Raw genomic sequence first — 57,671 nt, forward strand, 5'->3', positions numbered from 1 at the left:
GTTCAAACACACGCACCGTCGACAAATGCACGCACCGTACGTGACACCGAGGGCCGGCGAGATGAGGCGGCGCGCCGCACGCTCCTCGGGTCCGAGGGAACCAGCGGTGGACCCCTCCCCGGGGGGACGCAAACGGGACGTTGCCCAGCCGGGGAGCCGGCCACTGAGTTCAGTCAGCTCAGCCGAGCCCAACCGGCCCAGCAGCGAACCGCCAGCCCCGCCGCGCCCTACCCGACAGGAACCAGGTCAGCGTCGCCCGCGTCGACAACCAGCAGCTCGTCATCCGAGGGCTGCCCCTTCCGGCGCCCCTCGATCAGCCGGTACAGGACCGGCACGAGCACGAGCGTCAGCGCGGTCGAGGACAGCAGTCCACCGATCACGACGATCGCGAGGTCCTGGGAGATGAACCCGGAGGACCCGGTCACCCCGAGGGCCATCGGCACGAGGGCGAAGATCGTCGCCAGTGCGGTCATGACGATCGGGCGCAGGCGCTGGCGGGCACCGTTGAAGACGGCATCCTCCACGCTCTGGCCCTGACGCCGATACTGGTTGACCAGGTCGATCAGCACGATCGCGTTGGTCACCACGATGCCGATGAGCATGAGCATGCCGATCAGCGCCGAGATCCCCAGCGGCTTGCCGGTCAGGAGCAGCAGCACGATCGCCCCGGTCGCGGCGAAGGGGATCGAGACGAGCAGGATCAGCGGCTGCACGAGCGACCGGAAGGCCGCGACCATGAGCAGGTAGACGATCGCGATGGCGATGAGCATCGCGAGCCCGAGCTGGCTGAAGGAGTCGCCCTGCAGCTCGGCGAGCCCACCGATCGAGGCGGTCGCGCCGTCGGGCAGGTCTAGCGTGTCCAGACGGGACGTGACCTGCGAGGTGACCTGGCCCAGCTCGCCCTCGTCCGGGGTGATGGACAGGGTCGCGACGAGCTCGGCGTCCTGACGGGTGATGGTCGTCGGAACGGTCACCCGGTCGATGCTCGCGACGTCGGAGAGCGGCACGAGGCCGGCCGGCGTCGGGAGCAGGATCCCGGAGATCTCCGCGGTCGTCTGCGGGGTGGCTCCGGAGTCGACGAAGATCTTGTAGTCGTGGTTGTCGATCCGCAGCCCACCGATGCTCTGCGGGGACACGGTCCCGGCGACGATCCCGACGACCTGCATCTCGGTCAGCCCGTGCTCGAGCGCAGCCACCCGGTCGACGACGATCTGCAGCGTGGGCTGCGCAGCCGCGCGGTCGGAGGAGAAGTCCGAGGTGTGCTCGAGGCCCGACAGGGTCGTCGTGACCGTCTCGGCCGCCGCGTCCAGCACGGTCTCGTCGGGCGCGGTGACGACCACGTCGACCGTGGAGGAGAAGCCCATCCCACCGGACTCGGGCACCGTGATGGTCCCGGCGTCGGTGATCTGCGCGAGGCGGTTCTCGACCGTCGTCTTGAGCGCGGCCTGGTCGGCTCCGGCGTCCGTCGTGATGATGTACGACGCCGTGCCCCCGCCGCCGCCCATCATCGCTGCCAGGCCCTCGCCGCCAGAACCCGCGGTCATCATGACGTTGCCGACGCCGTCGATCTCGGCGAGCGCGTCCTCGACCTGAGTCGCGCCCTCGCCGATCGCGTCGAGGTCGGTCCCGGGCGTGAACTCCTGGGTGACCATGAGCATGTTCTGCCCGGTCGAGCCGAGGAAGTCGACCTTGAGCAGCGGGACGAGGGAGACGGTGAGGACGAGCAGCAGGACCGAGGCCACCACGGTGATGACGGGGTGACGCTGGGTCGAGCGCAGGATCGGCTTGTAGGCGCGCTGCAGCGCGCCGCGGTGCTCCTTCTCCTCCGCCGCGGCGCGCGCCGCGGCCACGTCCACGACGCCCTCGGGGCGCTTGAGGAACCAGTAGGAGAGCACCGGGACGATCGTCAGGGCCACCAGGAGCGAGGACACCATGGCGATCGCGACGGTCAGCGCGAAGGGCCGGAAGAGCTCCCCGACCATGCCGCCCACCATCGCGATGGGCAGGAAGACGGCGACGGTGGTCAGGGTCGAGGCTGTGATCGCCGAGGACACCTCGCGCACGCCGGTGAGGATGGACTGCTTCTTCGGTTCGCCGTAGCTGAGGTGCCGTTTGATGTTCTCGATGACGACGATCGAGTCGTCGACCACTCGTCCGATCGCGATGGTCAGCGCACCGAGGGTGAGCATGTTGAGCGAGTAGCCGCCCAGGTACAGCCCGGTGAACGTGACCAGGACCGAGAGCGGGATGGAGATCGCGGTGACCAGCGTGGAGCGGACTGAGAGCAGGAACACGAGGATCACGAGGATCGCGAAGACCAGCCCGAGCACACCTTCGGTGGCCAGGTGCGAGATGGAGTCTTCGATGAACGGTGCCTGGCTGAACAGCGTGGTCAGCTCGACGTCGGAGCCCAGCTCGGTGCGCAGCGTGTCGAGGGTGTCCTCGACGGCGTGGGAGGTGGCGACGACGTCGGCGTCGGCGGTTGCGGTGATCGACAGCGACAGGCTCGGCACGCCGTTGGTGCGGGTGATCGAGGTCAGCGCCTCGGGGACCAGCGCGACGTCGGCCACGGAGCCGAGGGTGACGACCGCGCCGGGCTGGGTCGCGGAGGCGAGCGGGAGGCTCTTGAGGTCATCGAGGCTGGTCAACGCGCTGCCGGCCTGGACGGAGAGCATCTCGCCGTTCTCGGCGATCGAGCCGACCGGGAGGGTGAGGCCGTTGGCGTCGAGCACGGTGGACAGGTCCATGACGGACAGGCCCGCGGCGGCGAGCGCCGCCATGTCGGGGGTGATCGTGATGCGCTCGCCCTGCGCGCCGCTGACCGTGGCGGCGCGCACGCCGTCGATGCTCTCGAGCTCAGGGACGGCGATCTGGGCCAGGGCCGCGGACAGTTCGCTGACCGGCTTGTCGGAGGACGCGGTGACGAAGATGATCGGGAAGTCGGCGATGGACCCGGCGATCACCTCGGGGGTGGCGCCGTCGGGCAGAGACGTGACGGAGTCGAGCGCCCCTTCCAGAGCGCGCTTGAACTCGGCGGCGTCCACGCCGTAGGTGTAGGAGACCGAGAGCATCGACACCGAGCTCGAGGACGTCGCGACGACCTGTTCGACGTCGGCCACGGAGGCGATGGCCTTCGACAGCGGGAGGGAGACCTGCTCGTCGATGACCTCTGGGCTGGCCCCCGGCAGCGTCGTGATGACCATCGTCTGCGGCATGGAGATCGACGGGATGAGCTCCTGCTTGAGGTTGGCCATCGAGAAGAGGCCAACCCCCGCGACGAGGATCGTGATGAGGGCTACGAGCGCTCTGTTGGCGAGGCTCAGCCGGGTCAGTCGAAACATATGGGCCACCGGGGTTTGGGGGTAGGCTGGTACTTAGCCTCATGCGAACGTTAGTGTCACACTAAGCATGTGTCAAAGCACACGGGCTACGTTGAGTCCGCATCCGAGCACGTCCGCACCCGAGCACCGTTGGAGCCCGCCGCCATGACCCCCGCGCCCCCCACCCCGAGCGAGGCCGTCGAGCGCGAGGCGATCATGCGCCAGCTCGTCGCCGCTCAGCACGTGTGGGAGACGACGATCACCCCCCGGATGATCGGGCAGCTGCTGACGTTTCCGCTGACCATCCAGCAGCTCAAGGTGCTGGCCATCCTCGTGACCGACCCCCGCGGCAACACCGCCCAGGGCCTCGCGACGGCGATCGGGGTATCCCTGGCGACGATGTCCGGCATCCTCGACCGCCTCGGCAACCAGGGCATGCTCACCCGCACCGAGGACCCCAACGACCATCGCGTCCGCCGCGTCGTGGCGACCCCGCAAGGCCGCGAGACGGTCCAACGCCTGTTCACCACGAAGCCCGAGATGGACCGCATGCCGCTCGACCGGATGGCCCTGGACGACGTCCGCGCCCTCCTCCAGGGCGTCCAGGCCATGGTGCGCGCGATGGGCGACGACCCCACCCCGCCCGGCACGCTGCCCGACGACGCACCGGCTGGTTGAGCGGGCACGTCGCCCGGATTCTCCCGCGGCCCCCGCGACGGGCCAATGTCAATGTTCCTTGACATTGACGACCGCGCACCCTAGCGTCGACGTCAAGGAACGTTGACATATCTGGAGGATAGATGCGCGCGTGGTTCGTATTTGCCGGCGGCCTCGTGGCCGCACTCGTCGGCATCGGCGCCCTCACCCGGGCGGCACCCCACAACCCCTTCATCCCCGCGCTCTACGGAGCCGTGGTCATGGCGAGCGGGCTGGGCACCCTCGCGCTGCGCAAGCACCGCGAGAAGAGGGACCGGACCGCCGCGGACGGCAGCATGGAGCGCGAGCTCGCCGACCGGTCGGCCGCCTGGTCCTTCCAGGTCGCCCTCGTCGTCATCGCCGGCTTCGGGCTGTACCTGCTGCTCATCGACCAGGTCGGCAGCGGCCTCCTCGCCTTCGGCCTGCTCGGAGTCGTGGTCGCGGTGCACTGGATCCACTATGCGATCCTCCGCGACCGCCTCACCTGAGCCGATGCAGAACACCTTGCCCGACCTCCGCCGCGCACACGGGCTGTCCCAGGACGGCCTGGCCCGCGCCGCCGGGGTCTCCCGCCAGACCATCATCTCGATCGAGAAGGGTCGCTACGCCCCGAACCTCGCCCTCGCGTTCACGCTCGCCCAGATCTTCGGCACAACCATCGAGTCCATGTTCACCCCGGACCCGCCCGACGCCGCCCCGCACCACCCCTGACCCCGGCCCGGCCCGGCCCACCTGGCCCGGCCCACCGCCCCTCGGGAAGGCTGCCGCGTCGGCCGTCGTTGTGCACAGGGAGCGGCGCAGGTCGCCGCGGCTGACACCTACCGAAGGGCTTCTCATGCGTGCACTGCAGTTCACCGAGTACGGCTCCCCCGACGTCTTGACCGTCGCTGAGGCTCCCGAGCCGCACGCCGGCCCAGGGCAGGTTCGGATCCGGGTGTCTGCCGCCTCCGTCAACCCCATGGACTGGAAGATCCGCGCCGGCTACCTCGCCAAGATGTCGCCCTCGACCTTCCCGGTCATCCCCGGCAGCGACGCTGCGGGCGTCGTCGACGAGGTCGGCGAAGGGGTCCAGGGCGTGGCCGTGGGCGACGACGTCTTCGGCTCCGGTCATGCCGTCACGGCCGAGTACGCGGTCCTCGACCACTTCGAGACCAAGCCCGAGTCGCTGAGCTTCGTCGAGGCCGCGGGCCTGCCGATGGCCGTGGAGACCGCAGCGCGTGCCCTGGCCGACGTCCCCTTCTCCTCCGGTGACACCGTGCTCATCGACGGCGCCGCGGGCGGCGTCGGCAGCGCGGCCGTCCAGCTCGCCGTGGCGCGCGGCGCCACGGTCGTGGGCACCGCCTCGGAGCGCAACCACGACTACCTGCGGTCCCTCGGCGCCATCCCGACGACGTACGGCCCCGGCCTGGCCGCTCGCGTCCGCGCACTTACCGACGCCCCGATCACCTCGGCCGTGGACATCGTCGGCGGCGGGTCTATCGCTGAGCTCGTCGAAGCCACCGGCGACCCGGCCCGGGTCGTCTCGATCGCCGACTTCAACGCGGGCGAGCACGGCGTGCGCGTCAACGGTGGCAGCGGCGAGCGCTTCTACGGGGCGCTGGCCGAGGCTGCCGCGCTTGCCGAGGAGGGTCGGTACGTCGTCGCCGTCGAGCAGACGTTCCCGCTCGAGCTCGGCTCGCAGGCACAGGCCCTCTCCCAGGGCGGACACGTGCGCGGCAAGGTCGTCATCACCGTCCCGTGATGAACTGACGGACCGGCAACCTCACCGCCTGACCAGTCCCGCGCAGTGGCGGGCGAGTGGCCCGCTACCGCGCGCGGCGTCGGGCCTTGGCTGCGCGTTCCTGCTCGCGCGCGCGCAGGATCTCGGCCTTCTGGTCGATCTTCTCCCACTGGCCCACCCACAGCAGATGGCCCGACGCCGCGAGCGCCGCCGCGACCGGTTCCAGGTCGTCGCCGAGGACGACGGCGACCTGGCTCTCGCTCCCGAGGCGCGGGTGGATCCAGACGACGCTGGTCCACGCGTCGATGCCGGGCTCGGCGTCTACGTCGACGCGTGCCCCCGACAGCGCCCAGTGCCCGACCCTCAGCCGCCGCGGGACAAGCTCGAAGAGCAGGCTGAAGTCGTCGAGGAAGAGGGAGCTCAGCTTCCCGATGGCGAGGTGCGCCGACGTCGGGCTGGTGCGCTCCTTGAGGCGGAAGCGGCGCCCGGCGACCAGGCCGGCGACCACCTGGTCGAGGGCCTGCTCAGGGGGCAGCCGCACAGCGATCCGGATGCCCTTCACCCCGCTCAGGGACCAGTTCGAGCTGGCCGCCGGGACCAGTCGCGCGGTCATGCCGCGCCCGTCGCGGAGGTCACTCCGCGGCCCCATCTCCCACGCGCAGGCGGCCGAGCGTGATGAGGGTGAGGCCTTCGACGAGGATCTGCACGCCGAGCAGGATACCCAGCAGCGACAGCGTCGCGGTGATCGGGTTGATCAGCACAAACACGCCGAGACCGATCGAGACCACGCCGCTGATCGCCAGGATGAGCTTGTGCTTCTCGGACTGGAAGGCCGTCACGACGCGCACGAGTCCACCGGTGAGGAAGAGCGCGCCGGCGAGCACCGTCAGCAGAACCGCACCGACGATGATGTTGCGCAGCATGAACAGGCCGAGCACGGTGAGCACCGCACCGCCCAGCGCGACGGACCAGGCGCCGCCGGACTTGATCCGGAAGAGCGCGCCGACGAGCATGAATACGCCCGAGATCAGGCTCGTCCACCCGATGAGCAGGACCGACACGGCCGTGGCCAGGAGCACGTCGCCGAGGACCACGAAGGCCCCGATGACGAGCAGGATCCCCAGGATGACGTCCCATCCGGTCCGACGCCGTTCAATCACCGCAGTAGCCATCGCAGGTCACGTCCATCTCGCTGGTGCCGCGGTCGCGGTCGCGTCCGTCAGCGGTGGTTTCCGCGGCAGGCGCCGCGAGCAGCACCAGCATGACGCAATCGCAGGTGGGACGCTAGATCTGGTCCGGCTGGCGAGCGCTTGGGACCATGCCCGACGCCGCGTCGCACACCTGTCCACATTGTTCGCACCTGTCCTGGCGCGTCCGAGAGAGAACGTCCTCAGCCGATACCGGTCCTTTTTACTTTTTGTATTTCCAGAATCGGTCCTTGCCTTCGGCGATCCATTCCAGGGCTTCATCTATTCGCCGCTGTCGTGTGGTGTCGGTCTTGGCGCTTTCGAGCCACACAATATAGTTCTTGCGGAATGAGGCCGATTGGTTTTCGAAAAACTCTTGGGCAACGGAGTTTGTCGAAAGTGCTTCCAGGAAATATGCCGGAGTTTCCACTGGATTGCTGTTAGGTGCGGCCTTGGCCGTCTTGTCGAGTTTTACGCCTTTGTCATTTAGATCCATCGCTTCTTTGATAAAGCCCGCGAGTTCGTCATCTGATGGCAACTCGGACATGCTCATGATTCTGCTCATGAATCGCTGGCCCGGCTTTACCTTCTTGCCGCCAGCGAACCGCGGATCGCTCATGAATTCAGACTTTATGAAAGTGAGCGAACAATGGTTTTTAGCTGAAGCCAGGACACACATGAAATCGTCTTTGTAGTTGAAGTGCGGGATAGCCCACTTAATCGATTCCACGACATCGGGGCAGTGCGCATGTATCTGCTCTCTCAGATGATTGAGGATTGGTTGGGCAAAAGCCTCAGAGTCATCGATGTATTGCGTGACTTTTGGATCAGGATTCGTGAGTGACATTACGTACATTTCCCTTCCGGAACATTGCTCGTAGTGGGTTCAGCGGCGGTGCCCCTACGGTCGGCTGACGTCGTTGACCTTTCGCTCGAGGGCTGCGCGTTCGACGGCGTGCGATACGGGCCTCCTTCGACAGCACCGGATGGCACGAGATGAACATCAACGCCAGCACGTCGTCGTCAATCGCATCGGGGTCGAACAGTGCATCCACGCCAGGCAACTCCTCGTCGAGGTCGCGGGCAAGCAGGGCATACCGTTCGTCGCGGGCGGACCGGCGTCGAAAGGCGTCGATCGCCCGGCGACGGCCTGTGGTGAGCAGCCATCCGGTCGGCTGGGCAGGAGCTCCATCGACAGACCAGGAGACGAGCGCTTCGGCGAGGGCCTCCTGCGCGAGGTCTTCGGCCAGCGAGAAGTCGCCTGTATAGCGGGCGAGGGCGCCGACGATGCGGGCGGAGTCCATACGCCACACCGCCTCGACGGCGCGCCTCGCCTCCGACATGCTCACTAGATCAGAGCTGCCCGGTCTGCTCGCGCCAGGCACGCTCCTTCTGGATCCAGACGTTGTCCTGAGGGAACTCATCGATCGACGGCACGCGACGGATCTCAGTCTTGCTTCCCGCGGTCATCGGCGCGCGCTTGGCCCATTCGACCGCCTCCTGGATCGACGCCACGTCGAGGATGTAGTAGCCGTTGAACAGTTCCTTCGTCTCCCCGTAGGGGCCGTCTGTCACGACCGGCGTGTCCTCCGTGAAGTCGACGACGACCCCCTTGCTTGCGTCGTCGAGGCCTTCGGCCGCCAGCAGGACGCCGGCACGGATCAGCTCGTCATTGAACTTGCCCATCGCCTCGAGGATCTCGGTGAAGTCGACGCTCGTAAAATTCGCGAACGACTCGTCCGTCGCGCGCATGATCAGCATGTACTTGGCCATCTCATACTCCTTGGTTCTGGAAGGTCGCCCGTCGACCCTCTCACCCATAGGTCGAACGGCGCTAGGCCAAATCGACACATGCCGAAGTTTTCTTTGGGTGCTTTCCGAGGGAGATGGTTCGCGCCACCGCAGGATCAAGGCTAGCCGGACCGACCGTGACCGCTTTGTCCCGGTCGCGACGTGTTCAGTCAGCCCGCCCACAAGCCGGACGTTGAACGGACGCGTTTTGAGTAACGTCGCCCTGGACGAGTAGGCGTTCGAAGACTCCACGGGGTGTGTAGAAACCGAGAGCCTGGCGGGGTCGGTCGTCGAGTTCCACCGGCCCCACTGGCCACTCGCTCGCACTTCGCGCGCGCCCCGGCGGTTCCGAGTCCCCATTGACCCACCTCGTCACCACGCCGAGGCCGACTCGAGATGCTGGACCTGCCAGCCCGCCGACGAAGAGGGCACCCACATGTCCAAGCTCAAGCAGCTCGTTGAACTCGCCCGCCCCCACCTGGAGCCAGGGGAAACGATCCTCGGCGCCGCTCAAGGGGCCTATCGGACCACGGTCCTGCGGATGAGCACCGTCCGCAAGGGAGTCTTGATCGCCACCGACAGGCGTGTCGTCTTCTATGCGAAGAAGCTCGCGAACTTCGAGCTGGAGTCGGTCGCGTACCAGGCGATCTCGTCCTTCGAGCAGGGCAAGGACGCGGGCGGACACAGCATCACCCTCGTCACTCCGGGACGACAGGTGCACCTGAAGTGGATCGCCGAGGGTCCGGACCTGGACACGTTGACCCGCCAGATCAAGGCCGGGATGGACTCGGCGCGCACGCGGTAGGTCCCGGTCCGGGAGAGTCGGAGCAGGCGCTGCGGTTCTTCGGGGAGACTCACCCAACCCGCGCTGATCCGATAGAAACGCGCGTCCTTATTATTGTTTGTTGCAACATCCGTGCATAAGATTGCGTCATGACCTCGGAGAGCCCCGACCGCCCACCGGTGCCACACACCTCCAGCTGGCCTGCGTTCGCCGTCGAGGACCTCCCCTGGGAGCCGCCCGATGCGGGCTTCGGGCCGCGCCGCGGCTCGAGCGCCTTCCGCGGCCCCTACCGCGCCTCGGTTCCCGTGCCCATCGCCGGCCTCAGCCCCGTCCTCCCACCCGAGACGACCGCAGTTGTCGAGGAAGCCAGCGCCGAGATCGCCAGGTTCGACGGCGAGGCCGCCAGCGACCGGGTCTCCTTCGCCGCTCTGATCCTACGAACCGAGTCCGCGAGCTCGTCCCAGATCGAGAACCTCACCTCCTCCGCGAAGGCGATCGCCCTGTCCGAGCTCGGACGCACCGGCCGGGCCAACGCCGACGAGATCGTCAGCAACGTCACCGCGATGACCAGCGCGCTCGACGCCGCCGCCCACCTGGACACGCAAGCCATCCTCGCCATGCACCGAGCGCTGCTCGGCTCGCACGACCCATCCCATGCCGGCGAGCTCCGCACCGAACAGGTCTGGATCGGCGGTTCACAACGCGGCCCACACGGCGCGGACTACGTCGCCCCGCACCACCGACACCTCCCGTCCGCGATGGCGGACCTCACCGCGTTCATCGCGCGTGACGACCTCTCCGTGCTGGCGCAGGCAGCCGTCGCCCACGCACAGTTCGAGAACCTCCACCCTTTCACCGACGGCAACGGACGCACCGGCCGCGCGCTCCTGCATGCGATGCTCCGCGCCGGCGGCCTCACCACCCGCACCCTGGTGCCGGTGTCCGCGGGCCTGCTTGGGGACACCCAGCGCTATTTCGCCGCGCTCGAGTCCTACCGGGGCGGCGACGTGGTCCCGATCGTCCTGGCCATCGCCGAGGCTGCCTTCCCCGCGATCGCAAACTCCCGCCAGCTCGTCCAAGACATCACCACCGCGCGGACCGAGTGGAACGAGGTCATCACGGCCCGTCGCGGGGCCGCCGCCTGGCGGCTCGCGGACCTGGTCATGACGCGGCCGGTCATCGACTCCCACCTGGCCACGAGCGTCTTGGGCGTCAGCACAGCCAATGCTCAGGCCGCCATCGATCGGCTGGTCGACGACGGGGTCCTCACCCAGATCGGCACCGGAATGCGCCACCGCGTGTGGGAGGCCAGTGCCGTGCTCGACGCCGTCGAGGCCTTCTCCGCGCGAGCCGCCCGCCGCTGACAGTCGCACTTCACCCCAACACCCCCGCCGGACCCGAACTTCGATCACGGTGCCAAGCGCCCCGTCTGGGAAGCGCTGCGCGATCACCTGAAGTTCCACGGCCCCCAGACTTCAGGCCACCCACACAGTGGCCGATATCTACGATATGAGCATTCCGCCGCCCGGCTGGTACAGCAACTACATCGACGAGGAGGCCGCCCGGCGGGAGGCGCGCCTGGAGTCTTCGCGCGTCCGGAGATTCGTGGCCAAGGCGTTCCGGGTCCTGCTGATCCTCGTGATCGTCGCGATCGTGATCGCACTCGCCTTCACAGCGTTCATGGTCTACGTGGCCAGCCAGATCAACGGCTTCGAGTAGCCGGAACGACGCCGTTCCACTGCTGGCAGGTGCTCTCGGCCAGGAACATGTCCGATCACGACACATCACATCTCAGGCGAGATGCGACTCCCCCGCCGGCACCACCACCACCGGATGCCCCGCATGCCGCAGCACCGCCTGGGACACCGACCCGAGCACCGGCCCCGCGACCGTCCCGTGCCCACGCGATCCCACCACCGTCAGCTGCGCCCCGCGCCCGGTGAGCGTGATCGCCCCCGCCGGATCCTCACCGACCACCAGGGTGTCGATCTCCAGGGACGCGTGCCGCTCCTCGCGCACATGGGCCAGCAGCGCCGCGACCGAGGCCGCGGTCACCGCGTGGTTGATCGGGTCGTAGGGCCCGTACACCGACGGGTCGCGCCGGAGCGCCTGGGCGAAGGGGATCGAGTAGGCGGCGACCACCGTGAGCCGGCACGACCGCCGCACCGCCTCGTCGAGCGCGAAGCTCAGCACTTGCCGTGCCCCCGGCGCCTCGACCGCGATCCCGGCGACCACGTGCGCGGAGTGCGCGTCGGAGGTCACCGGGACGACGACGACCGGGCAGCTCGCGTGCACGGCCACGCGCAGGCTGACCGAGCCGAGGAAGATCGTCCCCAGCGTCCCGTGCCCGCTACGCCCGACGACGACGAGCGCGGCTTCCTCGGCCGCCTCGAGCAGCGTCGTGGCCACCTGCCCGGTGACGCCCTGCACGTCGATGTCGATGTCCGGCGCCTCGGACCTGGCGATCCGCGCGGCCTCCTCGAGCAGCTGAGCGCCGTAGTGCGCGGCGTCGTCGGGCTCCATGAGCGGTCCGTCGCCGAACGGGATCCGGGACCGGCCGGGGGCGCGCACGTGGACGATCCACAGCGAGTCTTCCCGCACCCCTGCCTCGCGCGCCGCCCACCGCAACGCGGCCGCGCTCACCATCGAACCGTCCACTCCGACCACGATCGCCATCACGCTCACCCCGCAGAGATCAGGCCCGGCCACGCCGGGCCTGTGTTCCCAGCATGCCCCCGTCCGCGTCAAGGCGCCGCTGCGCCCAACCTGCCCGACGTCGGCCGGTCGGCCTGGGCGCCCGGCCGGCGGCTATCGCACCACGACCACGACGTGCCTGGAGGCCGGACTGTGGACGAGCCCCCGAGACTCATCCGCCATCGAGCGGCGGTCGCCCTTCTAGCTCGGCGTCGATGATCGCGTTGAGCTCTTCCGTCGACGGCAGGCCAGCACGGGCGTCGGCCGGCAGCCCCGAGTAGTCGGCAACCGCGATCGGGGCGGACGTGAAGGCGAGGGAGTAGCGCACGGTGGATCCGTTCTTGCCCGTGCACAGCAGGATGCCGACGGTCGGGGCATGGATGCCTGTGCGGCGGTACTGATCGTCGACGATCGCCACGTAGGTGCCCAGCTGGCCCAAGTGAGCTGGTTCGAAGCGGCCGACTTTGAGCTCGACGACCACGTAACGCAGCTGCTCGACGTGGAAGAAGAGCATGTCGACGTAGAACTCGTCGACGTCTGTGCCGGTGCCGTCAGGGACCACCAGACGCACCTGGCGGCCGATGAACGCCATGCTGCGGCCAAGCTCAAGAAGAGTGGCCTGCAGACGGTCCATCAGGGCCTGCTCGATGTCCCGTTCGCTCTGCTGCTCCACGAGCCCCAGGTGCTCAAACACGTAGGGGTCCTTGACCAGCTGCTGGGCCAGCTCAGAGTCGGGCGAGTCCAGGGCGGTGGCGAAGTTCGTCCGGGCTGCGCCCAGGCTGGCCCGCAGCCCAGCCTTGATGTGATGCTCAAGGACGTTGCGGGTCCAGCCGCCCTCGGCGGCACGTTCGGCATACCAGTCGCGTTCGGCACGGGTGTCGAGGCGGTTGAGCAGGACAGTCACGTGACCCCACGGCAATCGTCCAACAGCTTGTTGGACGATTGCTGACTCCGTCGGCCAGACCTCTGCGGCCTTGCGCATGTAGAGCAGGTTGGTGCGTGACCAACCGCGCTGATCAGGGAACTCACGGCCCAGGTCCGCGGCCAGCCGGGTGACGACCACTGATGCTCCTATCCGTGCAGCAGACCCATCATCAACCGCGGTCCAGAACCAAGCTCTCCCCGATCGTCCCCGACTCTTCCCCCACCCCACCAGACGCCAGCTTCGGCGCCGGCGGCACCCACCCCCGCACCGGCTGCAACACGGCAGAGTAAAACGCCTCAGTCGCACCAATAACAGAAGGAATGAACGCCCCCTTCAACCCGGACCGCTTCGTCCCCAGCGGCGCGACCGTCGTGATTTCGAAGCTCGTCACGTCGCCGGCCCGCTCGGACACGAGCGTCCCGACCGACTCCCGCACGTCCCCCAGCCGCTCGCAGGTGTCCTGCGCGACGCCGGCGTAGTGCACGTCGACCAGCGTGTCGTCCGGCGCGCCGGCCAGCTGGCGCAGCAGCCAGGAGATCCGGCGTTGCGCCCCGCCCTCCTGCGGGGCGCGCACCGACGCGCTCACCCGCACCTTGGAGATCCGCAGGTCGGCCACGACGGTGAGCGGCCCGGCCGCACCGGGCACCTTGAGCGTGGCGCTCATCGTCCCCTCCGAGGCCAGCTGCTCGACGGCGGCCCTCGCCCGCGCGGCCGGGTCGCCGGCGAGCTGCCGCGGCATGACGTGCGTGACTGGCACCCCGAGCTCGGCGGTCAGCCGCAGGCACAGCTGGCGGACCAGCCGGATCCACGAGTTCGCCACGGTCGGCACCTTGGAGTCCCCCGCGCGCAGCGTCCCGGCCGCGACCGCCTCGCGCACAAGCACCCAGCTCGACCCCATGTCGTCGAAGCCGGTCGCGCCCGAGCGTGGGTGCTCGAGGTAGCGGATGAGCTCGGCGAGCACCCAGGCCTGCATCGGGTCGGCGACGCCGCGGTGGGTGAGCACCATCCGCGCCTCGTGCAGCACCTCCGCCCAGGACAGGTGGTAGAGCGTGACGGACTTGGTCTTGCGCGCGTCGACGCTCACCGGGTGCTCACCGGTCCCGGGGGCGATCTCGTTGGAGAGCGTGACGACGGCGTCGTACCCCTTGACCCGTGCGACGTCGAGGTACTGCTCGACCTGCTCGGTGCGCAGTTGCCCGGACCCGGTCTTCACCTCGAGCAGCGCGGTCCACACCTTCCCGCCGCGGGCGATGCGGATGACCCCGTCCGGGAACACCTTGCGGTCCCCGTGTGTGAACGGCACCTCGAGGTAGGTCTCCACCGCGCCGGCCGGCGCCCCGAAGTGCGCGCTGACCGCCCGCGCGAACGGCCGCACGCCCATCATCGTGGCGAGCAGCGCCGACGTCGCACGCTTCTCCTGCTCGTCGGCGGTCCCCACCCCCGACACCGAGAACAGCCGCGCCGGCACCCACGCCTCGTCCCCAGCCAGCTTGAGCACAGGCGGCACCACGACGGCCCGCTGCTTCTTGGTCCGCACCCCCGCGCGCCGCACCGGCGCTGCGCTCACCGGCTGCACGGGCACGTCCCTGCCCGACGCCGGAGCCTGGCCGGGCAGGTCGGCCGCCGGGGCGTCCTCGGGTGGGTTGGGAGCCGCGTCGGGAGCTGGGGACTCGGATGCAGCGGGGTTGTCGGCGGGCTCGGAGAGTGTCACCTCAGGCATCGTGACTTCAGGCGTTGTGACCTCGACGACCTCGACGAGGTAGTCACTGCTGTCGTCGCCAATGCCCTCCACCGGCACGAAGTCCGCATCGCCGGCGGCAGCGTCCACGACGAGCGTCGGCGGCTCGGCCTCCGGCACCTCGGGCTCGTCGTCGACGCTCACCCCGAAGTCCGTGGCCAACCCGACCAGCCCGCTGTCCCAGCCCTGCCCGACCGCGCGCACCTTCCACGCCCCAGCGCGCCGGTACACCTCACCGAAGACGAAGGCCGTCTCGGTGGTCGCCTCGGCGATGTCGAAGCTGATCAGCGGCGCACCCGTCTCATCGAGCACCATGAGCCGCAGCCCGTCGAGCCGCCCGAAGGTCCCCTCGCCCAGGCTCGCCGCGATAGCGATCGTCTCGACGTCCTCGTGCAGGTCTTCCAGGTCGAGGGAGAGCCGCTCCTCCGCGCCGATGTCCCCGGCCGCGCGGCCCAGGTGCTGCACGGCCCCGCAGGTCGAGACGGGCTGGTTGTAGAAGACGAAGTCCTCGTCCCCGCGCACCTTCCCGTCCGCGGTGAGCAGCAGCGCCGAGGCATCCACGTCGACGGAGTCGTCGGACCAGCCGATGACCACCCGGACCCGGTTGATGGTGGCAGCAAGGGGCGCGTTCGCGCCGCGCGTGAGGACCTGAGGCGTCATGCGCCAATGATGCCGGGAGGTGCTGACAAAGTGGGCGAGACGCGCGCAGGTGACTTGGGCGACGTTTGGTGCGCCTTCACATCGTGTGGAGGTCTAAGGCGCACCCGCTGTTGGCCGGAGGTGCGACGTGAGAGCCTGGCTGAATGAGCCAGGGATTCGCCGATGGCGCTCAGAGCGCCGGACCGCTGCGAGCATCGCCACAGTCAGTCCCCGCTCACCCCGGCTCTTCGTCCGCTGCCGTCTCGCTACGGATGAGTCGCGCTCGACGACGTGACACGGCGCCCGAGATTGCCCTACGGAAACTCCTTCATGCCCAAGGCCTCCGCTACCGAGTCGCGTACCCCGTGCCAGGACAACGTCGCCGTACGATCGATATCGCCTTCACCCGGCAGAAGGTGGCCGTCTTCGTGGACGGATGCTTCTGGCACGGCTGCCCCGAGCACGGCACCATACCGCGGGCGAACGCTGAGTGGTGGCGTCAGAAACTCGCATCGAACCGCGCCCGCGACGTCGATACCAACGACATGCTCAGGGATCACGGTTGGACGGTCGTCCGCGTCTGGGAACACGAACTCCCATCGAATGCAGCTGCGGGAATTCGGGGGCGACTCTCGCCAACCATCGAACCAAGACTGTCCGGCCAGCACAGTCCACGAACCAACCACCCGGCTAGCGACTGATCGCGGCGACCAAGGCATCAAGCCCTCGACCACCTGGCCAGAAACGATCTAGGCGAACCAGCCCGGATTCACCAGTCGAACGCTGTGCGCCTGACCGTCGGGTAGCAGGTCGACCCCAGGCCTCGGTACTCCATTTTTCACCCTCATCCACGCTCATCCGAGAGCCTCATCTGGGCGATCCGCCCCAAGATGGTCGCAGCAGTGGCTAAGCTTCGGACCACAGTTGCTGCAGACCGACACAGCAGAGCCGGAGGAAGTGCAGGTTCACGTTCCTCAGAGGTGTCAGCACGCGCAGCTCACGCAGAAGTGACGTCGAAGCAAGGCTGAAATAGAGCCCGCACGGGCACCAAGGGAGCGAAGTGGCCACTGTCGATCATGACTTGGTTCGGAACATCTCCGACCACGTCCGAAACTATCTGGCACTTGGAAAATCCGTTGATGCGGCACTTGCCGAGGTCCTCGACGCGCCGTGGGCGGCAATTGATGACGATGTCAAGTCCGCGGTGCGCGAGCACGTCCAAGTAGAACTCAACAAGAACGTCTCAGTTCAGGATCCGGCCAGCCTGACCCAGAACGTGATCGAAACAGGTCAGTGGTATCTCGGCCCGAGCAGCAAAGATCACGCTTGGCCGCGCTACGAAGAGTTCTTAAGGGCAACCATTCAGGATGACGCAACAGAAGCAGTTGACGCAGCCTCCACGCGAATCGTTTCACTTCTCCGCCCTCCACGCGGAGACGATTTTCTGGTTCGTGGGCTAGTCTTGGGGTACGTCCAAAGCGGTAAGACAACAAGCTTCATATCAGTAATGGCCAAAGCCTTTGATGCAGGCTACCGAGTCTTCGTCGTAATGTCTGGCATTACCGAAAACCTACGCGCTCAGACGCAAGGTCGGGTCGACCACTTCACCTCACTGCTTGACGAGGGCAAGTTCATCGCGCCTACCGACATATACAAGGACTTCTCCTATCCGGGCTTTGAGCTGAACTCCCAAACAGGAAACCACGGCACCGGTGTCGTTATCGTGGTTAAGAAGAATACGGCCGTCCTCAGGAAGCTCGCCAACTGGCTCGAGCAAGCTGGGGCCACGCTTCGGCAATTCCCGATGATCGTCATCGACGACGAGGCCGACCAAGCAAGCATCGACGTCGGGAGCAAGGGCCGAACGTCAGCCATCAACAAACAGATCCGCCGCATTCTGAAAGCGCCGAAGTCCGCGTATGTCGCCTATACCGCCACCCCCTTCGCCAACCTTCTCATTGATCCCGCACTGGAGGATGACCTATACCCGCGCGACTTCCTCGTCTCGCTTCCTAGGCCGGCCAATTACTTTGGGTCAGAGAAAATATTCGGCGGTCCGGAGGGACTGGACTACGAGTATAACGACAAGACCGGTCTAGATATTATCCGAGACATCTCTGAGGACGAAGCAGTAATAGTACGTCCCAAGTCCGCAGCCACGATTGACAACTGGGACCCGAAGGTCCCAGCGGCGCTCAATGACGCACTCTCATGGTTCCTTCTTGCCACTGGAACTCGGCGACGGCGTGGCACGGGAAACCGCCACTCAACCATGCTCATCCACACGTCGATGCTCGCACGGGCGCACTTGCGACTGGGCACATCAGTCCAAGCATGGCTGACTAATCTCATCGCCGCGCTAGAGCGAGACGATGGGAACGCCTGGGACCGGCTGGCGAACCTCTGGGAAGCCGAATGCCTCCGCGCACATCAGCCCGTACCCGAGTCGTTCGAGGACATCCGAGCCGATGTCCTCGAGGCCGCTAGGGCGACACGGGTCGTGTGCGACAACTACCTGTCGACAGATCGGCTCTCGTACGCAGCCGACGAGCCAACTACTGCAATCGTAATCGGTGGGAACACACTTTCCAGAGGACTCACACTGGAAGGGCTCACATCAAGCTACTTCGTGCGCTCTGCTTCCGCCTATGACACCCTGCTCCAGATGGGACGCTGGTTCGGGTATCGGGAAGGGTACGAAGATCTTGTCAGAATTTGGATGCTCGAGGAACTCCAGCGGTGGTTTGCAGACTTGTCACTCGTCGAGTCCGAGATTCGCGATCAGATTGAATCGTACGCGCATGAGTCCCGTTCACCTGCCGATACCGCGGTCCGGATCCGGACACATCCATCCATGGCCATCACTGCCGCTGCGAAGATGCGAAGCGCAATCGACTCACAGATGTCCTACGACGGAAAACGAGTTCAAACCATCCTCTTCAACCATTTGGATGCGGACTGGCTGCGAGCAAACGTCGATGCTACGCGCGACTTGTTCGCCGCAGCGGGAGGAGAACCTAGGCTCGTGCACTTCCCGAGCGGCAGAAAAGGTTTCCGCAACGTTCCTGTGAAGACAGTCGATACTTTCTTGAAGTCGTACAAGTTCCACGAGGGCGCGGTTTCAATGACCTCGCGGCTTCTCACCAGTTACATCCGGAACGAGAATCCGAGCGGGGCGCTGACAAGTTGGAACATTGTGATAGTCGAAGGCGATGCCGAGATGCCTACGATCGACTTGGGACTCACAGACCTAATTCACACAATCACTCGATCCCGAATGGGGTACTCACGGCCCGGACAGGCGAACCTGAAGTCGATCGCCTCCACCAGAGACCGCATTGCTGACGTTTCCTACACCAGTGAAGAGATCAGCGCACGGTTCAAGGATCTCGCCATCACGCCAGAGGGTGTCGGCTTCGCGCGACACGACACCGCATATCGGCAGCTACGCGCAGAAGACAACCACGGGACCGGACTACTGTGCATCTATCCCATAGACTCCACGTCGACCCCCCGCAACTGGGACGAAAACTCAGCTACGCAAACCCTTGCCAAGAATGCTCGATTCCCGCTCAATGCAGTTGATCACATGGTGGGAATCACAATCTTCTTCCCGGACGCGACGGTGCAGAATTCAAGCGTGGCCTACAAAAGCGCAGATCTTAGCGGCTTGATCATTGAGGATCCGGCCGACGAAGCGGCTGAGATCAACGCAATCGATGCAGCGGGGGAGGTCGAAGCATGAGCAACATGGAGAGCCATCTCGCCTGGCTTCGTGCCACCTCACAGCCGACTCAGTTCACTCTCCGTGACACAGACGTAAAGACGGCTGCCGGGATCGTTGCGGTTGCAGTGGATGCCGAAGACCTCCCAGTACTTATCATCCCGATAGACGATGATGAACCGGTCTGGACCGACGAACGCAGTTGGGGCGTGAAGGTTACGACTCACCCAGGGTCCTTCACCGGAACGACCAGCCGCGTCGTTGTGGTCCGATGCACGGCCACGGAGGTCGCTCAACCATTCACACATCTGGGCACCAGTCTCCTTGAGGCACTCGCCATCGATTCGACCCAACCCGTGAAGACCTGCGCGACAGTGCTCTCGTCTTGGCAGCACCTGTTCGCTACAACGTCAAGGGGACTTCTCACAGACGAAGGAGTCGTCGGACTTCTGGCCGAGCTTCACGTTCTCGAATCGCTCTGTGCGCAGTGGGGCCCCCAACGCGCACTTGATGCCTGGCGGGGACCACTCGGCGAGCCTCACGACTTCACTGGACCCGCAGGGGCCCTCGAGGTCAAAGCGACGACACATGCCTCGTTCCTCAAAGTGCACGTCAACGGTCTGACTCAGCTCGAGCCGCCACTGGGCGGACCACTTCACCTTCACCTCGAGGTCATGAGCGCTAGTCCATCTGGCGACACCCTGCCGGGGGCGATTGGCCGGCTCATCTCAGCCGGAACGTCAGCCGCCCGGCTGTGGGAGCTGCTTGCCGAAGTGGGCGTCCGCTGGGCAGATGAAGACCTGTACCGGGAGCGGCGATTCGCGACCGTAGATTCCAAGACATACGCCGTAGATGACGACTTCCCCAAGATCGTCCCGACAATGTTCTCATCTCAGGAAGCGTTAAGCGCAATCATGCAGCTTGAATACGTGATTGCTCTAGATGGCGCCACACCCTTATCCAACTCATCCACCTCGACCGCTGTAAAGGTCCTTGGTCAATGACCAAAATCGGCGTATACAGCGAGAGATTCGCGGCTACGGGCGCGGCAGACGCCCGCGTCACAAAACGCGCAATGGGCAAGTCCCATGTCCCGTTCTGGCAGCTCTTCCTACGTGAGACTCTCCAGAACAGTTGGGATGCGCGGACAGGTGACGCTATCGAGTTCACCGTCAATGCGGCGCGACTAGACCCTAGACGCTCCGAGCTACTGCGGGACACCATCTTCCGGGAGCATCCAGCAGACCCAGCCGTTGCAGGAACACTTCGTGCGTCCTTGGACTCGCGCGCAACGCGGATCTTGACTGTCACTGACCACAAGACACGAGGACTCGGCGGTCCCACCCGCGCAGATATTGCAGATCCCTCCAGCGGAAATACGCATTTTGTTGACTTCGTACGCAATATCGGGCGTGCTCGCAAGAAAGGCTATGCAGGCGGCACTTATGGGCTCGGAAAGGGAGTGCTTTTCACGGCTAGCAGCGCCGCGACATGCGTCGTCTACACACAGACCATGCATGAGGGCTTCGTCACTCCACGACTCATCGCGATGTGTGTGTCAGACGACTCCTACAGACACAGCGGCATCCTCCACACCGGAAGACACTGGTGGGGGAACACGGACTCTGAAATCGTAGAGCCGATCGTGGGTGCGCCTGCGCGCGCACTAGCCATAGATCTCGGGATTACGCCTCTAAGAGCAGAGGAGCTGGGAACGTCGATCACGGTAATCGACCCCGCCCTTCGCTTTGCAGATTCCACCGACAAACCCGCCGATACTGATGAAAAGATCGTCGCCCAGATAAGCGAAGCGGCGCGGCGTTGGGCTTGGCCACACATGGTGGACGCAGGTTCAGGTCCATCTATCAAGTTCTCATTCGTTGTCAACGGCAACGAATTGCAGATCGTACCACCTCAGAACGATTCGTATCTTGGACCATTCGTCGCTGCCTACTTGCTGGCGAATAGCTCGCGAGACGGGGAGCCACCACGCAATACCCACCCCTTCACGGTAGAGCCCATAGTGGGAACCCGGCTAAAGGAGAACAAGCGGCTGGGCACCTTAAGCTATACGCAAGAGGATCGCACCATCATCGGGACCGAGAAGGACTCATCAGAGATCGCTCTAATGCGCGAACCGCGCTTCGTCGTGAAGTATCTCCCGATCAGCGACACGTCGCGATACAGGGTTCGTGGCGTATTCTTGGCACATCCATCAAATGATGAGGCTTTCGCACAATCAGAACCCGTCGCACATGACGACTGGAATCCCCAAAACCTAGAGCTTGAGGCCCGCGCTCGCAACCCGGTTCGAATCGCTCTCAAGCATATCGGTGAACGCTTTAGGGAAATATCCAGGGGAACTCCCCCTCCGTCCGCCTCCGAGGACCAGGGGGGGGTCACTGCCGTCTCTCGCGCTCTCGGTTCCGCACTGAGTTCGGCTCTCGGAACCGGCGCAGAGTATAAGCGCTCAAGGACCTCAACTTCTCGACCCAGACCGTCCGCGCCCAAGACATACCGCGTTACGATGTCGGCTCCGCCGGTACTGCAACATGACGGACGCGGTTTAACTATCTCATTCCCCTTCACGGTGCAGACTGGGCCCGACTTCACTGCGTCGGGGGAGCTACTCCGTGCAATCGCTCAGGTCCTGCTCGATGACGGGCGACCAGAGGTCGACCCTCCGATCGGCGCAAGTGGCCCCGAGATACTCGGCTGGTTCCGAGGAGAAACCCTCATCTCAGCCGCCGATGAAGTAGCACTCAGCGACGTGTTGGGCGGCGAGCACCGTGTTCTTGTTGCACCCCCACCTAATACTTCCGTCGCGCTCGGCATCGAGCAGGTGAAGCGCTGATGGCAGCTGTCGCTTCGACCTTTCCTTATCTCACGATTCCCAATGAAGCAGTGATATTTGAACGCTGGGTCGTTAGCTGCGGCTCGGCACTGCCATCTGTCGATCCCGAAGCCCTCCCAGACTGGAGCTATCACCAAGTCCTGAACATCGGAGCGACCGTCACGATTCCGTACGACCAAGTACGGCTCCATCTCCGTCTAGCAAACGATGCACAGTTAGGCGCAACAATCGCTTGGCAGTGCCTGGCGACTCAGAGCAGGGGCGCCTCGATACCAGTACCAATTATGGCGGATACGACTGCTACCCGACTCACACTCGACGGCGCGCCACTTGGTGGGATCCTGACGCTCTCACTTCACCTAGTGCTTTTAAATCCCGGTTCCGGACCCATCGATCCACTTTCGCCGACACTGCCGGGCGCTATTCTATGGACTACTAAGCACTCCATTTTGCTTGAAGGTGATGCTGCTCGATTCCCGACAGCAAAGGCGGACTTCTCAGCACTCGACAATGGCTTTCCGAACGCGCACTGGTGGCTTGAGCTCCACATTGACGAAGACGCGCTGGATGCACCGTCGGATAGCGCAATGCGACTTTGGCTAAACGAGAACAGCGTGATAGCCAAATCAATACTCGATGATGATTCCGCTGGCGGCGCCCTGGTCAAGATCATGACAAGCGATGTATACCGGCAGCTAATTCGTGCCGCCTTCGACATCGACACATTTTCAATGGAGATCGATTATGGGATCGGAAGCATCGGCCACACGCTGCAAATGCTATTACACATGCTTGACTACTCGGATATCAATCTTGCCCGGTCCGCTCACAGAGAAGATCCCACTCGCCTAGACGCTCGACTCCAATCGGTGGTGAACAAGTGACACACCTTTCCTATCCACGCCTTGATCGCAGTCGGGCGCAAAAGCTTGTCAGCGAATACCAGTTGCTGACTGTCCGTGAGCTCGCATCCTATGTTGATTTCGATATCGTTCACGCAGCTTTCTACCCGCTGAGCATCGAACATGTAAGCCGCAGTCGGCTAGAAATGATCAGGGTGGCAATCCTCGACGTTGCGATCCGCCACGGCTTTCCGGAACTCCAAGGCAAAGGGGGCTACGTCGGGTTCGATCAAGACGTCGCAAGGCTTCTGGTAGACCTTATGGAAATTGTGCCGTCCGAGGCTATGACTGAAGATGTCTGGTCATTCCTTTCCTTAAAGGTGATGCCTGACGTTACTGCTTGGAGATTCCCTGCCCGCCTTAGCGATGACGGGACGCAGTCCGCCACTTGGAAACGCTGGATCGGCGATCCTCGGAACGCGTTTCGCCGCCTTTGGATCCGTGGATATTCGCTCGGCACCGATCTGGCCGGCGTTCTGGGCGAAGACAACTACGTCGCCATTTTTGAGCGTCCGACCATTGGGGGCGATCCGCGCGTTGCGCGCAGGATCGCTTCATGGATGCGAGACCTAAATCGTGCCGATGAGCGCAACGGTGGAAGCGCCCAGGACATCATGCGGGACGCGATGAAACGCTTGCGTCGTCGATACGGCACCACAGCACTTGGCGCCCTCTCAGACCAGCAACTTGACGATATAGTCAATGCCGTATTTCTGGCAGCCGTCGAGGCTACGATGCCTCTCAGCGTCGCTTGAGTCAGCCCACAATGCTCCGGGCTCGCACGGTACGGAGGGATCCATGCTGCGCAGCCGCCCGGTAGACTTGCCTGACAATGGATCCTGACACCAGCCACTCGGCCACCAAGCAAGTCCGAAGCATCGCGCTCCGCCTGTCCCATCATCCGGAGCACGTTAGCGATGCGGAGGGATTCGCACTGTTGTGTGCGCGTCTGCGACGAGACCAACCGGACAGACTGCTTGTAGCCGACCTCTTCTCAGGCGCTGGGGGCCTCAGCTACGGCCTAGAAGCGGCGGGTATGCGCGTGGTCTTCGGCGCAGACCACTACTCCGAGGCAAACGCCACCCACGCCCATCACTTCGCTGGTCTCAGCGTCGATTGGGATCTCAGCGAAGTCGGCGTCGTCGAAGAGGTCGCAGCGCTCCTGCGAGAGTCGAGGATCGATGTCTTGGCTGGAGGCCCCCCGTGCCAACCCTTCTCGAAGGCAGGTAGATCAGGGATCCGTCATCGCGTACGCGAGGGCCTAAGAGATCCCATCGATGCGCGTAGGGATCTATGGCGGTCCTACTTAGAGGTAGTCCGCCTCTCGATGCCGAGGGCGGTCATCATGGAGAACGTCCCCGATATGGCACTAGACCGCGAAATGTTCATCCTCCGGAGCATGGCGCTCGACTTGGAGCACCTCGGATATTCCGTGTCCACCAGGATAGTCCAGACATCCGACTATGGTGTACCACAACATCGACAGCGACTCATTCTGGTGGCACTGCGCCATAATCTGGAGTTTGTTTGGCCAGAACCTGTCGAGCGCCCTGTGACTCTTCGTCAAGCTATCTCGGACCTCCCCTCGGTCCAGGGTGGCTGGCACATTGCGGAGAATCGCGCGGGATTTCAGACCTATTCTGGAGCTATCGATCCGTTCCAGCGAGAGATGCGTGCGAGAGTTCCTAGGACTCATGCAGGGCGCATATACGATCACGTCACCCGACCAGTACGAGAGGACGACTTGGTCGCGTTCGACTTGATGGACAATACGACGCGATACTCGGACCTACCTGCGGAACTGCGGCGATACAGGTCTGACATTTTCGATGACAAGTATAAGCGATTGGATTATGACTCTGTTTCGCGGACGATCACAGCGCACATAGCCAAGGATGGCTATTGGTACATTCATCCGGAGCAGAATCGGACAATCACCGTTCGAGAAGCCGCGCGGATCCAGACGTTCCCTGACCATTTCCGATTCGCCGGCACGCCCACGGCCGCATTCAAGCAAATCGGAAACGCAGTACCACCACGTCTTGGGGAGGCGATTGGTGGCGCAGTTGCAGCTGCGATACGCAGCAGTCACCCTGCAGGCCTCAGTCGTGAGGATACGGCGGCTCTACTCGACGCTTGGTGGCGCACTACCGTCCGGGTTTCAATGCCGTGGCTCAAGGGCGCCACGCGGTGGCAGGTCGTGGTCGGCGAGCTTCTGCTCGAACGCTCCAGTCAGCTCGTTCGGGAGGCGCTTTGGCCGGTAGTACGGGACTGGCGCGAGCCGGCGGACACCCTCAGCGCCAAAGATGCACTCATTCTGGTGGCCAACTGGATTAACCGGCAGAGCGCTGCTGAACAGCTGATTCGTATTGCTGAGAGTCTAATCCTCGCGGACGCTGAGTCGGTCAGTCTGGTCGCCTTGGATCAAGCAGTCTTGGATGGCGCCCTGCCGTCGGGAGTGGGAGATCTGGCAACTCTGGCTGGCGATTCCGCGATCACAGACGATGATGAGCTGCCGGTCATCGTCAACCAAGCGATCTTGCGAGTTGCTTCTCGATATGCGAATGACCTTAGCCGTGCGAAGAACAAGAATAGCGACGGCCGACTCGCGGTGGCGCGCTTGATCGGATTTGGCAGACCCAGTCGAAATGCACACGTCGCACTGTTGGAGATCGGGAGGTCAATTTGCTCGACCAAGGATCCGGAGTGTTCAGTGTGCCCGCTAGTCAGGACCTGTGCCTACGCAGCGCTGCACTCCCTCGCTACCGACTAGGGCATGTCTCCTATAGGCGAGTCCAGGTGATGCAGGCGGAGAGGACGACGGCGGCTCGGTAGGTGATGGCGAGCTTGTCGTAGCGGGTCGCCAGTCCTCGCCATTGTTTGGTCAGGGCGAAGGAGCGTTCGACGACGTTGCGCCGCTTGTAGGTCTCGGCGTCGAAGGCGGGTGGGCGACCGCCCGCGGATCCTTTGCTTTTGCGGGCCGCGACCGAGTCCTTCTTCTCCGGGATGACCGCCGTGATTCTGCGCGTGCGCAGGTGCCGGCGCACGGGTCCGGTGGCGTATGCCCGGTCGGCCAGAACCGCGTCTGGACGGGTGCGGGGGCGCCCGGCGCCCGCGCGTGGGACGCGGATGTCGGCCAGGACCTCTTCGAGCATCGCCCCGTCATTGCGTTGCCCACCGGTGATGACCGCGGCCAGCGGCCGCCCGCGTCCGTCGACGACGTGGTGGATCTTGGTGCTCAGCCCGCCACGGGAACGGCCGATGCCGTGACCTGCGGGTTCACGCGTCCCGCCCAGCGGGCTGGGGACGAACCCCTCGGGCAGATTCGTGTGATTCGACCTCGCCCCCTGTGTCCTGCTCGGGGCGCGTGGTGTTCGTCGCGTGCTGATGAGCCCGGTTGATCGTGGCGTCCACACTCACCGTCCAGTCGATCTTCCCGTCGGCGTCCGCGCGGGCCAGCAACGCGGCCAGCACCTTGTCCCAGGTGCCGTCCTCGGCATACCTGCGGTGCCGCTTCCACACCGTCTGCCACGGCCCGAACTGTTCACGAGGCAGATCCCGCCACGGAATCCCCGTGCGATACCGGTAGACGATGGCCTCGACCTTGCCCCGGTCATCCCAGAACGGATGCCCACGCCGCCCCGCGTTCGACGGCAGCAACGGCGCGATCAGCTCCCACTGGGCATCGGACAGCGATTGGAACCGGGATGACGTCACCCCACGATCATCGCGCACGCACCCGACACATATAGGAGACACGCCCTAGCCTAGGCCACCCAGGCGCTACCAAGAATTAGCTGTTGGCCACTACATTAGCCCCAAGTTTCGGTAAATACTGGGGGACGTCTCCTTGAGAAGCTTCAGCGTCTTTTCAAGGCTCTCTAATCCACCAGATCGGAGTGCTGCGGCTCGGAGTGCAACTCCGACGGCCAGCAAGTCCGTTTCGCCGGCCGACTTCTTGGTGGAATGCACCCGATCCTCTCCTCCTGCCCGTCGGTACCGCTCACCCGCATGTATGCAGAGCTCTTGAATGGGTTTTTCGAGCATGGGGCGTATCTCGGGCGGTAGGTTGATCTTCATCTTCGCAACATTGAGCTGGAACGCGACGTCAAGCTCCGTGGGAAAGTCAATCGAAGCACGCGCAAGTTTGGTGTGCTCATCCAAGCCGCGCAATCCGCTCCAGCCACCGAACTGGACGAGGCGATCCACGCGGTAGAAGTATAGGCCTTGCTGTCGATTCCATTTCAGCGGGCCAGAAAGTGCGTCAAATTCTTCGACTGTATCGAATTCATTCTTTGCAGGCAGCACATACCGCTGGACACGAACGTCGTGAGCAGTTCCATCAACCGTGATACTGAAGACCTGCCCAGGTAGGAGCTGTGTTTGCTCACAGGTGGACGCAAACGGATCCCAAGCTTTCAGTTTCTGCCCGTCCACGATTATGTTGACCTTCCCGGCGGCGGCGCTCCCAGAAAGATACCGGTGAAAGACTACTGAAAGATGCTCTGCGACTTTAGTTGAGGCGTTCTTCAAGCGTCGCTTTCCTACGCCGGAGTTCGCCGTTCGTTCATTTAGCACCCTGTCGAGATTCTCCAGTACAACAGTTGTGCCACTGCCCGTAGCACCGAGCTGCGCATCACGTTCGCGGACAACCGCGCTGGCTTGGCCTTCGTGGATCAACCACTCGTCACGCGCCGCCACGAGATCGAGATCGAGGGTTCTCCGATTGACGGACCCTCGACCTCTCCGATACTTGGAGAGTACGGTGAGCCGACGGCACTGAGAAAAGGAGGCGGTCTTCAGGCCAAGACCGAATCGACCGAGTTCGCCCGGTTTGTAGTCGCGACGGCTGCCGAAGCGGAGCGCCTCGTGGAGGCCGTTGATCGGCATCCCCTCGCCGTCATCGCTGACGACGATTGCTGAGTCACGGCCGTGAAACTCGAAATCCACGTGAACCTCACGTGCACCAGCGGCGATCGCGTTGTCGATGAGGTCGGCGATCGCAGTGGGCGTGTCGTACCCAATGTCGCGCAACGACTCGGTTAACCGTGCAGCTGACGGGGCCACTCGCTCTTCGGTCACTTCCACCATCTCCTTCGGATCCTCCACCAGGATCTCATACCGACGGCCCTGAACTCGGACACGACTCAATCTCTCGGGCTAGCGTAGGCGGCGAGGCTGACATCTTGATAACGACGGCGACACAGCACGGCTCGGCCGTCGTCGTCGCGGCGCTGATCCGACGCTGCGTTGACGAAAGATCGCGGGCTGCCGAACTTGATTCCTGTCACGCTGCGCACTCGCCCGTCGAGTATCCCCCAACACGGGGCCCTGTCCAGATTCCTCCAGATGGCGAGTCGCCCCTGTAGGGCCTTCGGCGAGCTGGCAAGCTTCGGGGTATGCACACTTGGATCCGACCCGCGCTTGCCGACCCGCCACCGCCCAACACGGTCGGCAGTCTTGTCACTCAACTTGTCCGATCCGCGCCGTATCTTCGCGGGACCGAGTCTCCGGAGGGCGGTCTCCTCCGGTCGCGACTCGTCACGGCACTACAGGACTGCCTTTCTCCTCCTGACGATCTGTCAGTGTTCTCGGGCAGCTCGTTCAGCTCGAACGAGCTGGATCTCGAGTCCCGCACAATGAGGTTGGTGGTGAGTGTGCAGGCTGGGCGTGCTCTGGCCAACAACGGTTCCTTGACCGCTACCTTGGCGGCGGCGGCATGCGACTCTGCTGACTGGCTGGTCATGTTGGTCCCCGCCCACTACAAAGGGGGCACCGTGTCTCAGAAGGTCCATCAGCAGATCTCATCGCTCTACCAGTCATCAGGCATCCACCTTGATCTAGTTGGTGTCTGCTTGGTGCCTTACTGAACTCCCTGCCCTGGGTCGGTAATTGGAGCGCCTAGCCACTCACCCCGCCCTTCCCCGCCAGCGGGGACTCGAGCTGCCCCTACCGCCCCTCCAAGTGCGATGACCGCCGCGCCGCCAAGTACGGCGCCGTTGCGCTCTCCCCCACCCGAGCAACCTCTTCCGGCGTCCCCGTAGCCACCACGCGGCTCCCTGGTCCGCGCTGACGATCGTGTCGAAGTCGGCGGGGCGCAGCCCTGCGGTGGGCTCGTCGAGCAGGTACAGCGCGTGCCCGCGGCGGGCACGCTGCAGTTCGGTTGCCGGCATGATCCGCTGGGCCTCGTCGACGGACAGGGTGAGCACGTCGGCGATGGTCTTGCCGCGGTACGTGACCTCGAGGGTTTCGGCGTTGTAGCGGGCTCCGTGGCAGGTGGGGCACGGTGCATTCGTGCCGGGCAGGAAGAGCAGCTCCGGTCGCGCCCGCGAGCTGACGGAGCGACCGGCCTACGCGTACAGCACCCCCCGGAACCCCGGATACGGCTCCACCAGCTCGTCGCTCCCTCGCCGCACTGCGACGATCTCGTCCAGCCCCTCGCCCGCCACGTAGTACCTGCCCTTCGTCTCCCCCACCGCCCGCAGCAGCCCGGCGTCGGCCAAACGTTTGAAGTCCCGAGTTGCCGAGCGCTCGTCGATCTCGGCCGTGCGCACGTACGTCGATCGCCGCACGCGGAACCCGACCACGGCGGAGAACAGCAGGTCCAGGGTCCGCTCGGGAAGCTTGTGGAGGCGAGCTACGTCGTCGAGCATCTCCCAGACGACGGCCGCACGCGCCATGCGGATCTGGACGGTCTGCGCCTGGAAGTGGTGAGCTCGCAGGCAGAACTTGAGCCAGAGATGGGCGTCCTGCTCCGGGCTCCACACCCCCGCGCTCGTGCGCGCCAGCACCTGGTAGTAGTCGTCGGTGTTGCGCCCGAGCCACTCCTCGATGCTCGACAGCTCGGGTGCGCTGAGCCCAGCACGGGTGAGCACCAGGGTGTGCAGCGCGCGGGCCATCCGGCCGTTGCCGTCGCGGAAGGGATGGATCATCACGAGGTTGAGGTGAGCCATCGCGGCCTGGACGAACGGGTCCTCTCCGGACCGGATCGCGAGCACGGAGACGAGCTCGTCGACCATTCCAGGAACTTCCGAAGCCGCCGGCCCCTCGTAGACGTTGCGGTTGAGCTTGTCGTCGTGGACAAAGATCTCACCGCGTCGGTACTGACCCGGGCTCTTGTCGAGGGCATGGGAGCCCAGCATGAAGTGCATGCTGCGCAGCACCGAGGAGTCCAGGGTGAAGTACTCGTCGGCCGCGGTGGCCAGGACAAAACCGAGTGCCTGGCGGTAGCCCCTGATCTCGGCGAAGGTTCGCTCGTCCGCGCTGATCGGCTCCTCGCCGTCGATCGCGGCGTCGGCCTCGTCGAGCTCGACGTCGTAGCCCTCGATGCTGTTGGATCCGCGGATGGCACGGGCGACCGCGGTGCGGCGGAGGCGGCTGACCCGGCGCCTGGGCGTGCGGAGGTAGTCGGACAACGTGGTCCGCATGGCTTCAAGCCACCGGTGACGCGACCCGCCCCTACCGCCCCTACCGCCCCTACCGCCCCTCCGAGTGCGACACTAGCCGCGCCGCCAGATACGGCGCTGTAACACTCCCCTCCACCCGAGCCACCTCCTCAGGCGTCCCCGTAGCCACCACTTGCCCCCCGTGGTCCCCACCCCCAGGCCCCAGATCGATCACCCAGTCCGCGCTCACGATCGTGTCGAGATCGTGCTCCACCAGCACCACGGTGTTCCCGGCGTCCACCAACCGGTGCAGCTGGCGCAGCAACAGCGCGATATCAGCCGGGTGCAACCCCGCCGTCGGCTCGTCGAGCAGGTACAGCGCGTGCCCGCGGCGGGCGCGCTGCAGCTCGGTGGCCAGCTTGATCCGCTGGGCCTCCCCGCCGCTGAGCTCGGTAGCGGGCTGGCCCAGGCGCAGGTAGCCCAGCCCCACCTCGCGCAGCGTCGTCAGGCTGCGCGCGGCGGCCGGCAGGTCCGCCAGGAAGTCGGCAGCCTCGTCGACGGAGAGTCCGAGCACCTCGGCGATGGTCTTGCCGCGGTAGACGATCTCCAGCGTCTCGGCGTTGTAGCGCGCTCCGTGGCAGGTGGGGCACGGTGCGTACGTGCCGGGCAGGAAGAGCAGCTCGACCGAGACGGAGCCCTCCCCCTGGCAGGTCTCGCAGCGTCCTTCGGCGACGTTGAAGGAGAAACGCCCGGCTCCGTAGCCCCGTTCGCGGGCCTCGGGGGTCGCGGCGTAGAGCTTGCGCACCGCGTCGAAGAGGCCCGTGTAGGTCGCCAGGTTGGAACGCGGCGTGCGGCCGATCGGGCGCTGGTCGACGCGCACCAGCCGGTCGAAGGCCTCCAGCCCGGTCGCGTCGTCGACGTCGATCTCGAGCTCGCTATCCTCCGCGTCGTCGGGCGCTTGGCCGAGGTGGCGGCGCACCAGCTCGGCGAGCACCTGGGTGACCAGCGTCGACTTGCCCGACCCGGACACCCCGGTCACCGCCGTCAGCACGCCCAGCGGCACCTCGACCGAGACCCCGGAGAGGTTGTGCCGGCTGATCCCGTGCAGGTGCAGCCACCCGTGGGGTGTGCGCTGGGGTCGCTCGAGCGGTTCCGCGCGGCCGAAGAGGTACTTCCCGGTGACCGACGCCTCGACGTGCTCAAGACCGGCGATCGGCCCGGAGTAGAGCACCTGTCCCCCGTGCTCGCCGGCTCCGGGGCCGATGTCGACGACCCAGTCCGCGCGACGCACGATGTCCAGGTCATGCTCGACGACGAACAGCGAGTTGCCCGCGCCCTTGAGCACGTCGAGCACGTCGAGAAGCGGCTTGGCGTCGGCCGGGTGCAGCCCCGCCGAGGGCTCGTCGAGCACGTACACGACCCCGAAGAGCCCCGAGCGCAGCTGGGTGGCGATGCGCAGGCGCTGGGCCTCCCCGGGCGAGAGGGTCGTGGAGGTGCGCCCCAACGAGAGGTACCCCAGCCCCAGGTCGAGCAGCACCTGGATCCGCTCCACGAGGTCGGTGCACAGGCGCACCGCCACCTCGGTCGCCTCGCCGGAATCGGCCGACGACGTCGCCGCACCCACCTCGGTGAGCTCGGCTACCGGACGGAGCAGAGCCCGCAGCTCCACGAACGACAACGCGTTGGTCTCGGCGATGCTCAGGCCCCGAAAGGTGACCGTCAGGGAGTCCGCCCGCAGTCCGGTGCCGTGGCAGAGCGAGCACGCGGCGCTGCGGACGAAGCGCATCGCCTTGTCTCGCATCATCTGGCTCTTGGAGGTGGCCAGGACGTGGTGGACGTGCGCGCGGGCGCTCCAGAACAGCCCGTAGTACCCATGGTCGATGCGGTCCCGCTCGGGCTTGATGAGCACCTTGGGCTGCTCGTCGGTGAACAGCAGCCACTCGCGGTCCTTCGCCGTCAGCGAGCGCCACGGAGCATCGACGTCGATCCCCAGCCCGGCCACGATGCTGCGCAGGTTGGCTCCCTGCCACGCCCCCGGCCACGCGGCGATCGCGCCCTCGCGGATGCTCAGCGACGTGTCCGGCACCAGGAGCTCCTCGCTGACGTCGTGCTCCTCGCCCAGCCCTTGGCAGCGCGGGCAGGCGCCGGCCGCGGTGTTCGGGGAGAACGCCTCCGCCCCCAGGCGCGACGCACCGGCCGGGTAGGTCCCGGCGCGCGAGTAGAGCATCCGCACGAGGTTGGACAGGGTGGTCAGCGTGCCCACGCTCGAGCGGGAGGTCGGGGCGCCACGTCGCTGCTGCAGCGCCACGGCGGGCGGCAGCCCGGTGATCTCCTGCACGTGGGGAGCGCCCACCTGCTGCAGCAGCCGACGGGCGTATGGAGCCACCGACTCGAAGTAGCGACGCTGTGCCTCGGCGTAGAGCGTCCCGAAGGCCAGTGAGGACTTGCCGGAGCCGGAGACGCCGGTGAAGGCGACCATCGCGTCCCGTGGCAGGTCGACGTCGATGTTCTTGAGGTTGTGCTCGCTGGCTCCGCGGACATGGACGAAGGAGTCGTTCGGATCGTGGGGCACGCATTCCAACCTAGGCGCCGGTCGTCGGCTCCGCACCGCGACGAGCACGTGAGCGCACCTGCTCCCAGACCCGCCCTGAGCCCGATCACGGCTCGACAAGCGCACCCTAAAACCTCCCGGCCCCCTTTCCCCATGACCACCCCCTAGCCCGCCCTCTCCCGCAGCATCAGCGGCCGTCTGCAGGTGCTCGCCGAGACCGTCGTGCTGCTCACCCGGTCCTCGTCCGCCGCGGGCAAGCCCGTCGATCCCGCGGACGGCACCACGGCGTGACGCCCTAGGGGAGCGGGTGCACCGGAGCGTGCTGAGACACGCACCGGTGCGCCCGCGACCTCACCAGGCCTGGGTGCCCGCCGCGTCCAGCGCGGCCAGCCGCTCCCACGCCCGGTGCAGGCCCACGGCCCGCACCAACCCCTGCGTGAGGTCGGGGGTGAGCTCGGTGTCGGTGAGCACCCCCTCGGCGGAGGTATCGATCCCGTACGCGTCCAGCACCTCGACCCCGTCACCCCACGCGACGATCGCCTTCCCGTGCCGGAACGCCTCCTCGAGGATGCTCCGGGTGCGGGGGTGAGCAGCCAGCGGGGACGCGGCGAGCCCGTCCGCCAGCACGACCGCGTCAAACTCGATCGAGCGCGCGGTGACTGGGGTGCGTTCGACCGGCTGCACGCCCAGCGTCCCCAGGTGCGAGGCGATGACCTTGAGGTCCGCCTGCTCGGCCTTGAGCGCTGTGCGCAGCACGGACAGCTCCTCCTCGTCGGACCCGTCGTCGGCAAAGACCCCGATCACCCGGCCGATGATCGGCCCGGGATCGTCCTTGACCTCGGAGATCGCAGCCGTGCGGGTCACGCCGTCCGCGTCGCCCGCGCCGAGGCCCTCCCCGGCGCCGGGTGAGGCGTCGCCGGATTCGCCGTCGGGCACGGGGACGCCGAGGCCGGCGGCGACCCGCGCGCAGAGGTCGGCGTCGATCTTGGCGAGCGCGCGGAGCTGGTGGTCGCGCACCGACTGCTCGTAGCACTTGCCCAGCTCGAAGACGTACGCGGCCGCGGTGTGTGCCTGCTCGATGGGGCTCAGGGAGTTCCAGAACATCCGCGGCTGGGTGAAGTGGTCACCGAAGCTCAGCGGGTTCTCCCTCACCTTGTCCCCGGCGACCGGCTTCGGCAGGGTGACGAACACCCCGGGCGCAGCGGGTGACGCCGTCGGGAGACCGCCGGCCAGGGTGTTGGGCAGGTAGGTGCCCAGGCCCTCGTGGATCGCCGTCTGGTGCATGCCGTCGCGGAGCATGTCGTTGACGGGGGCGTGTGTGCGGTTGATCGGGAGCTGGGCGAAGTTCGGCCCGCCGAGCCGGGTGATCTGGGTGTCGAGGTAGGAGAAGAGCCGGCCCTGCAGCAGCGGGTCGTTGGTCACCTGGATGCCGGGCACGAGGTGGCCGGGGTGGAAGGCGACTTGCTCGGTCTCGGCGAAGTAGTTGGTCGGGTTGGCGTTGAGGACCAGGCGCCCGACCTTCTGCACCGGGCACAGCTCCTCGGGGACGAGCTTGGTCGGGTCGAGCAGGTCGATGCCCATGAACATCTCATCCTCGGAGTCGGGCATGACCTGCAGGCCCAGCTCCCACTCGGGGAACGCACCGTGTTCGATCGCGTCGGCGAGGTCGCGGCGGTGGAAGTCCGGGTCGGCGCCCTGCGCGAGCTGGGCTTCCTCCCACACCATCGAGTGCACCCCGGCCACCGGCTTCCAGTGGATCTTCACCAGCGACGTCTTCCCCTCGGCGTTCTCCATCCGGAAGGTGTGCACCCCGAAGCCTTCCACCGTCCGGTACGACGCCGGGATCCCGCGCCCGGACATGAACCAGATGGTCGTGTGCTGGGTCTCGGTGTGGCGGGAGGCGAAGTCCCAGAACGTGTCGTGGGCGCTCTGCGCCTGCGGGATCTCCCGGTCCGGGTGGGGCTTGACCGCGTGGATGAGGTCGGGGAACTTGATGGCGTCCTGGATGAAGAAGACCGGGATGACGTTGGCGACGAGGTCGTAGGTGCCCTCCTCGGTGTAGAACTTCGTCGAGAAGCCCCGCACGTCACGCACGGTGTCCGCCGAGCCGCGGGAGCCGACGACTGTGGAGAACCGCGTGAACACCTCCGTCTCCTGGCCCTCGGTCGCCAGGAAGCCGGCCTTGGTGATGGCGGAGGCGTTGCCGTAAGCGGTGAACACCCCGTGCGCCGCCGCGCCCCTCGCGTGCACCACCCGCTCGGGGATGCGCTCGTGGTCGAAGTGCGTGATCTTCTCCCGCAGGTGGTGGTCCTCGAGCAAGACCGGCCCGCGCGGGCCCGCCTTGAGGGAGTGGTCGGTGTCGTCGACGCGCAGGCCCTGCGCGGTAGTCAGCCGGTCACCCTGCTGGGACCTCGGATCGGGCGAGGTCTGGGCTGGCGGGGCGCCCGTCGGGCTCACGTCGGTGGGTGGGGTCTGGTCAGGTTCGCGGCGTGCACTCATGGCATCGTCCTACTCGTCGTCGAGGGTTCTGATTCCTCCACGGTAGGCACCACGGATGAACCCGTGCGACCCGAGACGACCGGCCCGTCCGGGGGGACGACGGGCACCGTCCGCTGACCTGGCCCTCCACCAAGCAGGAGGCCGAAGGTGCTGGCAACCTGTCCACATGACTACCGCCCAGCCCACCCTCTCCCGCAGCATCAGCGGCCGACTCCTCTACGTCTTCATCCTCGGCGACGTCCTGGGCGCCGGGGTGTACGCCCTGGTCGGTGTCATGGCCGGTGAGGTCGGGGGCGCGGTGTGGCTCCCGCTGCTCGTGGCGCTGGGGCTCGCGCTGCTCACCGCAGGCTCCTACGCCGAGCTGGTGACCAAGTACCCGAAGGCCGGCGGCGCGGCGGTTTTCGCCGAGCGGGCGTTCAAGAGGCCCGCCCTGTCGTTCCTCGTCGGATTCTCGATGCTGGCCGCCGGGGTGACGAGCGCGGCTGGCCTGTCCATCGCCTTCGCCGGGGAGTACTTCACCACCTTCGTCTCGGCGCCCACCAAGCTGGTCGCCGTGGTCTTCCTCATCCTGGTCGCGCTGCTCAACGCGCGCGGGATCCAGGAGTCGCTGCGGGCTAACTTCGTCATGACGGCCATCGAGCTCTCCGGCCTGCTGCTCATCATCATCCTGGCCGCGGTGGTGCTCGGACGCGGCGACGGCGACCTGTCCCGCGCCCTGGAGTTCAAGGACGGCACCACCCCGGCCCTTGCCGTGCTCGGTGCGTCGCTGCTCGCCTTCTACTCCTACGTCGGCTTCGAGACCTCCGCCAACCTCGCCGAGGAGGTCAAAGATGTCCGGCGCGTGTACCCGCGGGCGCTGTTCGCCGCGCTTCTCACCGCCGGGGTCGTCTACGTCGGGGTCGGCGTCGCGGCGGTCGCCGTCGTCTCCCCCGACACCCTGGCCGCCTCGACCGGACCGCTGCTCGAGGTGGTCCACGTGGCCGACGTCGTCCCCGACAAGGTGTTCGCCGCGATCGCCCTGGTAGCGGTCGCCAACGGGGCGCTCCTGACGATGATCATGGCGAGCCGCCTCACCTACGGCATGGCGGCCCAGGGCCTGCTGCCCCCCGTGCTCGCCCGCGTCCTGCCCGGGCGCCGCACGCCGTGGGTGGCGATCGTGGTCACGACCCTCGCCGCGATCGTCCTCGTGTTTACCGGCGGCCTCCAGGTCCTCGCCGAGACCGTCGTGCTGCTCCTGCTCATCGTCTTCATCAGCACGAACGTCTCCGTGCTCGTGTTGCGCAAGGACCGCGTCGAGGAGGACCACTTCCGGGTCGCGACCATCGTGCCGGTCCTCGGCGTGGCGAGCTGCCTGGTCCTGCTCACCCAGCAGAGCGCGGGGACGTGGCTGCGGGCCGGGATCCTGCTGGCGGTCGGGGCGGTGCTGCATCTGCTGACCCGGTCATCATCCAGAGCAGGGAAGAACGCCCAGCCCGCGACGCCCTGACCGGCCGGGCTCGCGCCTACTCAGGAGACAACCTGCAGGGCCCCGACCGCTCGCGCATCGATCAGCGCCCCGATCCGGTCGACGTCGATCCCGTCAGCGGAGCAGGTGGAGAGTGCCTGGCGCACGCTCGACCCCACGGACGCGATCGTCTCGCACACCGCGGCGTCGGCCAGCCCCCACGTGGTCGCCTCGGCGCGCAGATGCGTCGCGGTCAGGTACGACAGCCGGCCCTGACCGTCGAGGTGGTGCCCAAAGGTCTGGAAGGCGTCGTTGAGCAGGTACACCGGCGCGACGTCGTACAAGGGAGCCATCGCGTATGTCGCGGCGTGGCTGATCGCCAGGGAGTAGTTCTTGGAGTGAGCCTCGCCGTTGCCAACAATCAGGTTGAACGTGACCTGGGCCAACAGGTCACGCAGGAACGTTGCCGGGGCGATTGCTTCTCTCCCGGCGGCTCGGGCGATTGCTGCCAGGCGGTGTTCGGTGCGAGTCGTCTCGTACTTGTCGCGCGACGCGACACCAAGTGCCTGGGTGAAGTCCTCCTGGTGGGCGCGCTTGCCATCGTGCCGGTCGAACCGCTCGACGACGAGGGCGAGGCGTCCATCGAAGTCCGCAAGCTCGGCATTCGCGGCGGGGAGACCGGCTGTCCGCGCGAGGCGCAACGCCCACTCCTCCCACCGGATGAGATCGGGGATGACGATGTCTGAGGTCGGTTCGGGCTTGATGAGGTGCGTGGACATGGCCCCGTCAGCCGGCCATGCCCAGCCGGCCTCGGTGCGGGTGAGCAGCACCTTGGCCTGGACGCCCCCGAGAGAAGCACTCACAACCTGTCCGGGCGGAGGGTCCAGCGTGGGGAGCTGGGCCACGATCTGGTTGACCTCGCCGTCGGACAAAGGGACGAGGTGACCAGCGCCTGGCGCGATGTCCTCGGGGGTGAGCTGGATGGCTCCGGCGCACTCGCGACCGATGGACTGCAACATGCCGAACGTGTCTCCGGGGTGGAGCTGATGCTGGCGCTCGAGCGCGCCGCGCACGCTGCCCTCGGGCAGGAGGTTGTCCAGGAACCGTTCGAGGTGGGCGCCTTGGACGCGCTTGTCAGTCAGCGGCAGAGACAGCGAGAGGGGCCTCGCACCGGCGCCGTAGGTGTCGAGGATCTCGGGGTCGAAGCGCAGGCGCAGATGGCCGTTGCGGAGCTTGTCGAGCTCGCCCAAGCGCTCGCCGCGCAGCCAGACGTACAGGGTGGCGGTCACGAGGGCGGCACCACGGTGATGAGGGAGCCGCGGGGCACCACGACCAGCTCGTACCCGCACGCGGTGAGGGCATCGACGAGGGTATCGGTGGCGGTGGGCAGTCCGCGTTCCATCCGGGAGATGGTCGGGCGAGAGGAGCGGATAGCCGCGGCCAGCTCGCTCTGCGTCCTCCCGCTCGCGGTGCGCACGGACTGGACGGCGGTGGCGAGCGCATCGACGCTGCGTGCCCGGTAGAACCGGCGGCGCGTCGTTTCTGATTCATTCAATGCCTCAACCATGTCTGCATCATATCAGATTCATTTTGTAGTCGCCGCAGAATGACTCAGATATGACTCGGGATGGAAGTCCTACTCCGGCCCACTTTCCCACCCCTACGCTCCATGTGACGCACAACACGTCGCGCCACCAGCAGCTACCCAGGGATGCCCATGCCTTCCCCCGTAAGCCCAGGTCAGCAAGCCGCGCCAGCCGCCGCACCGCCGCGCGCGCACGCCCCCGCCACCCTCCCCGGCGCCGACCCCGCGGCCCTGTCCACCGGCCGCATCACCAACACCCGCATCCGCAAGGCCCCGACCGTCCCGTCCTGGGTCCTCAAACTCATCATGGCCGTCACCGGCACGATCTTCGCCCTGTTCCTGCTCGTGCACATGTTCGGCAACCTCAAGGTGTTCACCGGCGCCGAGCACTTCAATGAGTACGCGCACTGGCTGCACACGATCCTCGAACCGTTCCTGCCGTGGAACGGCGTCCTGTGGATCTTGCGGATCGTCCTGATGGTCGGGCTCATCGGCCACGTCGTCGCCGCGGTCCTGCTCAAGCAGCGCGCCCGCAAGTCCCGTGGCAAGGTCGCCCGCAAGCGCCTGCCGCTGAAGACCTTCGCCGGGCGGAACATGCTCGTGACCGGCATCGTGCTCTTCGCCTTCATCGTCTTCCACATCATGGACCTCACCCTGGGCACCACCGGCGTCGCCCCGGAGAGCTACACGGCCGGCACGACGGAGGCGTCCTTCGCCTACCAAAACCTCGTCGCCAGCTTCGAGCGCCCGGCTGCCGCGGCCTTCTACATCGTCGCGCTGCTGACCCTCTTCCTGCACCTGGGGCACGGGCTGGTCACCGTCGTGCACGACCTCGGCATGACCGGCAAGCGCACCCGCGCGATCGCCTTCGCGATCGGCGGCGCGCTCGCCCTGGCGATCCTGCTCGGCAACATCCTCATCCCCGTCGCGGTGCTCACCGGAGTCGTGAAATGACCACCACCGAACTGCCAGACACCGCGATCCAGCAAGACGCCCCCGAGTCCCAGGTCCCCGGCGTCACCCGAGGAGAAACCCTCGACGGCCACGTCCCCGACGGCCCTCCATCAACCGCGTGGGCCCGCCGCAAGCTCGCCTACAAGCTCGTCAACCCCGCCAACCGCGCCAAGTTCAAGGTCATCGTCGTCGGCACCGGCCTGGCCGGGGCGGGGGCCGCCGCGGCCCTCGGTGAGCTCGGCTACGACGTCCACTCCTTCACGTATCACGACGCCCCGCGGCGGGCGCACTCGGTCGCCGCGCAGGGCGGCATCAACGCCGCCCGCGCCCGCAAGGTCGACAACGACTCGATCGAACGCTTCGTGACCGACACCGTCAAGGGCGGGGACTTCCGCGGCCGCGAGGCCGACGCCTTCCGCCTCGGCGAGGAGTCCGTCCGGGTCATCGACCACCTCAACGCGATCGGGGCGCCCTTCGCCCGCGAGTACGGCGGCGCCCTGGCCACCCGCTCCTTCGGCGGCGTGCAGGTCTCGCGCACCTACTACACCCGTGGCCAGACCGGCCAGCAGCTCCAGGTCGCCAGCGCCCAGGCCCTCCTGCGCCAGGTCGACGCCGGAACCGTCACCCTGCGCACCCGCCACGAGATGCTCGACCTCATCGTCGACGACGGCCGCGCCCAGGGCGTCATCATGCGCAACCTGCTCACCGGCGAGATCACCGCCCACACGGCCGACGCCGTCGTACTCGCGACGGGCGGGTACGGGAACGTCTTCTACTTCTCCACCCTGGCCAAGAACTCCAACGCCTCCGCCGCGTGGCGCGCGACCCAGCGCGGCGCGCACTTCGCCTCGCCGTCCTTCATCCAGTTCCACCCCACCGCGCTGCCGGTGAGCTCGCGGTGGCAGTCCAAGACCATCCTCATGAGCGAGTCGCTGCGCAACGACGGCCGCATCTGGGTGCCGCTCGCCCCCGGCGACGAGCGCGCGGCGAACGACATCCCCGAGGCCGAGCGCGACTACTACCTCGAGCGCCGCTACCCGACGTTCGGCAACCTGACCCCGCGCGACGTCGCCTCGCGCAACGCGAGCGAACAGATCACGGCGGGGCGCGGCGTCGGGCCCCTGAAGAACAGCGTGTACCTCGACTTCCGCGACGCGATCGCGCGCCTGGGCAAGGCGAAGATCGCCGAGCGCTACGGGAACCTCTTCGAGATGTACACCCACGCGACCGGCGAGGACCCGTACACGGTGCCGATGCGCATCGCGCCCGGGGCGCACTTCACGATGGGCGGGCTGTGGTCCGACTACGACCAGATGACCTCGATCCCGGGGCTCTTCGTCGGCGGCGAGGCCGGCTGGGGCTACCACGGCGCCAACCGCCTCGGCGCGAACTCGCTGCTCTCGGCGTGCGTGGACGGCTGGTTCACCCTCCCCTACTCCATCCCCAGCTACCTCGCCCCCTTGCTCGGCAAGCCCCGCCTGCCCGACGACGCGCCGCCAGTTCTCGAGGCGCTCGAACGCGCGCAGACGCGCACCGAGGCGCTGCTGGCCGCCGACGGTGAGCACGGCCCGACGTACTTCCACCGCCTGCTCGGCGACATCCTCTACGCCGGCTGCGGGGTGCACCGCACATCCTCAACCTTGACCACGGCAATCTCCGAGATCCGGGCGCTGCGCGGGCGGTTCTGGGCCGAGCTGCGCGTCGCCGGAACCGGGGACCACCTCAACCAGGAGCTCGAGAAGGCCGGCCGGGTGGCCGACTACCTCGAGCTCGCCGAGCTCATGTGCGTCGACGCCCTCGACCGGGAGGAGTCCTGCGGGGCGCACTTCCGCGGCGAGCACCAGGTGGACGGCGAGGCCGCGCGCGACGACGACCTGTGGGCCTTCGTCTCCGCGTGGGAGGTGCCCGGCGACGGGACCTTCGTGCGCCACCACGAGCCGCTGACCTTCGACGCCGTCCCGCTGCAGAAGAGGAACTACAAGTGAAACTCACCTTGGACGTGTGGCGGCAGGACAACCCGGCCGGCCCGGGGCGGTTCGAGACCTACCAGGTCGACGATGCGACCCCGGAGATGAGCGTCGTCGAGCTCCTCGACCGGCTCAACGAGCAGCTCGTGGAGACCGGCGGCGACCCGGTGGCCTTCGAGTCCGACTGCCGCGAGGGCATCTGCGGGGCGTGCGGGGTCACGGTCGACGACCGCCCGCACGGCGCGCAGAAGAACACGCCGTCGTGCCACCAGCGACTGGCCCGGTACGCCGACGGGGACCGCATCCGCATCGAGCCGCTGCGGTCCGGTGCGTACCCGGTGATCCGCGACCTCGTCGTGGACCGCTCCGCCCTCGACCGGGTGATCACCGCCGGCGGGCACGTCGCGATCGCCGCGGGCACCGCGCCCGACGCCGACTCCGTCGCCCTGGACTTCGCCGCGGCCGAGATGGCCCTCGACTTCGCGGCCTGCATCGGCTGCGGCGCCTGCGTGGCAGCCTGCCCCAACGGCGCCGCGCACCTGTTCGTCGGCTCCAAGCTCGCCCACCTCGCGGCCCTGCCCACGACGAAGGCCGAACGCGGCAAACGCGCCCGGGCCATGATCGCGGAGATGGAGCTCGACTTCGGGCCGTGCTCGTCGTATGGCGAGTGCGCTGACGTGTGCCCGGCGGGGATCCCGCTGAGCGCGATCGCGGTTGTCAACAAGGAGCGGCTGCGGGCGGTCCTGCGGGGGCGGAACACCTGAGGGCGGGACTGCACCGGGCGCGTGCTCGCTGCCTACGCATGATCCTGATTCAGAACTGCGTCACACACCCGCCAACTCAGACCGTTCAGCGGCAGTGAGTCCGTGCGCCCGGCGGAAGCGGGCATCGGAGCGTTCCTGCGCCACCCGTTCGATGCGCACGAGAACGTCGGCCCCGGGCGTGACGGCTCCGGACCGGTAGCTTGACAGGCGTGCGGGCGAGGTCCCGACTTCGGCCGAGAACTTCCGCAGGGACAGTCCTGACCGTGCGACGGCAAGTTCGACTCGACGTGCCACCTGTCCTGCGTCTCCTGCGCGCGCGGCGTCGAGAATTCGACGCAACAGCACAACCACCCCCTGCCGCTCAGCGATGCTCAGGGCCTCGTCCAGGTCGAGAGCGGCCTTGCCCTGAGGGTCACGCTTGACGGCCCTAGCGATACGGCGCCAGTGCGGGAGATACCCGCGCTCGATGGCCGTGAGCATGCCTTCAACGCCCCACTGTTCGACGGGGTCATCGGGGGTGGCGTCAATGTTGCGGAACTGCAGTGCCATCGGGCACCTCCTCTCGTGCGATCGTATGTGCGGCTCAGTTGGCCATGGCCTCGGCAACCTGTGCGAGCACAGCGCGCGTTGCGTTCCAATCCTGCCAGCGTCGTTCAAGACCCTTGTACCGGGGCAGGTCACGGATGGTGCGGACATCCTTTGGGTGCGGATCTGCCAGCTGGACCACCAGCTGAGAAGCAACAGGCCCTTCGTCGTGGACGAGGTCCTCGTAATACTCGTCGATGCCAGCGAGCCAGTACGCTGCCCACTCGATCCCGTAGCGGTCGGCGAGGGCCGCAACGTCCAGGTAGTCACGGACCTGGTTGCGCTTGACGATCAGGTATCCCTTGACGCGCAGGGTCTCCGCGACGGTCGGCACGACGACGCTGCGGCCACCTGGCAGGTGACACGTCTCAGTCTCCAGCGGTGTCCTGCGCCTGAGCTGGCGCACTCCGGCTTGGATGCCGCCCAGTTCTCCGAGGATGACCTTTCCAGGGACGACCCGGTTGGTGATCCTGTCTGGCTCTCGCTCGAGCGCTTCGAGGACGATGTCGAACCGTTCCACCAGGTCGGAAACGACGTGGTCGTGGTCGAAGGAGAGTCGGTGGGCAGCGTAGGCGGCTGCGGCGGTGCCCCCGACGAGCACGGCGTCAGGGACGATCTGCTGGAGCCGCGCCGCGCTCTCCAGGACTGCTTGGAGCTCGTCTCGCCGAGGGATATCGGAGGGCACCTCCGACTTGTCGAATGCCACAGTGTAATCAGATCAGATAACAGCGGAGTCGTCCAGTGGCGGCGAGTCTCGGATAAGTCGGCTCAATCACGCGGGGTCACCGCCACCGTTCGGCGAAAGGTCCGAGAGTCTCGGTGAGCAGCTCGGTCATGAAAATCTCATCCTTCGGAATCCACCATCCAGCGGTTGCGGTGACAACGATCGACCTCTTGGGTAGCCCTAGCGGGAGAACGACCGTTCTCCCGTTGCCTGGACAGGAGACCACCATGCCGTTCATCACCACCGGGACCGAGAACTCCGCGAGCATCGACATCTACTACGAGGACCACGGACCCGCCGACGCCGCCCCCGTCGTTCTCATCCACGGCTACCCGCTCGACGGACGCTCCTGGGAACGTCAGACCCGGGTGCTGCTCGAGGCCGGCCACCGCGTCATCGCCTACGACCGTCGCGGCTTCGGTCGCTCGAGCCAGCCCGCGACCGGCTACGACTACGACACCTACGCCGCCGACCTCAACACCCTGCTCGAGTCCCTCGACCTGCGTGACGTCACGCTCGTCGGCTTCTCGATGGGCACCGGCGAGGTCGCCCGCTACGTCGCCGCCTTCGGCACGGACCGGCTGAGCCGCCTCGGCTTCCTCGCCCCCCTCGAGCCCTTCCTCCTCCAGACCGACGACAACTCCACCGGCGTCCCGCAGTCCGTCTTCGACGGCATCGCCGAGACCGCCCGCGCCGACCGCTTCGCGTGGTTCACCAACTTCTTCGCCGACTTCTACAACCTCGACAAGACCCTCGGCTCCCGCATCGGCGAGGAGGCCGTCCGCGCCAGCTGGGCCACCGCAGCCGCGAGCGCGCCCGACGCCGCGTACTCCGTCGTCCCGGCCTGGCTCGAAGACTTCCGGGCCGACGTCGCGACCGTCCGGGCCGCCGGCCTGCCGACGCTCATCCTCCAGGGAACCGCCGACCGCATCCTGCCGATCGACTCGACCGGCCGCCCCTTCCACGAGGCCTTCCCCGAGGCCACCTACGTCGAGGTCGAGGGCGCCCCGCACGGCCTCCTGTGGACCCACCCGGACGAGGTCAACACCGCCCTCCGCGACCTCCTCGCGCGGTGAGGTACTGATGCCAGGTTCTCGGCGGCTACCGGCTGACGGCCGCCGGGAACCAGCCACGGGGTCGTCAGTTCCATCAGAATCCCATCCTCGTCTCGCGCAGGTGCTCCGCCGCGTCGCGCCCTCTCACTCCGGATCGCAGGAGGTCGGCATACAGCCGGGGCAGGCTGACCGTCGTCCCATCCACTCCGGTACGCCAAATGTTCTGCTCGCGCTTCGCCATCCCGCGGTAAAACGTGACTCGCCCTCCGTCTGCAACTACGGGTCCGCGGTCGGTCATCGATCGTTTGAGACCCGGCTGGTCGAAGATCTCCGCATCGACATACGCCTCGTAGGTCGGGGTGCTCGTCGAGAAGGCAGCGAGGCGTTCGAGCCCGAGCCAGCCGGTCACCGCCCAGACGCCGACCGGGAGCGAGGCCGTGAGCTTTGAGAAGGCTTCCTTCGGAGTCCACCATGCCGTTCCTTACCACCGGGACAGAGAACTCCGCGCTCCGCGACGTCCTCGCCTGCTGACTCGCGAGGTCCCGTCGTGCCGGATCACCCACGGCCCGGGGCCGAGGCCGCCGGGGCCGAGGCCTCGAGTTGGGCCCGGGCGGAGCGGCATGGCGGGGTGGGCGGGGCGGGGCCGTCAAGTGGGCGGAAGGTAGTCCTTCCGCGCGGCACCTTGGTAACCGTCTCACGAATGGACATCAATGCTTGTAACTAAACCGCATTAGTAGTAGCGTCCCCGTTACTAGAGCGATTTAGTTGCAAGGAGGCAACCATGCGCAACAACCGACTCACAGGCATCGCACTCGCCGTCGGCCTCATCCTTCCCCTCGCTGCTTGCAGCGGCGGATCATCGGACAACAGCGACGAGCTCGTCGTCCAGTCCATCTGGACGAAGGGCACCGCCGAAGGCGACGCACTCGCCAAGATGATCAAGGAATTTACCGCCGAGACCGGCACCAAGGTCACCTGGCTCGACACGGGGGAGTCGCTGGCCGACGTCTTTGAGACGTCAGTTGCGGGCGGTTCTGAGGCCGATATCGTCCTGACCAACCTCGCTGAGAAGACCAACAACTGGGTCACGAACGGCGCCGTCGTCGACATGGCCCCGTACATCGACCAGTGGGGCCTGACCGACTCCTTCAAGCCCGACACCGTCGACCAGTGGAAGGACTCGGACGGCAAGCTCATCGGGCTCCCGTACTCCGGCTTCACCTGGCCGGCCTGGTACAACATGGACCTGCTGAAGCAGGTCGGCGTCGACGAAGTACCTGCCACCACCGATGAGCTCATCGACCTGGCGGGCAAGCTGCGGGATGCAGGTATCGCCCCGATGTCCATCGGCGGCAACGACTGGACTGGGCAAAAGCTGTTCCTGCAGATCGCCCAGATGTATGCGACACCCGAGGTGGCGCACAAGACCTTCCAGGAGGGCGACTTCTGCGCCCAGCCCGACATCAAGAAGGGCGTGGCCCTGTTCACGCAACTGCGTGACGCAGGTGTCTTCATCGACGACGCCGAGGGTTACAGCGCCGACGCGATGAACACTCAGTACTACACCGGCAAGGCGGCGATCATGTCGGCTGGCTCGTGGGCGTTCGGCTCGGCCGACCTCTCCGCCGAGACCGCCGCCGCTACAAAGCTCTCCGGTTTCCCGCTGCCGAGCGGTAGCTCCTGGGACAAGCCAACCGCCTACAACGGCTACACCGGAGTAGGTGTGCTGCTCAGCAAGAACGGCGCGAAGAAGGCCGACGCAGCCGGAGCTTTCATCAAGATGCTCTACTCCGACGACACGATCACCGACTTCGTCTCGACGGCGAACCTCATCCCGGCCGTCGAGTCCGAGGCTAAGTCGACCAACCCGCTGCTGAGCCAGGCGGTCACCGACCTCGACGCCCGCGTCGACTACGCGGTCATGCCGGACACAGCAGTCCCCGGCGCGGTAGCCGACCCGATGATCCGCGCCACGTCGATCGCGTTCGCGCCCGGCAACGACGTCGACACCATCTGCAAGGCCATCGACGACGCGTACGCCTCCGCCGGCTGACGCCCGCGTGCGGGGGCGGGCGCCGTCGGCGTATGCCCCCGCACGACCCGCACTCCCCGCTCAACCGTGACAGAGAGGTCAGGTCGATGACGACTACCCCCACGATCCAGCCCGGCACAGCGCCGCTGCAGGTGATCCCGGAGAACGACAGGTCGGCCTCGCGCCGCCGTCGTACCGACAACCGGATTCTCGCGGCCTTCTCCGGCCCGTCCGTCCTCTGGTACCTGATCTTCACGATCGGTCCGCTCATCGCGATCTTCGTCATCAGTCTGCTGCGCTGGGGAGGCTTCCTGGCGACGCCGTCATGGGCGGGGCTCGACAACTACACCCGGATGTTCACCGACTCGGTGTTCCAGCAAGCCGTGCGCAACTCCGCGCTGCAGGTCATTGTTGTAGTCGTAGTGATGATGCCCCTGTCATTCATGCTCGGCTACTACCTCACCCTCAAGCCCCGCGGGCACCACGTCCTGCGCGTCGTGCTCTTCACCCCCGCGCTCATGTCGCTGTCCGCCATGGGAACCGTGTTCTACGCAATCTTCCAGCCGACCGGCATGGTCAACTCTGCGCTCGATGCAGTCGGGCTCGGCTCCCTGGCCACACCGTGGCTGGCCAACCCGAAGACCGCTCTGTGGGCGGTGATCGCCGTGAGCCTGTGGTCCGGCATCGGGTACACCGCCGTGCTGTTCGCGGCCCGGCTGACGGCGATCTCACCCGAGGTCTACGAGGCCGCAGCGATCGACGGCGCCGGCACCTGGCGGCGCATGTGGGGGATCGCGTTCCCGATCATCAAGGACTACTTCGGTGTCCTGACGATGCTCCAGTTCCTCTGGAACCTGTTCGCCTCCGCGGGCGTGGTGCTGCTGCTCACCCGCGGCGGTCCGGGCAGCTCATCAACAACGCTGTCCTACCTCGTCTATGAAAAAGCCTTCGTGCAGTCGCAGGTGGGCTACAGCCAAGCTGTCGGTGTCTTCCTGTTCTTCATAGGCGTCATCGGCCTGGTGTCCATCCGCCGCGCGTTCCGGCAGAACTACTAAGAGGCAGGCATGTCCACAACTACCGCGCCCACCACCGCGCCACGACCTGTCCGTCGGCCCCGTCTCGTCGCGGGCCACATCCTCGCCTGGGCGTACGGCGCCCTCCTCCTCATCCCGCTCTACTACCTGCTGGTCTCCGCGTTCAAGCCGAACATCGAGATCTTCGACAAGCCCTTCGCCTTGCCCACGGGCCTGTCGCTGAAAAACTTCGCGTCGGCCTGGGAACGGGCCAGCCTGGGAACCGCCCTCAGCAACTCGATCCTCATCACGGCATCCGCGGCGCTGCTGACGCTCGCGCTCGCGATCCCGGCGTCGTACGCCCTGGCCCGCTCGCGCGGCCGGCTGGGAACCGCGATCGAACGGCTCTTCTCTATGGGCTTCCTCATCCCCGGCTTCGCCGCCCTGGTCCCCACGGTCCTGCTCGCCATCGCGCTGGGCATGTTCCAGACCCGGCTCTTCGTCATCCTCTTCATGCCGGCCACGGCGCTGCCGCTGTCGGTCGTGCTTCTCACCCAGTTCATGCGGACGGTGCCGGCCGAGCTCGAGGAGTCCGCGGTGCTCGACGGCGCCAACCGGTGGATGGTCCTCAAGGAGATCTACCTGCCGATCGCCATGCCAGGCATCGCGACAGTGACGATCCTCAACGTCCTGAACTTCTGGAACGAGTACCTCTTCACACTCATCCTCGGCGGGCCGAACCCGAACGTGCGCACCGCGCAGGTGGCGCTGCCCACCCTGGTCTCGCAGACCTCGACCGACTACGGAGTTCTTGCCGCCGGAACGCTCCTGACCCTGCTGCCCGTCTATATCGCCTACATCCTGCTCTCCCGCCAGATGGAGAACGCCCTGCTCCAGGGTGCCGTCAAGGGCTGATCGTCTCCACCCACAACGTAAGGACCCCTCGCATGGCTACCTATGACATCCGTTCCTTCGGCGCCGTCGGTGACGGTACGACGAACGACGCCGCTGCTATCCAGGCCGCGATCGACGCGGCCAACGCTGCGGGCGGCGGCGTCGTCGTCGTCCCCTCGGGCGCCACGTTCCGCACCGGCTCGATCGAGCTGCGCTCCTACGTCGAGCTGCACGTCGAGCGAGGCGCGGTGCTCGCCGGCAGCGGCAACCCCGCCGACTACACCCACCGCCTCGAGGTGGGCGCCCTGTCTGCAGGCGTCGTCGACCCCGAGAACGACCAGGCCCTCATGCTCATCACCGCACGCGACGCGACGAACATCGCGATCACCGGTGACGGCATCATCGACGGCGCCGGGCGGTACTTCATCGAGGAAGACCTCGGGTACATCTACCGCTGCCCGAACCAGCGCCCCTTCACGGTGTTCCTCATCGGCACGAAGCACGTGACGATGCGTGACATCCGCCTGCAAGATGCAGCGCTGTGGTGCGTTCGTCTGTCGGGCTGCGAGGACGTGCTCATCCACGGCATCCAGATCGACACCGACCTCAAGATGCCCAACGCCGACGGGATCGACCTCGACCGCTGCCGCCGAGTGCGCATCAGCGACTGCGAGATCTCGAGCGCGGACGACTCGATCTCGCTCAAGACGTGCGAGGAGTTCGAGGGCTACGGCCCCACCGAAGACATCGTCATCACCAACTGCACGCTCCAATCGACGTCCTCCGCGGTCGTCGTCGGAGTCGACGCGGTGGCCGACATCCGCAACGTGATCGTCTCCAACTGCGTGATCCGTTCCTCCCACCGCGGTCTGGCCGTCAACCTCGGCCAGGAGGGCAACTTCGAGAACATCCTGTTCAGCGACTGCATCGTGGAGACCCGCCACTTCGATCGCGGGTGGTGGGGTCACGGCGAACCCATCTACGTGAACGTCGGCGCCTGGCACGACGTCGTCGGACGCCTGCGCAACGTGCGGTTCCGCAATATCCTGGCCCGCTCGGAGAACGGCGCGTACATCGCCGGCGACGCGCCCGGCCTCATCGAAGGTGTGGTCCTGGACGGCGTGCGCATCGAGCTCGACCGGTGGTCGCGCTGGCCGTCCGCCGAGTACGACCGCCGCCCCACCTCCAACGGCCCGGAGGTCTACAACCACCGCACGGCCGGCATCCACATCGACACCGCGAGCGACGTGACGCTGCGCAACTGCGAGGTCGTCTGGGCGAGCACTCCCGAGGAGTTCGGGCACGCGGTCGAGGCGATCGACGTCGAGGGGCTCGTCATCGAGAACCTGCGGGGCACGTCGGCCCACCCGGACGAGCTCGAGACCGTGCGCGAGCACACCCGGTCGCCCGGCGAGGCGCGCTACCCGCGTCCCGTCCTGGCCTGACCGAGACCTCCCGCAGCCCACAGCGAACTAGCACCACGAAGGATTGACATGCTCTCCACCAAGGATCTGACCGACGACTGGGTCCTGCGGGTCGGTGTCCCTGACGGGACCGCCCCGCAGGACGTCGAGCTCTGGACGGTGCCCGCGACCGTCCCCGGCTCGGTCCACACCGACCTGCTGGCCCAGGACCTCATCGCCGACCCGTATCTGGACCGCAACGAGGACCAGCAGCACTGGATCGGACGCAGCACATGGGAGTACCGGACCACGTTCCAGGGCGTGGCCGACGGCACGCGCCACGAGCTCGCCTTCGACGGCCTGGACACCGTGGCCAGCATCGAGGTCAACGGCACCCACGTCGCCTCGACCGCGAACATGCACCGCGAGTACCGCTTCGACGTGACTCACCTCGTGCGCAGCGGCGCGAACGACCTCGTCGTGGTCTTTGGCTCCGCCTATGACTACGCAGAGCAAGTTCGTCGCACGCTCGGCGACCGGCCGAACGTCTACCCCGAGCCGTTCCAGTACATCCGCAAGATGGCCAGCAACTTCGGCTGGGACTGGGGGCCGACCCTCGTGACGGCCGGGATCTGGAAGATGGTGCGGCTGGAGACCTGGACGACCGCCCGTCTTGGCGGGGTGCGTCCCTTCGTGCGGATCGACGGCGCCGACGGCGTGGTCGAGGTGCACGTGGAGGTCGAGCGAGCGCCGGGAACCGGCGGCCAGCTCGTGCTCGACGTCGAGGTCGCCGGGGTCCGCGCGACGGCGACCCTCGCCCCCGGTGCGACACAAGCCGTGGTCGAGGTCCGCGTCCCGGACGTGGACGTGTGGTGGCCCCTGGGCTACGGCGACCAGCCGCTGTACAACCTCACCGTGGGTCTCGGGTCGGGCGACGCCGAGCTCGACGTGTGGACGCGCCGCATCGGCTTCCGCACGGTCGAGCTCCAGGTCGAGCCCGACGACGCGGGCACGAGCTTCGCGATCGTCGTCAACGGCGAGTCTGTGTTCGTCCGCGGCGCCAACTGGATCCCCGACGACTGCTTCGTCGCCCGGGTGGGCGCCGACCGCTACCGCACGCGCGTCGACCAGGCTGTCGGCGCCAACATCAACCTGCTGCGAATCTGGGGCGGCGGGATCTACGAGAAGGACGAGTTCTACGACGCGTGCGACGAGGCCGGCGTGCTCGTCTGGCAGGACTTCCTCTTCGCGTGCGCGGCCTACCCGGAAGGCGAGCCGCTGCGCTCGGAGGTCGAGGGCGAGGCCCGCGACAACGTGCGCCGTCTCATGCCGCACCCCAGCCTCGTGCTGTGGAACGGCAACAACGAGAACATCTGGGGCTTCGAGGACTGGGACTGGAAGGAACCGCTGGCTGGCCGCGACTGGGGTGGGGGCTACTACTTCGACCTCCTCCCAGAGATCGTCGCCGAGATCGACCCCACCCGGCCGTACTGGCCCGGGTCGCCGTACTCGGGCTCCGCGGACCTGCACCCCAACGACCCGAACCACGGCAACCACCACTCCTGGGAGGTGTGGAACCGCCAGGACTACGCAACCTACGCCGACGACAGGCCGCGGTTCGTCTCGGAGTTCGGCTTCCAGGGCCCGCCCCAATGGGCCACGATCGAACGGTCAGTCCACGACCAGCCGCTCGCGATCGACTCACCTGGGATGCTGCACCACCAGCGTGCCGACGACGGTAACGGCAAACTCGCCCGCGGCATGGCACCTCACCTGCCCGAGCCGCACGACGTCGAGGAGTGGCACTACCTCACCCAGCTCAACCAGGCACGCGCGGTGACCTTCGCGATCGAGCACTACCGTGCGCTGTGGCCGCACTGCATGGGCTCGATCGTCTGGCAGCTCAACGACTGCTGGCCTGTCACCTCATGGGCTGCAATCGACGGCGACGGTCGCCGCAAGCCCCTGTGGTACGCGCTGCGACGCGTGTACGACGACCGGCTCGTGGTGGTGCACCCCAGTGACGGGGGCGGCCTGGAGGTGGTCGTGGTCAACGATGCCCCCCATCCATGGACAGGTGACCTCGTCGTCGAGCGGATGGCCCTCGACGGCACGGTCCTGGACCGGTTCACGGTCGCGGTAGACGCGAGCGCCCGTGCGAGTGTGCAGGTCGCGTTGCCGCCAGCCGTGGCACGCGCCGTCGACGAGGCTGGCGAGGTGCTCGTCGCGACCCTGGGCGACCGGCGGGCGGTGCGGCCCTTCGCCGAGGACGTCGCGCTGCGTCTCGTCGACCCGGGCCTGCGGACGGTCGTGCGCGAGACCAAAGAGGGTGTGGCGGTCGAGGTGCACGCCACGGGGTTTGCTCGCGACCTCGTGCTCGCCGCCGACCGGGTGGCCCCCGGCGCAGAGGTCGACGACCAGTTGGTCACGCTGCTGCCGGGTGAGTCGCACACCTTCCATGTGCGCACCACCGTGGCCGCCGACGACCCCCGCTGGTATGGCGCGCACGTGCTCTTCTGCGTCAATGACGTGAAGGTATCGCACGTGGTCGGGTAGTCTCCGCGAAAGATATGAATAACGAATGAGGTGACGGATGGCACGGCCCACGATCGTGGACATCGCCCGCGCTGCGGGCGTATCCAAGGGGGCCGTGTCGTTCGCGCTCAACGGTCGCCCCGGGGTCTCGGACAAGACCCGGGCACGAGTGCAGCAGGTCGCCGCGGAGATGGGCTGGTTGCCCAACGTCGCAGCCCGGTCGCTCGCGGGGACCCGGGCCGGAGCGATCGGGCTCGTGTTCGCGCGTTCAGCCGACACCTTGTCCGCCGAGCCCTTCTTCATGCGGCTGATCGCCGGCATCGAGTCGGAACTGTCGCTGCGGTCGGTCGCCCTGGTCTTCCAGGTCGTCACCGACCATACCGCCGAGATCGCCACCTATCGGCGGTGGGCCGCAGAACGGCGGGTGGACGGGCTGCTCGTCGTCGATCCCTTCGTCGACGACGACAGGATCGGTCCCCTCGACGAACTCGCTATGCCATCAGTGTTCGTGGGAGTCCCGCCCTCCGACGACCTCGTCGCAGGTGTCTGGAGCGACGACGCGACCTCGATGTCGCAGGTGCTCAAACACCTCGTCGGGCTCGGGCACAAACGGGTGGTGCGCGTGGCCGGCAGCAACAACCACCAACACGTCCAGGTGCGCAACGAGACGTTCCGCCGGATCAGCGCCGAGCTGGGTCTTGATGAGGCGATGATCGTCGAGACCGACTACACCGCCGAGCAGGGCGCCCAGGCCACTCGCGCGATACTCATGTCCCCCCGACCCCCGAGTGCGATCATCTACGACAATGACGTCATGGCCGTGGCTGGGCTGGGCGTGACCCAACAGTTGCGCATCGACGTGCCCGGCGAGTTGTCCCTCGTCGCGTGGGACGACTCGCAGATGTGCCGGATCTGCCATCCGACCATGACCGCGCTCGGCCGCGACATCGAAAACTTCGGTGCCACCGCTGCCTCACTGCTCCTCGACATGCTCGACGGTCAGCCCCCGCGCAAGATCGAGACGCCGGCTGGCGTGCTCATTGCGCGGGGCAGCACCGGCCCCGTCGACGCACAGATGCACACGACGCCCCGCTGAACCCAGGTCCACCCGAGCTTCGTGCTGGTCACCGGCGCAGACAGCCTGGAACTCATCGCCGTCTACATCAGGATGCTCGGGCTCGACTTCCACGTCACCTCGCCGCCCGAGCTCGTGCAGCGCCGGGAACCAGCCACGGGGTCGTCTGTTTTGCTTGGGGTCGTCTATCTGGCTGAATAGACGACCCCGTCGGGCGCAGGTGATCTCACCCCAGGGGGCGCGACTCCCCCAGCGGGCGCAGCGTCCCGGCCGCTGCCGCTGGCGTCCCGTCACCGAGAACCAGCGGGAGGTCGGCGTCCGCGCTCCACTCTTCGAGGGAGCCGTCGTAGACGCGCACCCGGGACCGGCCCGCACTGACCAGGCCCAACGCCGCGTAGCTCGCCGAGATCCCGCCGCCGCAGTACACGACGATCTCGCGGTCATCCTCGTCCGGGAGCGCCTGCCCGACGACGCGGCCCAGCTCGGGTGCGTCGAGCAGGCGGCCCGCGGGCTGGGCGAGGTCGCGGGCGGGGAGGTTGATCGATGTCGGGATGTGTCCGCGCCGGCTGTACCGGGTGGTCGCCTCACCCGTGAACTGGTCGGCGCCGAGCGCGCAGACGAGCGCCGCGGAGCGCGCCCCGGCGACGATGTCGATCACGTCGTCACGGCTGGCCCACACCGACGGGTCCTCGACGAGAGTGAGCGTCCCGCGGGGCCCCAGGTCGGTCGGCGCCGCGATGGTTGCGTCGATCTCGCTGGCATCGCTCGGGGCGCCGCTGATCGCGTCGCTGTCCCCCGCGCCGCCGTCGGCGTCGGCGTCGGCGTCGGCGTCGGCGTCGGCGTCGGCGTCGGCGTCGGCGGTTTCAACCGCCCGATCGTCGCCCAGCCACGCCGTCAGCCCGCCGTCGAGCACCAGCGCGTGCAGGCCGAGGCCGCGCAGCGACCACCAGGCTCGGGCGGACCAGAACCCGTCGGCGCTGTCGTAGAGGACGACCGTGCTCGCGTCGTCCACGCCCAGCCCCTCGAGCACCGACTGCGCGCGAGCCGCCGAGGGGTGGGCGAAGTGATAGCTCGCCCCGGGCTCGGCGAAGTCGTCGAGGAGGTCGAGGTGCTGCGCGGTCGGGATGCGGGTGTCCGCCCAGCCCGGGCGTCCGCTCCGGGACTGGTGGTCGCCGTCGTGCAGGGGGCGCGGGAGGTCGACCGTGACGTCGAGGACGACGAGCGTCGGGTCACCCAGGCGGGCGGCGAGCCACGCCGCATCGACGAGCGGGCGGACCCGCGTTGAAGTGACCGGCACCAGAGTGACCGGCCCCGGAGCGTCAGGACCAGACGTGACCGCCGCAGACGCGACCTGCGGAGAGACCACCGTCGGGAGCGCTGTCATCAACTCACGCCCTGCGCCACGAGCTCATCCGCCAGCTGACCCGCGGCACCCAGGTACGCGGTAGTCGTCGCCCCGGGCAGCCCGGACAGGTCCGGGATCGCGCCGTTGTCGGCGAGCCAGTGCGCGTAGGAGGCAACGACATCGTCGTGGATAACGCCCCACCGGTCGCCTGCGAACCACGTCGGGGAGATGAGCGCGAAGGAGCGACGGATCGCCTCGCGCGAGAAGTACGGGGCGACCTTGTCGAACTCGGCGGGTGCGTCCGGGGCGGTGGCCGCCTGACGGAAGCCCTGCTCGGCGGCCCGCAGCAGCCCGCGGAGCGCATCCGCGTTCGCCTCGGCCCACTCCTCGCGCGCCACGAGGACGTAGGAGGGGAAGGCGGGTGCGCCGTGGTCCTTGACCGGCCAGCTCAGCCGGTCCTCGCCCGTGTACGGGTCGAAGAGCTCGTCCCAGGCCCAGTACGCGCCGAAGTACGCGTCGGCGAAGCCGTCGAGCAGATCCTGGGACTGGAGCTCGCGGGACCCGGAGTCCACGACGACGATCGCGTCCGGGTCGCCGCCGTCGGCCGCGACGAGGTGGCGGACCATGGCGAGGCCGCGCGGGGTGGGGTTGAGCGCCACGCGCCGGCCGGCGAGGTCGCGGGGCCGGGTGATGCCGAGGGACCCGAGGGAGTGGATCGACTCCAGGCCGGTCTGGTTGATCGTCGCGACCGCGACGACCTTCTGGCCGCGAGCGCGGGCCGCGAGCAGCCGGTTGGTCGGCACGACGCCGAGGTCGCCCTCCCCGCGGGCCAGGTGGGCGAGTGTGTCCCCGCGTCCCGGGTCGACGACGCCGATGCGCAGGTCGATCCCGGCGGCCGCAGTGTGGCCGTGGGTGCGCGCAGCGTAGAACCCGGCGTCGTTGGGCCAGGGGTGGTAGTAGCCGAGGATGAGCCGGGCGACGGTCATGAGAGCTCCAGTGAGGTCAGTGCGGACGGAGTGGAAGCGGCGTCGGGCAGGCGCAGGCCAGAGCCAGCGGTGCCAACGCTGGCGCCGGGCAGGCGAGCCCCGGCGTCGCGCAGGAGCGACGTGAGGTCGCGGCGCAGCCGGACGAACTCCGCGGAGTCGACGACGCTCTCCTCGCGGGGCCGGTCGAAGGGCACGACCACCTTCTCGATCACCCGGGCCGGGCGCGCGGACAGGACGTAGATGGTGTCGGAGAGCAGGAGCGCCTCTTCGATGTTGTGGGTGATGAACAGGACCGACCGGCGGGTCTCCTCCCACAGGTGCAGCAGCCAGCGCTGCATGTCCGAGCGGGTGAGCGCGTCGAGGGCGCTGAACGGCTCGTCCAGGCACATGAAGGGCCGCGGCGAGAGGAGCGCGCGCAGGAAGGCGACGCGCTGCTGCATGCCGCCGGACAGCGTGTGCGGGAGGGAGTCGGCGAAGTCGGCGAGGCCGATCCGGTCCAGCCAGGCGCGGGCCTGGTCGGTCGAGTCCGGCCCGCGCACGCCCGCGATCTCCTGGGCCAGCAGGACGTTGTCCAGGACCGTGCGCCACGGGAACAGGGCGGGCTGCTGGGGCATGTGGCTGATGTGTCCGGTGGTCCCGGTGATGTCCTCGTCGTCAAGGAGGACGTGGCCGGACTGCGGCAGCACCAGCCCACCGACGACGTGCAGCAGCGTGCTCTTGCCCGCCCCGGACGGTCCGATGATCGAGACGAACTCGCCCGGCTCCACGGTGAGGGAGACGCCGTCGAGCACGTCGAGGTCACCGGTCGGTGACGGGTAGCTCACGCTGACGTCGGTCAAGGTGAGGCGCGGGTCAACGGTCACGGATCCTCCAGCGGGTGACGCGACGCTCGATCAGAGCGATCACGGCGAACAGAGTGAGGCTGAGCACGACGATGATGCAGATCGACACGAAGACGCGGTCGGCACGGAAGGCCGACTTCTGCAGCAGCATGTAGTGCCCGATCCCCTTGTCGGAGCCCACCCACTCACCGATCACGGCGCCCATAACCGCGTAGGTTGCGGCGATCTTCAGGCCGGAGAACACCGAGGGCAGCGACCACGGGACCTCGAGCTTCCAGAAGATCTGGGACCGGGTGGCCCCGGACATGCGCAGGTAGTCGCGCATCATCGGGTCGGCGCCGCGCAGCCCGTCCATCGCGGCCACGGCCACGGGGAAGAACGTCACGAGGATGATGACGACGAGCTTGGGTGTCAGCCCGAAGCCGAACCAGATGACCAGCAGCGGCGCGAGGGCGATCGACGGCACGTTCTGGCTGATGATGAGCAGCGGGTAGAGGGCCGCCTTGAGCGGCTCGACGTGGTGCAGCACCCCCGCGATGGCCAGCCCCAGGAGAGACCCGGCCGCGAAGCCGAGCAGGGTGAGCGACGTCGTCGCGACGACGTCGTCCCACAGGCCTGCGCTCTCCGCGACCCATTCCCGGGCGATCGCGATCGGGCCCGGCAGCATCCAGGCCTCGACGTGGAACACCCGGACCGCCAGCTCCCACCCGACGAGGATGACGACGACGGCGAGGGTCGGCGCGAGCACGGCGCGCAGGCGCCGCGACCCGGTGCGGGCCGACGGACGCTGCGTCGTCGGGCGGGGCGTCTTCACGCGACGCTTGGTGGCGCGCGGCGTCGTCCCGGGGCGTGGCGCGAGGGTGGACGAGGTCACTTCTCGCTGCTCCCGGCGGCCGCACCCTCGGCGAACTGGTTGGTGTACGCGGCGGCGTAGTCGAAGCCGGGATCGATGATCTTGTGGTCCTCGAGCCATCCGGTGAAGTTGGCCCACACCTCGTCGCGCTGGTATCCCCAGACCGGCGAGTCGGACTGGTACTCCGCGGCGAGGTATTCAGCGCT

50 protein-coding genes and 1 pseudogene (1 of these 51 cut by a window edge) are annotated in these 57,671 nt (G+C 66.9%); 26 read left to right on the forward strand and 25 right to left on the reverse strand.

The genetic code is table 11. The annotated features are described in order from the left end of the window. Positions 1-227 precede the first annotated feature (227 nt). Positions 228-3,341, reverse strand: coding sequence for an efflux RND transporter permease subunit (locus tag BLQ50_RS00825; protein WP_093180486.1), 3,114 nt, complete (start codon positions 3,339-3,341; stop codon positions 228-230). 69 nt (positions 3,342-3,410) lie between these two features. On the opposite strand from BLQ50_RS00825, the gene BLQ50_RS00830 reads away from it, so the two are divergent. From BLQ50_RS00830 to BLQ50_RS00845, 4 genes are all read left to right on the forward strand, one after another. After that, positions 3,411-3,998 carry a MarR family winged helix-turn-helix transcriptional regulator gene (locus BLQ50_RS00830; RefSeq protein ID WP_139185655.1) on the forward strand — a complete coding sequence of 196 codons (588 nt, stop codon included), beginning with the start codon at positions 3,411-3,413 and terminating at the stop codon, positions 3,996-3,998. A 122-nt stretch (positions 3,999-4,120) separates the two neighbouring features. Next, positions 4,121-4,504: a hypothetical protein gene (locus tag BLQ50_RS00835; protein ID WP_093180489.1), complete on the forward strand. Its 384-nt coding sequence runs from the start codon at positions 4,121-4,123 to the stop codon at positions 4,502-4,504. Positions 4,505-4,508: 4 nt separating this feature from the next. Further along, a complete protein-coding gene (locus BLQ50_RS00840; protein WP_093181589.1) occupies positions 4,509-4,727 on the forward strand; it encodes a helix-turn-helix transcriptional regulator in 219 nt (72 codons plus the stop codon). A gap of 124 nt (positions 4,728-4,851) precedes the next feature. Continuing rightward, positions 4,852-5,757, forward strand: coding sequence for an NADP-dependent oxidoreductase (locus BLQ50_RS00845; protein WP_093180491.1), 906 nt, complete (start codon positions 4,852-4,854; stop codon positions 5,755-5,757). Positions 5,758-5,821: 64 nt separating this feature from the next. Here BLQ50_RS00845 and BLQ50_RS00850 read toward each other — a convergent pair whose 3' ends face one another. From BLQ50_RS00850 to BLQ50_RS00870, 5 genes are all read right to left on the reverse strand, one after another. Then, the gene (locus BLQ50_RS00850) at positions 5,822-6,349 is read right to left on the reverse strand and encodes a hypothetical protein (protein ID WP_093180492.1); all 528 of its coding nucleotides are present in this window, start codon (positions 6,347-6,349) and stop codon (positions 5,822-5,824) included. Positions 6,350-6,368: 19 nt separating this feature from the next. Then, the gene (locus tag BLQ50_RS00855; RefSeq protein ID WP_245700815.1) at positions 6,369-6,896 is read right to left on the reverse strand and encodes an HdeD family acid-resistance protein; all 528 of its coding nucleotides are present in this window, start codon (positions 6,894-6,896) and stop codon (positions 6,369-6,371) included. Positions 6,897-7,146: 250 nt separating this feature from the next. After that, positions 7,147-7,770, reverse strand: coding sequence for a YdeI/OmpD-associated family protein (locus BLQ50_RS00860; protein WP_175558966.1), 624 nt, complete (start codon positions 7,768-7,770; stop codon positions 7,147-7,149). Then, positions 7,751-8,227, reverse strand: a complete 477-nt coding sequence (locus BLQ50_RS00865; protein ID WP_245700816.1) for a sigma factor — start codon at positions 8,225-8,227, stop codon at positions 7,751-7,753. The genes BLQ50_RS00860 and BLQ50_RS00865 overlap by 20 nt, the downstream gene beginning before the upstream one ends. Positions 8,228-8,276: 49 nt before the next feature. Beyond that, entirely contained in the window at positions 8,277-8,696 is a 420-nt protein-coding gene (locus BLQ50_RS00870; RefSeq protein ID WP_093180496.1) for a YciI family protein, read from the reverse strand. Positions 8,697-9,150: 454 nt separating this feature from the next. Between BLQ50_RS00870 and BLQ50_RS00875 the strand changes: the two genes are divergently transcribed. The 3 genes from BLQ50_RS00875 to BLQ50_RS00885 all read left to right on the forward strand — a co-directional run bounded on the left by BLQ50_RS00875 (position 9,151) and on the right by BLQ50_RS00885 (position 11,217). Beyond that, the gene (locus BLQ50_RS00875) at positions 9,151-9,519 is read left to right on the forward strand and encodes a PH domain-containing protein (protein ID WP_093180498.1); all 369 of its coding nucleotides are present in this window, start codon (positions 9,151-9,153) and stop codon (positions 9,517-9,519) included. A gap of 128 nt (positions 9,520-9,647) precedes the next feature. Beyond that, the gene (locus tag BLQ50_RS00880) at positions 9,648-10,862 is read left to right on the forward strand and encodes a Fic family protein (protein ID WP_093180499.1); all 1,215 of its coding nucleotides are present in this window, start codon (positions 9,648-9,650) and stop codon (positions 10,860-10,862) included. Positions 10,863-11,007: 145 nt separating this feature from the next. Beyond that, positions 11,008-11,217 (forward strand): hypothetical protein, encoded by a 210-nt coding sequence (locus BLQ50_RS00885; RefSeq protein WP_093180501.1) that lies wholly within the window; start codon positions 11,008-11,010, stop codon positions 11,215-11,217. A gap of 72 nt (positions 11,218-11,289) precedes the next feature. On the opposite strand, the gene BLQ50_RS00890 is transcribed toward BLQ50_RS00885, so the two are convergent. From BLQ50_RS00890 to BLQ50_RS00900, 3 genes are all read right to left on the reverse strand, one after another. Further along, the gene (locus BLQ50_RS00890) at positions 11,290-12,174 is read right to left on the reverse strand and encodes a universal stress protein (protein ID WP_093180502.1); all 885 of its coding nucleotides are present in this window, start codon (positions 12,172-12,174) and stop codon (positions 11,290-11,292) included. Positions 12,175-12,364: 190 nt separating this feature from the next. Further along, positions 12,365-13,255 carry a PDDEXK nuclease domain-containing protein gene (locus tag BLQ50_RS00895; RefSeq protein ID WP_245700817.1) on the reverse strand — a complete coding sequence of 297 codons (891 nt, stop codon included), beginning with the start codon at positions 13,253-13,255 and terminating at the stop codon, positions 12,365-12,367. Positions 13,256-13,286: 31 nt separating this feature from the next. Next, the gene (locus tag BLQ50_RS00900; protein WP_093180505.1) at positions 13,287-15,515 is read right to left on the reverse strand and encodes a TerD family protein; all 2,229 of its coding nucleotides are present in this window, start codon (positions 15,513-15,515) and stop codon (positions 13,287-13,289) included. Between the two features lie 143 nt (positions 15,516-15,658). Between BLQ50_RS00900 and BLQ50_RS00905 the strand changes: the two genes are divergently transcribed. The 7 genes from BLQ50_RS00905 (at position 15,659) to BLQ50_RS00925 (ending at position 25,747) form a co-directional block, all read left to right on the forward strand. Continuing rightward, positions 15,659-16,195 (forward strand): very short patch repair endonuclease, encoded by a 537-nt coding sequence (locus BLQ50_RS00905; RefSeq protein ID WP_342672035.1) that lies wholly within the window; start codon positions 15,659-15,661, stop codon positions 16,193-16,195. Between the two features lie 359 nt (positions 16,196-16,554). Beyond that, the gene (locus BLQ50_RS00910; protein ID WP_139185657.1) at positions 16,555-19,239 is read left to right on the forward strand and encodes a Z1 domain-containing protein; all 2,685 of its coding nucleotides are present in this window, start codon (positions 16,555-16,557) and stop codon (positions 19,237-19,239) included. Further along, positions 19,236-20,222, forward strand: a complete 987-nt coding sequence (locus BLQ50_RS00915) for a PD-(D/E)XK motif protein (RefSeq protein ID WP_093180510.1) — start codon at positions 19,236-19,238, stop codon at positions 20,220-20,222. Before BLQ50_RS00910 ends, BLQ50_RS00915 begins: the two co-directional genes overlap by 4 nt. Beyond that, positions 20,219-22,072 (forward strand): hypothetical protein, encoded by a 1,854-nt coding sequence (locus tag BLQ50_RS18175; protein ID WP_139185659.1) that lies wholly within the window; start codon positions 20,219-20,221, stop codon positions 22,070-22,072. Before BLQ50_RS00915 ends, BLQ50_RS18175 begins: the two co-directional genes overlap by 4 nt. Continuing rightward, positions 22,072-22,956, forward strand: a complete 885-nt coding sequence (locus tag BLQ50_RS18180; RefSeq protein ID WP_139185661.1) for a hypothetical protein — start codon at positions 22,072-22,074, stop codon at positions 22,954-22,956. Before BLQ50_RS18175 ends, BLQ50_RS18180 begins: the two co-directional genes overlap by 1 nt. Further along, a complete protein-coding gene (locus tag BLQ50_RS18185) occupies positions 22,953-23,729 on the forward strand; it encodes a DUF6339 family protein (protein WP_139185663.1) in 777 nt (258 codons plus the stop codon). Before BLQ50_RS18180 ends, BLQ50_RS18185 begins: the two co-directional genes overlap by 4 nt. Before the next feature lie 77 nt (positions 23,730-23,806). Further along, positions 23,807-25,747, forward strand: a complete 1,941-nt coding sequence (locus BLQ50_RS00925; RefSeq protein WP_093180514.1) for a DNA cytosine methyltransferase — start codon at positions 23,807-23,809, stop codon at positions 25,745-25,747. 10 nt (positions 25,748-25,757) lie between these two features. On the opposite strand, the gene BLQ50_RS00930 is transcribed toward BLQ50_RS00925, so the two are convergent. The 6 genes and pseudogenes from BLQ50_RS00930 to BLQ50_RS00955 form a co-directional block, all read right to left on the reverse strand. Beyond that, positions 25,758-26,691, reverse strand: a protein-coding gene (locus tag BLQ50_RS00930; protein ID WP_217629062.1) for an IS5 family transposase whose coding sequence is annotated in 2 segments (ribosomal slippage) — positions 25,758-26,321 and positions 26,323-26,691 — 933 coding nt in all. Because the reading frame shifts where the segments join, the coding sequence is not laid out codon by codon here. A gap of 90 nt (positions 26,692-26,781) precedes the next feature. Further along, entirely contained in the window at positions 26,782-28,083 is a 1,302-nt protein-coding gene (locus BLQ50_RS00935; RefSeq protein ID WP_217629063.1) for an ATP-binding protein, read from the reverse strand. A gap of 840 nt (positions 28,084-28,923) precedes the next feature. Continuing rightward, a pseudogene (locus BLQ50_RS19310) lies at positions 28,924-29,291 on the reverse strand (ABC transporter); the annotation flags it as partial. A gap of 33 nt (positions 29,292-29,324) precedes the next feature. Beyond that, positions 29,325-30,401 (reverse strand): Fic family protein, encoded by a 1,077-nt coding sequence (locus BLQ50_RS00945; RefSeq protein ID WP_093180517.1) that lies wholly within the window; start codon positions 30,399-30,401, stop codon positions 29,325-29,327. 49 nt (positions 30,402-30,450) lie between these two features. Beyond that, positions 30,451-32,931: an excinuclease ABC subunit UvrA gene (gene uvrA / locus BLQ50_RS00950; RefSeq protein ID WP_093180519.1), complete on the reverse strand. Its 2,481-nt coding sequence runs from the start codon at positions 32,929-32,931 to the stop codon at positions 30,451-30,453. A gap of 330 nt (positions 32,932-33,261) precedes the next feature. Next, positions 33,262-35,409, reverse strand: a complete 2,148-nt coding sequence (locus tag BLQ50_RS00955) for a catalase (RefSeq protein WP_093180520.1) — start codon at positions 35,407-35,409, stop codon at positions 33,262-33,264. Positions 35,410-35,575: 166 nt separating this feature from the next. Here BLQ50_RS00955 and BLQ50_RS00960 point away from each other — a divergent pair, with 166 nt between their 5' ends. Then, positions 35,576-36,895 (forward strand): APC family permease, encoded by a 1,320-nt coding sequence (locus BLQ50_RS00960; RefSeq protein WP_093180522.1) that lies wholly within the window; start codon positions 35,576-35,578, stop codon positions 36,893-36,895. Positions 36,896-36,915: 20 nt separating this feature from the next. Here the strand turns inward: BLQ50_RS00960 and BLQ50_RS00965 are convergent, their stop codons facing one another. Beyond that, a complete protein-coding gene (locus BLQ50_RS00965; RefSeq protein WP_175558967.1) occupies positions 36,916-38,142 on the reverse strand; it encodes a type II toxin-antitoxin system HipA family toxin in 1,227 nt (408 codons plus the stop codon). After that, positions 38,139-38,420 carry a helix-turn-helix domain-containing protein gene (locus BLQ50_RS00970; protein ID WP_093180525.1) on the reverse strand — a complete coding sequence of 94 codons (282 nt, stop codon included), beginning with the start codon at positions 38,418-38,420 and terminating at the stop codon, positions 38,139-38,141. Before BLQ50_RS00970 ends, BLQ50_RS00965 begins: the two co-directional genes overlap by 4 nt. Before the next feature lie 150 nt (positions 38,421-38,570). Between BLQ50_RS00970 and BLQ50_RS00975 the strand changes: the two genes are divergently transcribed. The 3 genes from BLQ50_RS00975 to BLQ50_RS00985 are packed head-to-tail and all read left to right on the forward strand — an operon-like array spanning position 38,571 to position 42,123. Further along, positions 38,571-39,392 (forward strand): succinate dehydrogenase cytochrome b subunit, encoded by an 822-nt coding sequence (locus tag BLQ50_RS00975; RefSeq protein ID WP_093180527.1) that lies wholly within the window; start codon positions 38,571-38,573, stop codon positions 39,390-39,392. Continuing rightward, positions 39,389-41,377, forward strand: coding sequence for a fumarate reductase/succinate dehydrogenase flavoprotein subunit (locus BLQ50_RS00980; RefSeq protein ID WP_093180529.1), 1,989 nt, complete (start codon positions 39,389-39,391; stop codon positions 41,375-41,377). The genes BLQ50_RS00975 and BLQ50_RS00980 overlap by 4 nt, the downstream gene beginning before the upstream one ends. Continuing rightward, complete coding sequence (locus BLQ50_RS00985; protein WP_093180530.1) at positions 41,374-42,123, forward strand: succinate dehydrogenase/fumarate reductase iron-sulfur subunit; 750 nt, start codon at positions 41,374-41,376, stop codon at positions 42,121-42,123. Before BLQ50_RS00980 ends, BLQ50_RS00985 begins: the two co-directional genes overlap by 4 nt. 60 nt (positions 42,124-42,183) lie before the next feature. Here BLQ50_RS00985 and BLQ50_RS18475 read toward each other — a convergent pair whose 3' ends face one another. Together BLQ50_RS18475 and BLQ50_RS00995 are read right to left on the reverse strand one after the other, a co-directional pair. Further along, the gene (locus BLQ50_RS18475) at positions 42,184-42,672 is read right to left on the reverse strand and encodes a helix-turn-helix transcriptional regulator (protein WP_175558968.1); all 489 of its coding nucleotides are present in this window, start codon (positions 42,670-42,672) and stop codon (positions 42,184-42,186) included. A 34-nt stretch (positions 42,673-42,706) separates the two neighbouring features. Then, the gene (locus BLQ50_RS00995; RefSeq protein ID WP_245700818.1) at positions 42,707-43,414 is read right to left on the reverse strand and encodes a hypothetical protein; all 708 of its coding nucleotides are present in this window, start codon (positions 43,412-43,414) and stop codon (positions 42,707-42,709) included. A 245-nt stretch (positions 43,415-43,659) separates the two neighbouring features. Here BLQ50_RS00995 and BLQ50_RS01000 point away from each other — a divergent pair, with 245 nt between their 5' ends. Next, a complete protein-coding gene (locus tag BLQ50_RS01000; RefSeq protein WP_093180532.1) occupies positions 43,660-44,508 on the forward strand; it encodes an alpha/beta fold hydrolase in 849 nt (282 codons plus the stop codon). Between the two features lie 73 nt (positions 44,509-44,581). Here the strand turns inward: BLQ50_RS01000 and BLQ50_RS01005 are convergent, their stop codons facing one another. Continuing rightward, positions 44,582-44,896 (reverse strand): hypothetical protein, encoded by a 315-nt coding sequence (locus tag BLQ50_RS01005; protein ID WP_093180533.1) that lies wholly within the window; start codon positions 44,894-44,896, stop codon positions 44,582-44,584. 372 nt (positions 44,897-45,268) lie between these two features. On the opposite strand from BLQ50_RS01005, the gene BLQ50_RS01010 reads away from it, so the two are divergent. From BLQ50_RS01010 to BLQ50_RS18480, 7 genes are all read left to right on the forward strand, one after another. Next, on the forward strand, positions 45,269-46,540 hold the full coding sequence (locus BLQ50_RS01010) for an ABC transporter substrate-binding protein (protein ID WP_093180535.1): 1,272 nt from the start codon (positions 45,269-45,271) through the stop codon (positions 46,538-46,540). An 86-nt stretch (positions 46,541-46,626) separates the two neighbouring features. Then, complete coding sequence (locus tag BLQ50_RS01015) at positions 46,627-47,574, forward strand: carbohydrate ABC transporter permease (RefSeq protein ID WP_093180536.1); 948 nt, start codon at positions 46,627-46,629, stop codon at positions 47,572-47,574. Positions 47,575-47,583: 9 nt separating this feature from the next. Further along, positions 47,584-48,447 (forward strand): carbohydrate ABC transporter permease, encoded by an 864-nt coding sequence (locus tag BLQ50_RS01020; protein ID WP_093180538.1) that lies wholly within the window; start codon positions 47,584-47,586, stop codon positions 48,445-48,447. A gap of 32 nt (positions 48,448-48,479) precedes the next feature. After that, complete coding sequence (locus BLQ50_RS01025) at positions 48,480-49,871, forward strand: glycoside hydrolase family 28 protein (protein ID WP_093180539.1); 1,392 nt, start codon at positions 48,480-48,482, stop codon at positions 49,869-49,871. A gap of 48 nt (positions 49,872-49,919) precedes the next feature. Further along, complete coding sequence (locus BLQ50_RS01030; protein ID WP_093180541.1) at positions 49,920-52,385, forward strand: glycoside hydrolase family 2 protein; 2,466 nt, start codon at positions 49,920-49,922, stop codon at positions 52,383-52,385. A 37-nt stretch (positions 52,386-52,422) separates the two neighbouring features. Beyond that, entirely contained in the window at positions 52,423-53,460 is a 1,038-nt protein-coding gene (locus BLQ50_RS01035) for a LacI family DNA-binding transcriptional regulator (protein WP_093180543.1), read from the forward strand. Between the two features lie 21 nt (positions 53,461-53,481). Then, complete coding sequence (locus BLQ50_RS18480) at positions 53,482-53,640, forward strand: hypothetical protein (RefSeq protein WP_245700819.1); 159 nt, start codon at positions 53,482-53,484, stop codon at positions 53,638-53,640. Positions 53,641-53,665: 25 nt separating this feature from the next. On the opposite strand, the gene BLQ50_RS01040 is transcribed toward BLQ50_RS18480, so the two are convergent. From BLQ50_RS01040 to BLQ50_RS01060, 5 genes are all read right to left on the reverse strand, one after another. After that, complete coding sequence (locus tag BLQ50_RS01040) at positions 53,666-54,736, reverse strand: sulfurtransferase (protein WP_175558969.1); 1,071 nt, start codon at positions 54,734-54,736, stop codon at positions 53,666-53,668. A gap of 86 nt (positions 54,737-54,822) precedes the next feature. Continuing rightward, positions 54,823-55,770 carry an ABC transporter substrate-binding protein gene (locus BLQ50_RS01045; protein WP_093180546.1) on the reverse strand — a complete coding sequence of 316 codons (948 nt, stop codon included), beginning with the start codon at positions 55,768-55,770 and terminating at the stop codon, positions 54,823-54,825. Then, positions 55,767-56,633, reverse strand: coding sequence for an ABC transporter ATP-binding protein (locus tag BLQ50_RS01050; RefSeq protein ID WP_093180547.1), 867 nt, complete (start codon positions 56,631-56,633; stop codon positions 55,767-55,769). The genes BLQ50_RS01045 and BLQ50_RS01050 overlap by 4 nt, the downstream gene beginning before the upstream one ends. Then, positions 56,623-57,486: an ABC transporter permease gene (locus BLQ50_RS01055; protein ID WP_217629064.1), complete on the reverse strand. Its 864-nt coding sequence runs from the start codon at positions 57,484-57,486 to the stop codon at positions 56,623-56,625. The genes BLQ50_RS01050 and BLQ50_RS01055 overlap by 11 nt, the downstream gene beginning before the upstream one ends. Beyond that, on the reverse strand, positions 57,483-57,671 hold the final stretch of the coding sequence (locus tag BLQ50_RS01060; RefSeq protein WP_093180549.1) for an ABC transporter substrate-binding protein. Its footprint extends 843 nt past the window's final position; 189 of the gene's 1,032 nt are visible here — the last part of the coding sequence; the start codon falls outside the window, past its right edge; the stop codon is at positions 57,483-57,485. Before BLQ50_RS01060 ends, BLQ50_RS01055 begins: the two co-directional genes overlap by 4 nt.

Origin of the sequence: Sanguibacter gelidistatuariae, assembly GCF_900096585.1 — a bacterium.
GTDB classification, from domain to species: Bacteria; Actinomycetota; Actinomycetes; order Actinomycetales; family Cellulomonadaceae; genus Sanguibacter; species Sanguibacter gelidistatuariae.

What these genes read in the sequence shown, in the direction of transcription:
- BLQ50_RS00825 (WP_093180486.1), bottom strand. Translation starts at nt 3,341, where the DNA reads ATGTTTCGACTGACCCGGCTGAGCCTCGCCAACAGAGCGCTCGTAGCC.
- BLQ50_RS00835 (WP_093180489.1), top strand. Translation starts at nt 4,121, where the DNA reads ATGCGCGCGTGGTTCGTATTTGCCGGCGGCCTCGTGGCCGCACTCGTC.
- BLQ50_RS00840 (WP_093181589.1), top strand. Translation starts at nt 4,509, where the DNA reads ATGCAGAACACCTTGCCCGACCTCCGCCGCGCACACGGGCTGTCCCAG.
- BLQ50_RS00845 (WP_093180491.1), top strand. Translation starts at nt 4,852, where the DNA reads ATGCGTGCACTGCAGTTCACCGAGTACGGCTCCCCCGACGTCTTGACC.
- BLQ50_RS00850 (WP_093180492.1), bottom strand. Translation starts at nt 6,349, where the DNA reads ATGACCGCGCGACTGGTCCCGGCGGCCAGCTCGAACTGGTCCCTGAGC.
- BLQ50_RS00860 (WP_175558966.1), bottom strand. Translation starts at nt 7,770, where the DNA reads ATGTCACTCACGAATCCTGATCCAAAAGTCACGCAATACATCGATGAC.
- BLQ50_RS00865 (WP_245700816.1), bottom strand. Translation starts at nt 8,227, where the DNA reads ATGGACTCCGCCCGCATCGTCGGCGCCCTCGCCCGCTATACAGGCGAC.
- BLQ50_RS00870 (WP_093180496.1), bottom strand. Translation starts at nt 8,696, where the DNA reads ATGGCCAAGTACATGCTGATCATGCGCGCGACGGACGAGTCGTTCGCG.
- BLQ50_RS00875 (WP_093180498.1), top strand. Translation starts at nt 9,151, where the DNA reads ATGTCCAAGCTCAAGCAGCTCGTTGAACTCGCCCGCCCCCACCTGGAG.
- BLQ50_RS00880 (WP_093180499.1), top strand. Translation starts at nt 9,648, where the DNA reads ATGACCTCGGAGAGCCCCGACCGCCCACCGGTGCCACACACCTCCAGC.
- BLQ50_RS00885 (WP_093180501.1), top strand. Translation starts at nt 11,008, where the DNA reads ATGAGCATTCCGCCGCCCGGCTGGTACAGCAACTACATCGACGAGGAG.
- BLQ50_RS00890 (WP_093180502.1), bottom strand. Translation starts at nt 12,174, where the DNA reads ATGGCGATCGTGGTCGGAGTGGACGGTTCGATGGTGAGCGCGGCCGCG.
- BLQ50_RS00900 (WP_093180505.1), bottom strand. Translation starts at nt 15,515, where the DNA reads ATGACGCCTCAGGTCCTCACGCGCGGCGCGAACGCGCCCCTTGCTGCC.
- BLQ50_RS00905 (WP_342672035.1), top strand. Translation starts at nt 15,659, where the DNA reads ATGAGCCAGGGATTCGCCGATGGCGCTCAGAGCGCCGGACCGCTGCGA.
- BLQ50_RS00915 (WP_093180510.1), top strand. Translation starts at nt 19,236, where the DNA reads ATGAGCAACATGGAGAGCCATCTCGCCTGGCTTCGTGCCACCTCACAG.
- BLQ50_RS18175 (WP_139185659.1), top strand. Translation starts at nt 20,219, where the DNA reads ATGACCAAAATCGGCGTATACAGCGAGAGATTCGCGGCTACGGGCGCG.
- BLQ50_RS18180 (WP_139185661.1), top strand. Translation starts at nt 22,072, where the DNA reads ATGGCAGCTGTCGCTTCGACCTTTCCTTATCTCACGATTCCCAATGAA.
- BLQ50_RS00925 (WP_093180514.1), top strand. Translation starts at nt 23,807, where the DNA reads ATGGATCCTGACACCAGCCACTCGGCCACCAAGCAAGTCCGAAGCATC.
- BLQ50_RS00945 (WP_093180517.1), bottom strand. Translation starts at nt 30,401, where the DNA reads ATGCGGACCACGTTGTCCGACTACCTCCGCACGCCCAGGCGCCGGGTC.
- BLQ50_RS00955 (WP_093180520.1), bottom strand. Translation starts at nt 35,409, where the DNA reads ATGAGTGCACGCCGCGAACCTGACCAGACCCCACCCACCGACGTGAGC.
- BLQ50_RS00960 (WP_093180522.1), top strand. Translation starts at nt 35,576, where the DNA reads ATGACTACCGCCCAGCCCACCCTCTCCCGCAGCATCAGCGGCCGACTC.
- BLQ50_RS00970 (WP_093180525.1), bottom strand. Translation starts at nt 38,420, where the DNA reads ATGGTTGAGGCATTGAATGAATCAGAAACGACGCGCCGCCGGTTCTAC.
- BLQ50_RS00975 (WP_093180527.1), top strand. Translation starts at nt 38,571, where the DNA reads ATGCCTTCCCCCGTAAGCCCAGGTCAGCAAGCCGCGCCAGCCGCCGCA.
- BLQ50_RS00980 (WP_093180529.1), top strand. Translation starts at nt 39,389, where the DNA reads ATGACCACCACCGAACTGCCAGACACCGCGATCCAGCAAGACGCCCCC.
- BLQ50_RS18475 (WP_175558968.1), bottom strand. Translation starts at nt 42,672, where the DNA reads ATGGCACTGCAGTTCCGCAACATTGACGCCACCCCCGATGACCCCGTC.
- BLQ50_RS01000 (WP_093180532.1), top strand. Translation starts at nt 43,660, where the DNA reads ATGCCGTTCATCACCACCGGGACCGAGAACTCCGCGAGCATCGACATC.
- BLQ50_RS01010 (WP_093180535.1), top strand. Translation starts at nt 45,269, where the DNA reads ATGCGCAACAACCGACTCACAGGCATCGCACTCGCCGTCGGCCTCATC.
- BLQ50_RS01015 (WP_093180536.1), top strand. Translation starts at nt 46,627, where the DNA reads ATGACGACTACCCCCACGATCCAGCCCGGCACAGCGCCGCTGCAGGTG.
- BLQ50_RS01020 (WP_093180538.1), top strand. Translation starts at nt 47,584, where the DNA reads ATGTCCACAACTACCGCGCCCACCACCGCGCCACGACCTGTCCGTCGG.
- BLQ50_RS01025 (WP_093180539.1), top strand. Translation starts at nt 48,480, where the DNA reads ATGGCTACCTATGACATCCGTTCCTTCGGCGCCGTCGGTGACGGTACG.
- BLQ50_RS01030 (WP_093180541.1), top strand. Translation starts at nt 49,920, where the DNA reads ATGCTCTCCACCAAGGATCTGACCGACGACTGGGTCCTGCGGGTCGGT.
- BLQ50_RS01035 (WP_093180543.1), top strand. Translation starts at nt 52,423, where the DNA reads ATGGCACGGCCCACGATCGTGGACATCGCCCGCGCTGCGGGCGTATCC.
- BLQ50_RS01045 (WP_093180546.1), bottom strand. Translation starts at nt 55,770, where the DNA reads ATGACCGTCGCCCGGCTCATCCTCGGCTACTACCACCCCTGGCCCAAC.